We start from the raw sequence: 57671 nt of genomic DNA, 5'->3' as shown, positions 1-57671 counted from the left end.
GAATGAGCCCGAGTGAGTACAGGAATTCGATGAGAGGATAACATCACGGGCAGACAGACTCCAGGATATGGCAGGTCTTATTGTCGGAGATGGTGTATGTTTCGCTCCGCACCGACAAGCCGGGCACGGTTAACTCGTTCACCGTAATGATGAAGGCGAACAGCCGCCCTGCCCCAGTATTGAGGCTCGTGCCTGATAGGGATAGTAGAAATAATAGTGTTCGTCCAACAGCCCGCCTGTGAGCGGTGTCGGACTTTCAGTTTTCCATACGAGACCGCCCGTGTCGGCATCCCTCTCGGCTGTCAGTTTCACGTTGGAATAGACTGTTTGAGTGCCCCGCACCACGTATAGGCCGCAGGCCCCGCCTTCGGAAAACTTGGTTTGGCAGCCATTCTCCACAGTACGGGTGGTTTTGCGAACAGCCGACGTATATCCACCATCGGTAACGGAGAAAGTAAGTTGCTGCGCCTTGTCTTGGTTGCCCGGGAGCTCTTCTTGCGTACAGGCGGCAAGCGATAGGAGCACCGCCGCCGGAATCGAATGTAGAATGCTTTGCTACAGTTTCTTTCTTTAATGTGATTAAAAAGCGCACACGGCCAGAAACCTAACTTTATAAGTACTTATCATTACTTTCCAGAGTGGCATCTGGAAAGTGTATGGCATATGCATTGTTAGGGCTATAATATGCCTCCGTAGACGACCAGTAAGAGGTGGTATAAATTGGCGTCGGACCGCCGGCAGCGACGAGGGATGGGTTGACTATATAATTCCAAATTTCGGCATTCGGAAAATCTTTCATCATAATCTTATCATCAGTAAGTCGGGCTGGGGTTAGTCTGCCTGTGGGGTCAGTGTCTTTCGGTATACAGAAGACGACACCGGCGACCGTCTTGCCCGCTACGGATTGCGGCTTCGGGTCTGCGATGACCTGAGCTTTCCCATTGGGATAGCGTTTGCGCAGTCCGCCGTCCGAAGTGCTCCTGCCCGAATAGATGTAGTCCCCAGCCTTCACTTCATCGGCAGTGTAGTGTATTGTTTTGGCTACCGCCACATTCTCCTCGCCGCCATCAATCCAGGTGTTGCCCGGCACCGTCTGCACCACGTCTATTTCATTCGTTTTTCCTCCGTGACACCTTCGCCCGCCATGAGCGTGAACTCTACTTTTGCCATGCGGTGGTTGAAACGGAGGCTGACGGCTTGGTCATAACCTCCCACTACGGTGACGTATAGAAGGCCGAAGCCGGCATACCCGCCACTTTGGTCGATATCGGCATTCGGAGTCCGTGCCGTGACACATGTCTCGGTAGTGCTCTTCCGGTAAATGGTGTTTTCAGCATCCTTTGGGACAGTATTGCCCGAGGCGTCCATTACGTACCTTTGGAGGCTGAGCATGCCATCCAGCATCACTCCTATCTCCTTGCCGCCGGCACGGGGGTGCGGTTGCGCCACCTCCGCTGTCAGTCGCAATGGGTACTTGCCATCGGGTAAACGTGTAGTAGATTCTCCCGTTTCCATCTTGCCGCAAGAGACGAGTAGCCCGCCCGCGAGCATCAACATCGGCTACCAGCCGCTGATGCGCATCCATCGTCCGGAATATCCTGTTCCTTTCACATCGTTATTTTTCTTTGTTTTATGTGGTTAGAAAGCGCACACGGCACGCACATTGAGTGCGCCGTCCTTTTCGCTGAGCTGTGCGAAGGCATTGTAGAAATACACGCTAAAAGCGCCATTCTTATTACTGGGGCTCTCCGAAGAAGACCAGAAACGTTTATGGTTATTGCGCGGTGACAATGCGTCACCGCCAACGGCGGAGATGGAGACTTCGACTATATCCCTCGTCTCTGTGTTGTCCCGTGTGTACGCAATATTATCGACATCCTTATAACATAGCATGTGCAGTTCCTTTACCGACGGCAAGAACCATCCGGTGCTGTTTGCCGGGGCTGGATTATTTGCGATAAATGTTTTCAGGACCTCAGCAGGATTGACCAAGGCATCGGTTTTGCCGTTTGTCTTGCAATATCCGTTATACGCCCACAGCACTTTCGTGTTCTGGTAACCGAGTATCCTGTTTATGTTGCCGGTCGCATCGAAACCAGTGGCAATGTTTACGTACTCATCCTTATCGACAGGATTGAAATCTGTTCCTCTTTGAAAATCCGCCACCCAGTCGTTAACGTTTTGCCACGAGACGTTGCCCGGAGCATCTTTAATCGACACGGCAAGGCCATGGGTGCAATTGGGATGTTCTTTCACCATAATCTTGTCGAAATCCAGAGACGCCGGCGTGATCCGTCCTTCAGGATTGGTCTCTGCCGGTGTCCAGAAGACGATGGCCGCCACGCTTGCCTTCTGCTCCTCGGTCAGGGTAGTACCCTTAGGCAGCAGGTTGCCGTCGGCGAGCAGGTAATCTCCCCGTTGCATCGTGTAGTCCTTTACAGTTGTCACCGCGCCGTCCACCTTGTATCTCTTGTAACTGCCGGTAGAAAGGCCGGACGGGGTTATGGTGAACTCCTTGCTTCCCTCGTCATAATGTCCTTCGATAGTCGGTGCGGGAGTCGCGTGATTCACCAAGTAGCGGTATGTACCATCGTTCACGCGCAGCGGCTGGGCAATGCCAGAGAATGTAGTGGCGGGTGACACGGCGTAATCAGGAATCCTCTCGTCGGTAAACTTGTATTTAACGGTATTCGGCATCTCGATGACGGCCAATGCCATACGATGGTTCATGGTGAAAGAGAGGTGGAGGGTGTTGTCTTCCCCTGTCGTTGCGGAGCCTTCGGCAGTCATCAAGTCGGAGGCGGTATATGCCGCATGAGTACTTTGGTCGTCCTGAGGCTGCCAAGCGGAAACCAACGGGGCGAAGAATTCCGTGTCGGTCAAGGCTGAGCCTGTGGGAGTGGCAGTCTTTCCGCTCATATCCGTTTAGTAGGGATAGTAGAGGTAGTAGTGCTCATCCGACAATCCCCCCACAAGTGTCGTGTTGTCCTTGGACTTCCACACGAGGTCGCCCGTGGCGGCATCCCTCTCTGCGGTCAGTTTCACGTTGGAATAGAGGGTTTGAGTGCCGTGCGTCACGTATCGCCGTCAGGCATGTTTTTCCTGCCGCTATGAACAACGGCGGGGGTATATGGTTATCCGGATGTTGCCGATGGAAAAAATCGGCTGGAAGAAGAAATAAATTTCTCGCAACGTTTCACAACAGCTTTGACCTGATGCTTTTCAACACACGCCACACCGTCATGCCTGAGAGCTTTATTCTCTTCCTAAGCAGATAGTTGGCAATCCGTTGCGCTCCCCATCTTCTTGTCTCACGCACAGATTAAGGATAATGGTTTCAATTTCAGGTGTTATCTTCATATTGGCAAGTCTTGATGAACGTTTAGACTTATCGGACAATTCCGACTTGCCTTGTTCTTTCTCGCAATTTATCCAACGGTATAACGTGGAACGGGTAATCCCGCACCGAAGGGCAGTTTTTGTCACAGAACCCGTTTCGACGTATAGCTCAAGCCATTTTTGGCGCATCCGTATATCTTCTTTCATGCAACGAAGATACGGATTAAGATTTGCCAACGAAAAGAAAAAGTGTAGCGTATCTATTGATACTTTGCAATTAAATACTACTCCGCTTTTCAGCCATCTCCTTAATACCAGCCTGTCAATCTACACATTGTTGAGAAGCCATTCATGATTAATATGATCAAAACAACCCTTAATGTCACCTTCCAGTATCCATTGTGGTAAACAGTCTCTACTCAACCATCTATGAAGTGCGTCTATTGCATCCGCAGTACTTCTAAACTTTCTGAACCCATATGAGTTCGCATCCGCTTCACTTTCAGTTATAAGTTCTAAAGCCATAAGATATATCCTGCACGGCTCTGTCCTTCATGGTTGGTATTCCCAAAGATCTTGTCTTGCCATTTGCTTTGGCTATGTTGACCTTCCTCAGCGGGAAGGCCTTATATCCTCTCCTTTTCAATAAACATATAGCTTCTATTTTCTTGGCATCAGTGTCCCACTTCATATGGTCAACCCCTGCCGTACGTTTACCTTTATTGGAAGTTACTTTCCTTATCGCCAATGCCTTGGCTTCGTAGGAAGTGGCAAGTAGGTACCGTAAGGCCTTTACCTTGTTGTACCTCTTTTCTTTGTGGGCCTTTGCTATTCGGACCTGCAGTTTTCTCACTTTACGCTCATATTTGGAAGAATCGATATCTTTTCATGTCGTGTTTCGTACGGTTAAAGATGCACACTCGGCTTTTGCCTTGCTCATTTGCAGTTTCTTCATTTTATTAAAGTTCTACAATCGTTTCACAAAGAATTACCCTGCGGAAGTCTGCCTGATTTCGCATGGGGTGATGTTTAAACCTCTATCCTCCGCATTACACAGAATCATTCACTTTCTCCGCAATCCTTTACCCGCACCACATTCGGCTTTTCTTGCAATTGGCTTACCTGCCTGACATAGACAGGAGAAATACGGGTTTACCAAGTTCCGTACAAGTAACTGACGCCCGACTTAGAGCCCGCCCCTCCACCGCCAGTATGATGTCCGTGTAGCCTTACATTCCCAAAAGACTATCCTGACTACCCACCTTTTGGCTATAGCTTATAAATATCCGTAAGCTATTTCTTTATTACGATGGTGTAGCGATTCACATATGTTACTCATATCAGTCAGCCTAACAGCCTATACATTGGATATTTCTGTAAAGGACTGCATTGTCAAGAGGGCTTCGCACTAAACCATGACTTGGTAAAGCACGCCTCTTTAGACTACTATTGACAGAACAATAGGTTCAGGCACAGTGCTGAACAATTACTTGTACGACTTCTTGTCGCACGGAATACCTAAAGATACAAAAAGGCCAACTAATTCGCAATAATTTGGCTATGAATTAGTTGGCTAATTTTATATTATTTAATAAATACCCCTATTCAGTTCGATTAATGGAGCTGAACTATAAATTTGGACGTTTGCCTTCTTATACAAGATTGACATTCATTGTTTCCGCTATTGTTTTGTTTTCAATCAGCATTCAACTGTATCAACATGAACAGTCGTTTGAAAACTTGAAACTCATTTTCCAAAAACATAAATAATCAACAGATTATTAAAGGTAATCAGTTGGACTATACATTATCTCAGAAAATATATCTATTTGACCTTCATTATATCTTTCAACAGTCCCAACGGCTCATCTGTAGTGATAAAGTCGACTTTATCCCAAAAGTATTGCATGTCCTCTTTTTTATTAACCGTCCATACATTCACTTTTAGCCCCAAGGCATGGCAACTTTCAATCCAATCGGTATAACGGTAAAATTCAGAGAAGTGATAATCCGGTCCGGCACTACCCAATTCTTTCAGTTGTTGTGGAGATAAGTCCCCTTTCAGATAATATACAGGAGTGCTTGTGGGAGCCTGACGGATCAGTTCCTTTAATGCGTGAGACGAAAAGGTGATATATATCATCCGGGGTTCGAGTCCCATCTTCTTTATCATCGAAACGATCTCTTCAACAGCTTTTATCTCCCGTTCGGGTTTACTATGAGCTTTCAACTCCAGCACCAGCTTCAAAGATGTTTTCCGCTTAGCTGTTTCCAGAAGCTCTTTTAAGGAGGGTACGCATTCTCCATTCGCTAACCATAACCCGGTTAATTCCTTCAGAGTGGACTCTTCAACCTTATGCCCTTGAATAATCCCATCATGGCTAACCACCAAACCATTATCTTTTGTCAGCCAGACATCAAACTCCGAACCATAACATCCTATAGAATCCGCTTTCAACAAAGATGTAATGCTATTCTGTGCTGATCCTTGGGTTTTCCAGAAACCACGATGGGCAATCACCCGTGTTTGTGCCGAAGTATTGGCAATCATAAACATAATTGCCAATAAACACATTACCTTTTTCATTTTGTCCTTTCCTCTAATTGTTAGTTATATAAGAGCTGATTCTCTAGTATCCCGGATTCTGCACTAGATTGGGATTTACTTCTATCTGATCTTGTGGAATAGCAAGCCAATAGTTCTTGGGAGCGGTAAAATTACGAACGCCGGTTTCTTTCATGTCCGTAAGTTTATAAAAACTATCAGCGGTTTTTCCGGATAATGTCCAGGATTTCTGATAACGCATCATTTCAGTATGGGCAATTTTCCAACGGCGCATATCATGGAAACGTCTGCCTTCCATAGCCAATTCAATGGAGCGTTCATCATGTAATATTTCGCGCAACTTCTCTCCTGAAGGAATACCACCGGCTTTTGCCCATGAATCTGCAAAGGTAGGTAATCCGCAACGTTCACGTACTTTATTCAAATAGGACAGACTGGCAGTACTCAGTGTGCCGCTATATTCGAAATCCGCTTCTGCATAACTCAGATAGAGTTCGGCCAGACGCATATAAGGAAAGCACCAACGGTTGTAGGTTATTTGATCGGTAGTCCTATTATAGGTATCATATTTAGACACCCATTTCTGACAATAATAACCGTTGTCCGTTTGATACTCATCCTTGGCATTGCCATTATTCTGCTGCATTTCACCACGTCTGCATTTGAGCACTATTGTCTTTCCCTGCACGTCATAATTTCCACGATCAAAGCCAATAGAGGCATAAAAGCGCGGATCACGATTCCTGTGAAAACGTACCGTACTATCACCTGGTGCAATGGAATACGGATCAAGCTTCTTAGTCTCGGGGTCATCTGCCCAAGGTAGACCGTTCTTGGTATAATACCTACTCACACAATCCCACGTCGGGAATAAGGACCCTCTAAAACCTTTGGTCGAATAACTTGTAAATTCAACACGAGGAGCCATATTCTTGATACAGTAGGAAATAGTTCCCTGTTCAGCAAAGCCAAACAGGACTTCATTCCAGTTAAATCCGCTACCACTGATCCCATCACCGACAAAGGCTTCATGATAGTTTTTCTTCCCTTGCTCCAAGTCATTGGTCGAATTTCCATAAAGTTTGTAACCGTTCTCTTCGCAAAGGTCTATGGCCTCTTTGGCAGCATCCATCGCTCTCTTCCACTTTTCCCGGTCATAAGTCTGGTTAATCAGAAAAGTGCCGTCGGGGTTTTTAAAGTCGGAATAAAACTCACTATTCCCATTGACTAACGGCGAGGCGGCATAAAGCAACAGCCGAGCCTTGAAAGCCAAGGCAGCAGAAGAGGTAGCCCTGTTTCTCTTACTTGAATCCCATACGCCAGGAAGTAATCTAGCTGCTTCCGAATATTTATTGGCAATGAAATCGACACATGTATCATAAGGAGAACGGGAGGTCATCATCTCGGCCGGAGAACTTTCCATTGGTATTTCCTTGTCAATAATAACTATCGGTCCATAGTACTCCAGCATGATCTGATGATAATACCCGATCAAAAACAGCGCTTCACCTTTCCACCAGCTCAGGTTTTCGGGGGTAATGTCCGATACCCTATCCAGATTATTAAGCACATTATAGCAATTGCGGATACTTTCCCATACTGCTTTCTTCACAGCACCCTGCGGATAAGATTTTGCTGTATTGCTCCATAATGAGTAATAAGTCGTTGTTGGGGATTCTTCCCCATAAACCAGACTGCGGAAATGAAACCAGCGCGTTGTTCCTCCTTTGCTCGTTATGATTTCGTTTCCTCCGGTAAAATCAGGAAATTGTTGGGGATGGAAATAGTTAGGGATATTCGCGTAGCAAGACAGTACCATTCCTTCAGCCTGATATTGTGTTCGGTAGATATCATCCACGGTAGCAGTACCTTGCGGAACCACATCAAGAAAATCACATGATGCCATCATTAAACAGCCGATTGCCGACAGGCATAACTTTGTATATATATTTTTCATAACTTATTCTGTTCTTAATTAATAATGAAACTGAATCCCGATCTTGGCCGTGCGCTGTAGCGGATATTTCAAACCATTCCCACTTCCCATTTCAGGATCCCAGGTACTGAACGGAGAGAATGTCAGCAAATTAGTACCTGCTGCATACACACGCAGCCACGGGAAGAAGGAATAGCCCAGTTCGGCATTCTTCAGGCGCAGGAAAGCTGCGTTACGTAGGTAATAAGTGCTGGTTTGCGCATTGTTCGTGATAAATTCGGGTGATAATCGGGGATAGGCGGCACCGGCTACATTATTGCTTTCCGACCAGTGGTCATCAACGATATACTGTGCAATGTTATATCCTTTATGGCCCGCTTCGCTGAACGGATGAATATCGCTCATCATTAAACTGACTTTGGCCACTCCCTGGAAAAACAGAGACAAATCCCACTTTTTATACTTCAACGTTCCTCCAAAACCATAGATAATCTCCGGAATTTCAGGATTGCCGATAATCGTCCTGTCATAACCATTCACCACGTTATCACCATTCAGATCTTTATATTTAATATCTCCCACCGTATAATTTCCGAACGACTGTTTGGGAGATCTGTCTATTTCCTCCTGAGAAGTAAACAATCCGTCAGACACATATCCCATAATACTGTTTATCGGGTGTCCGATTCTTGAAGAATAGGGTTCTACATTCACCGGTTCGTCTATCTCCGTAATCTCATTATGTGCATAGGTCAGACTACCGTTCAGGCGGAGCACCCAATCTTTGCCAATTACTTTGCTGTATGCTACACTCATATCCACACCCTTATTCTTTACCGAGCCAATGTTGGCATAAGGCAGCATACCTGTCACTCCCATTGTTGAAGGGACGGACGAACGTTGCATAAAAATTCCACTACGGTCTTCCTTGAAATAATCAATGGTTATATCCATAGATTCAAGAAGGGTCATATCGACACCTAAATTCAGCTTTTTCGATTTCTCCCATGTAGCGTTCGCATTACCATAAATATTTACAAGCGGCCCATTCACGCGGGTACCGCTACCAGTCCACCAATCCAAATTATTATTCATACTGACTTCTGTTACATAGGGAAAGCGAGTGGCAAGCGCATCATTTCCGGTCAATCCATAAGTAGCTCGGATTTTCAGAGTGGAAACTGTTTTTTTTAACGGTTGGAAAAACTTTTCATTAGAAATAGTCCATCCTAGGGCAATCGCAGGGAAGAATCCGAAACGATGCCCGCTTCTGAAATTCTCCGAGCCATTATAACCAAAGGTAGCCTCAAGCAGGTAACGCTGACCAAAACTGTAGGTCAGACGTCCGGCCATCCCTTGCTCACGGTAAGGAAGAAGATCTTTTTCAGCTCCGCCGTCCTTCACTTTCTTGGTTTCTTTCATGTGGTAAACAAGGGTAGCTCCCACATCATGTCCACCAAACTGGCGTGAGTAGTCCAGCGCTCCCTGTAAAGACCAGACACTCTCTGTCGGATCACGCCCGGAATTGCTCTTCAGATAAGGTTCTCCCGGCTCACCGATAGTCGAAGTCTTATAAAGGTAGTTTCCCTGATCATCCATCGTATAGTCATCAGATACTTTATAGTAGAAAGGTACAATCCAATGATCCAGCCAGTTAAAACTGTAATTATAGAAAGATGCCAGTCCGGTGAGTTTTAACCCTGGTGTGACAAACTTCAAGTCCTGTTCGAGATTGAAAGCGGTCGTCATATAGACATAATTTCGTTCCGTATAACCTTCACTCAATTTGGCGTAAGGATTCGGCTCTGATTTTCCCACATCCCACGGATCATTGCTACCGTAGCGGATGTATGTATCCCCTGGTTCAGCAGGAAGTGTAGCAGGAAAACGTACGGGATTCCCATGCATGGAATAGGCGAACAAATTCCGGGTACTTGTTTTGGGGGCATGGTGGTAGAACAACTGCGTATTCATATTTAGCCCCACTTTCGTCGTAGAGGTAACACGGGCTGTCACATTACTCTGAAACAGGTATTTCTTGTTGCGCATACCCACATCAAGCTTATCTTCCTTGGGTTGCCGGATGATACCATTTTCATAGAAGATTCCAGCATTCAGGAAGTAATCCACATTTTTGCTTCCGCCCTTGATGGAGATATTCAAATTCTGATTAACGGCGAAGTCTTTGAACAACATACTGTACCAGTCATTGTTTGGGAACAGGTAGGGATTTGCATTGGCACGTGTTTTATCTATCTTATCCCGGCTATAGAAAGGCTCATACTCTTGGTTATTGGCAATAGCCTGATTATAAACGGCTTCATTATACATATCCATGTAAGTCGGGCCATCTGCCATTTTCTGCACATAGGTAGGCATGGAGAAAGTATTATCAAAGCGGATATCTACAGACATTTTCTCGGAAAGCTGTCCTTGCTTGGTAGTAACGATGATAACTCCGTTAGCCCCCCGTGAGCCGTATAGGGACGTTGCCGTAGCATCTTTCAGCACAGAAAACGACGCGATAGATTCTGGAGGAATATTGTTCATCATCGTAGCGTTGATTTCCACACCGTCAAGTATGATCAGCGGTGAGGTATTCGAACCAAAAGTTGATATACCACGTATATAGAATTTCGCCTCATCAGAGCCTGGTTCACCCTGTGTTTGTACGGCGATGATACCTGGAACGTTCCCGGCAAATGAAGTACTAAGATTACTGGATGTCATCTTCAGGTCTTCCGGCTTCACTGCCTGCACAGCTCCCACGAGGGATTCTTTCTTTTGTTTGCCAAAACCGACCACGACCACTTCATCCAGCATCATACTCCTGTCCGGAGTCAAATTAACGGAAATGAACTTCTTATCTTTTACCACTACCGTTTTCTTCTGGTACCCAACATATGAAATGGTCAATGATGCGTTCTTTGCCAACTGTATAGTGAATATACCGTCCACATCTGTTATAACCCCGTTCTGCGTTCCACTTTCCAATACGGTAGCTCCAATAACAGGCTCTCCGTTTTCGTCTCCCACATATCCTTTCATTTCTGCTTTTACTTCTTTTTGCTGGCTCTCGTCGATCTTTCTATTATCTGCCGCCGTTACAACGGAAACGGGAAATAATGTGAAGGCTAACCATAACAGGATGCAACAGCTTTCGCTGGTAAGGCATCCTTGTTTTACTTTACAGTTCATATATCAATAGATTTTTTGATTAGTAGTGTAGATTTTTCTCTGAAATACAGGGAGGTGTGTCGTAATGCACGATGTACCCTCTTTTTTATTCATTACTATACAACTCTGTTCATTTTCTTTTCTATTATTCATTGTGTGTGCAATTTATTTTATAATTATTTCTTTGACTTTATATAAATTACAGTACAAATTCTCAAACTAAGAATCGTTTATATATACGATAGGAAAACAACTCTCTCTTCCGCCCGAAGGCTGGCTGGCAAAAAAAAGTAAATACCTTGTCATACATCAAATTTAGTTGTTAATATATTTGCAAAATTACCCGGAACAACTCGGATAAAATATCAGAAAATGACCTGATATTATAAAATTTAAAGCAAAATACATATTACTAGTGCGATATGAAATCTTTAGGCAGTACTCCGAACTGTTTTTTAAAACAGCTTGAAAAATAGGAGGGGGTACTGAACCCTACCATGTAAGAGACTTCCACCACTCCATAGGTTCCTTCTTTCAGTATGGAAGCTGCCTGCTTCAAACGGAAAAGGCGGAGATATTCGTTCGGACTCATATTTAGGATTCCTTTCAATTTCCGGTAAAAGTTGGAACGTCCCATATTCATTGCATCCGCTATATCATCAATTTGCAGGTCCGTATTATCAAGATGGCGTAATACATACTCATTTAACTTGCTAATAAACATCTCATCGGCCTTTGTCTGCGCCATTGCATCTGCTTTGATAAAAGGAAATTCAATAAAGTGACGGCGTAATCTTTCCCGATTACTCAACAGATTTGCTACATTGGCACGAAGATACTCCATAGAAAACGGCTTTTCAATATACGCATCCGCCCCTTCTTCAAGTCCTTCGATTCTTGATTCCAGATTAGTTTTAGCTGTCAATAATATTACAGGAATATGACTATAGTCCAGATTTTGTTTCAGATGCTTGCATAATTCAACCCCGTCCATCAGAGGCATCATAATGTCACTTATTATCAGATCCACAGATTTCTGTTCAAGAACGTCCAACGCCTCGACCCCATTTTCCGCAATCAGTACATGATACAATGAAGACAATTGCCTGAACACAAAAGCAAGCATATCCTTATTATCTTCTACAACCAATATGGAAGCAACCTCTCTTTTATCTTTATCAGAAACTTCACGATCTTCATCATCATACCCAGGTTTCTTATGTTGTTCTTCCGAATCATCCGGAAGTGTCTGGTGTAATATTGGAATGGAAAGAATGAAACGGTTACAATCTAGCTCCCGGTCCATCACCAGCATACCTTGATGCAACTCTGCCAAGTAACGAGCCATAGCTAATCCGATGCCTGTGCCCGAGACAATATCTTTCCCGTCCCGGTATTGGACAAAGGCTTTAAAAATATTTTCACGCATTTCGATAGGGACTATATTCCCATCATTACTCATAGAGATAGTGAACACCTCATTCTTCTCATCAACAGACAAATGGAGATAAACGTATGTCCGGGCATATTTCAATGCATTAGCAAACAGATTACTGAGAATTTTGGTCAAAGCCTCTTTGTCAACAGAAGCCAACAATTCTTCCTCTGGAACTTCTACTTCAAGTTTAATTCCCCTTTGCTTTGCCAAAGTGGTGAAATACTTATAAACAGAGTGGACGATAGTACCGATATTATATTCTTTCGGATTCAATTTAAAACCTTTATTTTCCGCTTTACGGAAATCAAGTAATTGGTTTATCAGGTTCAGTAACCTCTCCACGTTCTGATCCATAATTTCCAATTCCATCCTTACATTTTCGGAGAGTTCCCTATCAGCAAGTACATTCTCCAATGGGCACTTTATCAGTGTTAAAGGAGTACGGATTTCGTGTGCCACATTTGTAAAGAAATCTATCTTAGTGGTGTAGAGTTCCTGCTCCTTTTCCTGTTCGAACTTCTCCATCTCTTTACGCTGCTTTTCAATAGTACGCTTCCTTAAATAAAAGAAGAGGGCGAAAAATGTACCGAGTATCAATAGGATATAAATCAGGTATGCCCATACGGATAAATAAAACGGGGGCAATATCCTGATCCCCAATGTGCGTACATCTGGATTCCATACACCATCACTATTCGCACCTTTCACGCGTAACATGTATGTCCCATAAGGTAAATTGGAATACGTAATAGGGCCCTTACCCGCTGTATGCCATTCGGAATCATACCCTTCCAGTCTATATAGCAGTGTATTCATGCTCGGTGACTGATAACTTATCGCAGCTATCCTGAAGGAGAACGAATTCTGATTTGACTGAAGTTCGATATGGTTTGACAAAGTGATACTTTGTTTCAATGGAGAGCCTTTTTCTCCGACTACCACCTTTTTATTAAAGAGCATAAAATCGGTAATCAAAACAGAGGGTAAAAAATCATTATCAATAAAGGAGGAGGGGGCAAAGGAGATGAAACCGTTAATACAGCCAAAATAAATCCGTCCATTCTTATCCTTATAGCTGGACTGGTAATTAAACTGGTTACTCAGCAACCCATTAGCAACTGTATACACTTTAAAACTGGAATTCTTCGGGTTAAAATGCACCAGCCCTTTATTGGTTGAAACCCAGAACAATCCCTTTTCATCTTCTTCAATCCGATAAATGACGTTGCTTGGCAGACCGATACCGTCATAACGGACAAAGGTGTTGGCGGAAGGCACAAAGCGGCAGAAGCCACCTCCTTGTGTGGTAAACCATAGCTGATTTTGACTGTCTTCAAAAATACTCAGCACCTTATTGGATGGAAGGGTGGACGAGTCTGCTTCCTCATGTACGAAATGTTCCCAACCACCTGTACGGACATTCTTTTTATAGACGCCATCGGCATAAGTTGCCAGCCATAAATTCCCCTGCTTATCCTCCTTTATATAATAAACAAACGTCCACCCAAGTTCGGGGACGCGTTTAAAACGTTCCGTATCTGGGTTGTACCGAAACAATCCTATTGTTGTTCCAAGATACAGATCGCCCGCAGTTATCCGGCAGATAGAAAAGATATCACTTGCAATATTATCATAGTGCTTTACAGCGTATGTCCTCAAATCAATACGCTTCAATCCTTTTGCAAAATTCCCAACCCACAGATAATCTCCGTCCAAATACAATCCGTGAACATTATGATAAATATCCGGATGAATGAACGGTTCGATTTTTCCAGTACTAGGATAATAATGGAAAAGCCCCTTATCTTCTGTACCTATCCAGAGTGTGCCGTCATGGGCGGCACAAAACTCCCGCACCCTTTTTCCCATTTTGTTTGATTCTTTCTGGGGATAGACTTTATCAAAGTAGGTATATTGCCGGGGGTAATAATTCACACCCCCAAAATAAGTCCCTATCCACATTCCGCCTTCACGGTCTTTGAGAATCGAATAGATGGCATTGTCAGAGATTGAATAGGGATCACCGTTGACGTTCTGCAAGTGGATGATTTTTGCCGTGTGCAGATTATAGATATAAAGTCCCGATTCGGTTCCTATCCATAATTCGTCATCTGAATAAAATGCAAGTTCCCTGATATAAATATCACCTCCCAATTCATCCTTGGAAAGAAGGGTACGGATAGTCTTATTAGTTAGGTTCACTTCTTTCAGTCCGAATACAGTTCCCACATACATGCAATTATAGGGTCCGGGGAGCAATTTATAGATGTATTCATCTCTGAAAGACACTTTTGAATCTTCTGGAAAAATCGGAGTTAAAGTTTTAAGCTTGTCTTTTGAATAATACAGATTTCCATCACGTATGTCCAACCAGCAGACATCGTCCGAATCAAAATAGAGTTGGCCGGAAGTTTTAAGGTTCAGAGTACCGGACCCGTCCGACTGATAATTAACCAACTGGCTATCCTGGGGATTGTAATAGAAGATTCCCCGCGTCTGAGTTACAACCCAGATACCTCCTTTCTGGTCCCCAGTTATCAGATTGACCGTACAGTCTATATCTATGTTTGAATTACTTATCAGAGTAAAATGCCTGACCTTTTCCATTTGTGGGCAATAGACATATAGGCCTACGTCTGTCCCAATCCATATTTGCCCAAGATTGTCTTCATACAAAGAAGTGATGAAATTATTGCCCAAGGTTCCGGATTCTTTCATGAAAGTCCGAAAAGAGATACCATCATACCGGTCAAGACCATCCTTCGTCCCAAACCACATAAATCCTTGTTTATCCTGAAGGATGGCATGGACCGTATTCTGGGATAATCCATTATTGATATCAAGTGAACGGAATGCATATTGTCCTTCATTCAGAACGGCAAGGGAATAAAGAGGCATCAAAGAAAGAAGTATTAATATAACTAAAATACGTAGTCTCTGCATTGTCTTAATTGTTAGTTTCATTAATTAACATACAACAGGATATAAGAATATCCTGAAAAGTGGATATCAGAGCTATTTCAACAGTATATTCTCAGTACGTCCCGGTGTCAGCAATTCCCAAAGGGATGCTACCGTCCAACCGGGAGCAAACATGTCATTATAATATCCTTTTCCATTCCTTCCATAATCCCAGTTGGTGTGCTGGATCACTTCCGGATAATAACCAACTTTTATCACTCCACACATATGTCCTTTATAAGGAAGTAACTGGCACATGGAAGTAGAAATGACTTCAGCAAAATCAGAGAAACGAGGTTCATTATACTCTTTGGAAAGCCAACGGAGCACATCGGCAAATTCAAAAATAAATACATCAATATGATTATTCTCCACCGAGACATTTCCCCAGCCGCGAGTTTTCAGACCGATATCACCCAACATCTGCCCGGGAGCAAACGGAACGTCCCAGACGTAATACCAGGACAAGGCAAAATAAGCCGCTTTTCGTGTCAGAGAGGCATAGTGGTTATGTTCCGTACCATTTGTTATCAATGATAAATAGTAAGTTGCCGTAGCGGTATAGAGGGAAGCTTCCTTATCCTCACAGTTTGCATCCAGCGTAGAGGAGAAATAGTCAGCCTTTGATATAAGCTCTTTTTCCAGATATTCCGCAGTACGCCGGGCAGCGGACAGATAGCGTTTGTCCTTAAAATATTTATATCCCATAACCAGAGGTAATGTAGCGGATGGAGTACTTCCTCCACTTCCGTCAACAACTGTAAAGTCATCATGGAATTTACGTGGAAAACTTCCATCTGGATTTTGCAGTTGCAAGAACATATCGAGCATTTTCTTTAAGCGTTGTTCCCAATCAGGATGGTGACGTTTATACTTCTGTTCATAATTCAGATAATGAAACATGGCATAAATTCCTTCCGACTGACGACGTATGCTATGCACTGGGCGTTCTTCTTTCACATCACTATCATTTTCCAGATTTACCCATTCACGCAAATAACCGGTTTCCGTAAAGCCATTTTCTAAGTAACTATCAAATATCTTTTTACTGCTAGCTGCAAGGTCATCACGTCCATTCTCATTGCCAAACTCCCATGCATTGAAAGCGTTTAGAAGTACGCGACCGACAAAACCTATCTCTGCTACATTCATGTTGGCACAGGCTGCCACTTTCATTTCAGGGCTGGAGTAATAGGCAAGAGCTTTGTCCCCAACAAAACTTTCCACAAAATAATTGCTCAGCACTCCTTTTATCTCTTCTGGAGAAAAAGGTATTTTCACAGGTTGGGGACGGTATGTATCATAACAATATTCCCAAGTATGGCAAATAAAATCTGAGTAGTCTGTAGCCTGCCCCTCGATAAATTCCCAGGTCAGGAGTACTGTTTCTCCTTTTTTTAGATATTGGAAAGATGTAACCTCCGGAGCCAGCGTCAACTTACGAATATAGGTTTTAGGAGCTTCTCGGTAAGGAAATCCAAAAGATAGTGTTGATGTTCCGTCATGGCTCTCAAAGCCGGTGAACCCTAGGGACGTTTTGCCCGAGAGGATGATTTCGCCTGTTTGGTGGGTAGCAAGGGCATCCCATTGAAAATCGTCCTTGCGTGCCACAGTCATATAACGTCCATCTTTCTGATTGAAGATACCGGTAAGGGGTGAGCTCAGACGATCCTCACGTACCAGCCAACTCTCTGATATATGAAATGAAGGAGCACCTTTAGGAGAACGTAAATTGCGACTATACCAGAATCCTGGTAGATAAAACATACAGTCATTATGTCGGAAGCCTGTTTTCAACTGTTGTTGATAATTAAAGTACACGTCTTCCAATGCCGTAATACTTACTACCATTACACATTTAACATTGTCACGTTCTATTCTCTCTGTAATGATTAATGGTATTTTTTCTTCAGACTCTAACAGATAGATTCCCTTATCATCAACGGCTCCTTGAAAAGCAAGGGAATAGTTTCGTGATTGATTACCGGGAACCTTCAAGGAGACTTGTGCAGATATTCTTTTATATATATCATTAACAGTCCTAGCATCAATAGTAATAGTACAGATCATCAGGCAACAAAGCATACATCTTAATTTTGTCATATAAATCAGATAATTTAGTTTATTAATATTCTTTTAATTTGCGTTCCAAAATTAGGATATTACGTATACAAAGAATGTGATTTTTTGAGCAATTATTATAAGATTTCAGTAGAATTCATAAGAAACAGCCCATTAAGTATTTATTTTTTAATCCTCTATTAAGATCCCATTACAATATACACTTATATTTTTATTGGGATATTTAATACTACAAATGTAAATGTGTCAGAATGCGGGCACAACCTCAGGTCCCTAGCCTTTGTATTGACGAGACTTCTTTAAGCTGCGGAGAATTATATACTGTTGTCACTAATCGTGCGGGACGTGGTGGCAGAGGTACACTTGTGACCATGATACGTGGCACGAAGTCTGAAGACGTCATAAAGGTGCTTGAAATGATTCATGTCTCCAAGCGCAAGACAGCCAAAGAGGTCACTTTAGATCTTTTGCCGACCATGATGCGGATCGTCTGAACGGCTTTTCCCAATGCCACTATGACAGGTTATCGGTTTCATGTACCTTAATTCCGCAATACTATTGTAAATTAAATCTTTTAAGTAGAGGTTGTGTCAAAACGCTGACACACCTCTTTTAAATGCTATTTAATGCGAAATTACAAAAATACGCATTTAGATGGAGGCAAACTGTTTGCGCCATTGGCTAGGTGACATGCCCGTTTTTTGTTTGAATATACGATAAATCCATGTGTGGGATGAGAAACCGCACTCTGTGGAAATAGCGTCAATGCTATATTCGGGGTTGGCTTTCATCATGCGAACAGCCTCATTAAAACGAATGTCGCTAAGCCAGGTTCTAAAATTGGTGTATTCTGACTGATTGAAGTATTCTGTCAGTTCGTTTTTCTTGTATCCCAACTTGGTAGCTAGCGAATAGATGTTAACTTCATAGTCCTTATAAAATCCCTCTTCACACCATTTCTTGAGGGCTAATTCTATTTCCATCTTTCTATTAGCTGTCAAGATATTTGTGCCATGAGTGTTCTTGCCGTCTTTCATGTCTTCTGCTTCCGTGACTTTTGCTTCTGCGTCATTTTCCTCAGGAATGACTTCTTTGGGTGTGATGTAATAGCCCATAGCAATGAAAGTGTGGACGAAAAAGATGACAGAGAGTAATATCAAGGGACCTATTATATATAATAAGGTATTGAAGAGGATTGCTACAGGAAGGAGTCCAGCAGCAAAGTATAGCAAAATGATGCTGGCTTGCGAATAGCGCACGTATGGAATCAAGTCGATTCCGAAATTCTCCATGAGCTTCTGCTTTCGGGCTTTTGTTTCTTTGCGAATGATAAGAATAAAATATGCCATGCTAGCCACAAAAAGACCGAGCATCACATAGAGCATATTGCCAATGTGTAAACTTTGACTTTTGAACATGCCAATGACGAAAACTATGGCGATGAGTATGTATGCCATCATACCACGTAAACAATACCGTCGCACTTTGTTGCCTGTGCTTTCTATGTTGATTATGGAGAGAGTGATGGCAAATGCCACTGGAGTATAGAACAATATGTTGAATGCTGCGCCCACATCGGCACCTTGTGCACGGAGTCCATGAATCATCTGTAAGAGGTAGTGGACGGAGAAGAATAGCATGGATGCAACGAGAATCCATCTTGATATTTCGTAGCGCCACACCTTCCATCTCACCTGCAAACTTGCCATGGCTAATTGCAATGCTAGCATGGCTGTAATGACGCAACATACAAGTTGTAATATGAATAACGATTTCATAGTATTGTTATTACCTTAATTCCGCAACACTATAAATTTTAACTTTTATAATATCCTGAACAACAAAAAGTTCTTGGACAAGCCAAGCGGCAAAGCCGAGCGGCTCAGGATTTTGTCATGTCAAAGGATTCACTTAACTTAGTGTTGCAAAAATAGTCAAACAAAACCTCATCAAGCATGGTAAAAGTACAAATAAAATCCGAGAAACTCACATCTTTTGGTGGTATATTTCCAATTATGGAGAAATTCGACAGGATGTTGTCTTGTACAATAGACTCTACTTTAGGTTTGCGTAGCAAAGTGTATGGCTATCAATATAGCGAGATAATACGTTCTCTGATGTGCGTATATTTCTGTGGAGGGTCATGTGTCGAAGACGTGACCTCACACCTTATGGAAGCACTTTGCTTGCATCCACCCCTCCGTACATGCAGCGCAGACACAATACTTAGGGCCATTCGTGAATTGACCACACCGAATCTGACCTACAGGTCTGATTCGGGCAAAAGCTACGACTTCAACGTGGCTTCCGACCTTAACAATCTGCTTGTCAATGCATTGCTGGCAACTGGACAGTTGCTGCCAGACAATGAATATGACTTTGATTTTGACCACCAGTTCATTGAGACGGAGAAATTTGACGCAAAAATAACCTACAAGAAGTTTACCGGTTACAGTCCAGGAATAGCAACGGTCAGCGATGTCATCGTCGGGATAGAGAACCGCGACGGCAATACCAATGTCCGTTTCCATCAGGAAGACACTCTAAAACGTATTTTTGAGCGTTTGGAGAATGCCAGAATACATATAAACCGTGCGAGGATGGATTGTGGCTCATGCTCTGAGGCTATGGTGGAAATGGTGGAGAAGCACAGTCGGCATTTTTATATCCGCGCAAACAGGTGTGTATCGTTGTATGACGATATCTTTGCCTTGCGCGGATGGAAGACCGAATACATAAACGGTCACGAGTTTGAGATATGCTCCATCATTGCAGAGAAATGGGTCGGCAAAGCGTACCGCCTTGTCATACAGCGGCAAAGAAGCATCAACAAGGAACTCGACCTGTAGGAAGGGGAATATACATACAGATGCATACTGACAAATGACTATACTTCGACAGACCGTGACATCGTGGAGTATTACAACAAGCGTGGCGGTGCTGAGCGTGTATTGGACGACATGAACAACGGCTTTGGCTGGAAACGGCTGCCAAAATCGTTCATGGCGGAAAACACGGTGTTCCTGCTTCTGACCGCTTTAATACGAAACTTTTACAGACACCTCATATCTGACGCAAACATGAAGAGCTTTGGACTTAAACGCACAAGCAGAATCAAAACTTTTGTATTCAAGTATGTTTCTGTCCCTGCAAAATGGATTAAGACTGCAAGACAGCACATACTGAACATATACACAAGCAATGATGCATACATGATGGCCTTCAAATTTGATTTTGGGTAGCCTCAAATCTTCGTGGCCTTTTGCGTATTGCCTCAAGTCGCATCATGGGGTAAGGGGATTTTGTCTCTTGCGACTGCACCATTAGGGTTCTTTACGAAAACGAGTCGTTTTAGAGAGGTATCTGCAACCCCAGATATCAAAAATATTACAGGTTGCGGATTTTAGGATGTACAAAAGCTCTTTTATGAGGCAATTGATGAACTCAGGATTACTTATCGCTGAAGGGCACGGGATTTGGAGAGCGGAGAGCGATGAAATTCAGTGGCGCAGAGAGTAAAATAATAAAAAAGTTGGATTTTTATTGACGCGAATCAATTCTTTTAGTATTTTTGCCTTGTCTTTTACCAAAAAAGATTAATAACAGTAAGCGTTAGGCATTATCCATGTTCAGGAAATCCCCAATTTCAAGACAACAATTGGATAATACATCAGGTGTCCCTATGCACTATTATATCTTGTTAGCATATATAGGCGTGAGGCTTTGTGTATTATATGTTGTTGAGTATGGGGATACTTCTGAACGGTAATACCAAAGTTCCCACGCTTAACTTTATATAAACACAACTTCAGGGAACAGAGTTGTCATATAATCGCATTATGAAAGCAATTTGTTTCAAAACCGGACAGGTCCTGCCTTCCGTTTTCATTCCTCTGTCTGTTACTGTCTTTAGTGGAATTCTCTGCCTTTTTGTTTCCATTCCTGCCCCTTTTCGGGACTTGCGGCTATTATTACACAAATTACATGCCAAACAGTTTCTCTGAATCCATTTATGGCATTCAATAATCCCCCTGGACATACAGAAGAGGAACTTTGGCAACAAATACTCTCCCTGTCAAGGGAATTGCAGGAATGCAGGGCCTGCCTGCACTATCATAATACGCTGGATTACATATACGACAAGATCAACATGATAGAGAAAGAACTGGATATCTTGTTGAGAATGTTGTAGGGATCTTGTGACAAAAAGGCATGATAATTATACATTTTTATGACTATTTGTCTCGCAAGCATTAAAATTCATTTTACAACTCCATAAGAGTCCGATTTACAGATGCTATCACATAAATTCATGATTATTGCAGGATATGAATTACGATTTATTTTGTCTAATTTCAAATATCAGAACAGCCATGGATAAACGAATTGAATATGCGATGAACACATTGATCAATACAGAAATCTGGTCAACTAACCTGTACCTGTCATTGCAGGTCTATTTTGAGGGGCAGCAACTTCCGATATTGGCCTCATGGCTAAGTGCACAGGCACAGGACAATATGGGCAAGGTCTATCAGATGATGAACCGCATCTATCATGAAGGAGGTGCTGTAACCATCCATGAAATCAGGCGCGACATCCGGCAATGGCCGACACCGCTGGCTGCCTTGAACACCCTGCTTGAACATGAACAATATATATCCCGTCAGATATCCGAACTTCACGTACTATGCCAGAATACGGATTCATCCATCCATTCTTTCATCAAGGGGCTGTACACAAAACGGATATATGTAAGTACGGCGTTTATGGAATTGTTGCGTATCCTGGCCATGGAATATGAACGCAGGCTGCCCTGCTTCATATGATGTGTCAAATCGTGTAACCTGACCGGAGTTTATTGTTCACAGAGAAAATAATGGTCTAAAAATAAAACAAGTATCATCCTATGGATATATTCGCATACTCAATGTTGTGTTTCACTTCGTTGTTCACATTGATGGACCCCCTCGGAGTGATGCCGGTTTTCCTGCAGATGACCGAGGGCATGAGTGCCGGAGAACGCCGGAGCATCGCCTTAAAATCCTGCGCCCTCACGTTCGTCATACTGGTACTTTTCACCTTGTGCGGCAGGTTCCTGTTCCATTTTTTCGGGATCTCGACCAATGGTTTCCGGATTGCGGGAGGTATCATCATCTTTAAAATCGGATATGACATGCTGCAGGCACACTTCACCCATGTGAAACTGAACGAGAACGAGAAAAAAGAATATTCCAGGAACATCACCGTCACGCCTCTTGCCGTTCCGATGCTGTGCGGTCCGGGTGTAATTTCAAGCGGCATAACACTGATGGAAGATGCCCCTGAGCATATTTTCAAAATTGCACTGGTTTGCGTGATCGCCCTAGTCTGTCTCCTCTCTTTCATTATCCTTTGCGTGTCAACGCGGCTTTTGAAAATTCTTGGAGAAACCGGAAATAATGTGATGATGAGACTGATGGGGCTTATTCTGATGGTCATCGCCGTGGAATGTTTCATAAACGGGATGCAACCTGTCCTGACAGATATTTTGAGACAAGCACACGCTTGCCCCTGAATATGAAAAATAAAAAATAGTACCAACATTAAAAATTAGATTCATTATGACCGAGAATTTACAAAAGGCCCTGAACGGGCAGATTACTGCGGAATTATGGTCCGCCAACCTGTATCTTTCAATGTCCTTCTATCTGGAAAAGGAAGGTTTTTCCGGCATGGCCCGCTGGATGCGCAAGCAATCGGCGGAAGAGACAGGACACGCATGTGCCATCGCCGAATATATGGCCAAACGTGAGGCGGAGGCAAAAGTGGACAAGGTCGATGTGGTTCCACAGGGTTGGGGCAGTCCCACCGAAGTCTTTGAACATGCCTTGGAACACGAGAGACATGTTTCCAGATTGATTGACGAACTGGTACATCTGGCTTCCGAGGAGAAAGACAATGCCACCCGTGATTTTCTTTGGGGATTTGTCAGGGAGCAGGTGGAGGAAGAGGCGAATTTCCTGAACATCGTAAACCTGATGAAGAAAGCCGGAGAGAGCGGCATCCTTTTCATGGATGCAAAACTGGGGGAACGCCAGTCCTGATTTGGAATAAAAAAACGACTGACATGAGCACGATTATTGATTTGTTGGGAACGCAGGCAGGATACTACCTGGACCATGTATGCAAGACAATAGACAAGAAACTCATCCATATCCCCGAGCCGAATATGATAGACAAGGCATGGGTGGATTCCGACAGGAATATACGCACCTTGGAGAGCCTGCAAGCCCTGTACGGGCACGGGCGTCTGGCCAATACCGGGTATGTCTCCATCCTGCCGGTGGATCAGGGGATAGAACATTCTGCCGGAGCATCCTTTGCACCCAATCCTCTTTACTTCGATCCCGGGAACATTGTGAAACTCGCTATCGAGGGAGGATGCAACGCCGTGGCATCCACATTCGGAGTTCTGGGAGCTGTGGCACGTAAGTACGCCCATAAGATTCCTTTCATCGTGAAGTTGAACCATAACGAGCTGCTGACTTATCCGAACAGTTATGACCAGGTCATGTTCGGTACAGTGAAGGAGGCATGGAACATGGGTGCCGTTGCCGTGGGGGCAACTATCTATTTCGGTTCGGAACAAAGCCGCCGCCAGATTGTGGAGGTCTCACAGGCGTTTGAATATGCCCATGAGTTGGGGATGGCCACGGTATTGTGGTGTTATCTGAGAAACAGCAGTTTTAAGAAAGACGGGATTGACTATCATGCGGCAGCAGATCTGACAGGGCAGGCCAACCATATCGGGGTCACCATCAAGGCTGATATCGTGAAGCAGAAGCTGCCGTCCAACAATGGAGGTTTTAAAGCCATCGGATTCGGTAAGACCGACGGGCGTATGTATACGGAACTGGTCTCCGACCATCCGATAGACCTCTGCCGCTACCAGGTGGCCAACGGGTATATGGGAAGGGTTGGCCTGATCAATTCGGGGGGCGAGTCCCATGGGACATCTGACCTGCATGATGCCGTCGTAACCGCAGTGGTGAACAAACGTGCCGGAGGTATGGGACTTATCTGTGGGAGAAAAGCCTTCCAGAAGACGATGAAAGACGGGGTCTCGCTTCTGAACACCATTCAGGATGTCTATCTGGATCCTTCGATAACCGTTGCATAAAAACTATATGGCATGAAAAGGATCGTATTGTTGAGACATGGCGAGAGCCTATGGAACAAGGAAAACCGCTTTACCGGTTGGACCGATGTAGACCTGAGTGATAAGGGGATCGCAGAAGCCTGTAAAGCCGGTGATATGCTGAAAGAAGCGGGATTCTCTTTTGAGGCGGCTTACACATCCTATCTGAAACGGGCTGTGAAAACGTTGAATTGTGTTCTGGACCGTCTCAATGAAGACTGGATCCCGGTGGAGAAAAGCTGGAGGTTGAACGAGAAACACTACGGCATACTTCAGGGACTTAACAAAAGGGAGACAGCAGACAAATATGGCGAGGAACAAGTCCATATCTGGCGGAGAAGTTACGGCGTGTCGCCCGAGCCGGTGAAGGAAGACGATCCCCGCTATCCGGGGAACGACACCCGTTACGCCGGTGTTCCCGAAATGGAACTGCCACGGACTGAATCCCTGAAGGATGCCGTCATGCGTGTCATGCCCTATTGGGAATGTGTCATCCTACCCACATTGATGCATAGGGACAACCTGCTTGTCGTTGCCCATGGAAACAGTCTGCGCGGGATAGTCAAGCATCTCAAGAATATTTCCGATACGGACATATCCCTCTTGAACCTGCCCACGGCAGTACCTTATGTATTCGAATTTGATGAACGGCCGGTGCTTGTCAGGGACTATTTCCTCGGAGACCAGGAGGAGATACGGAGACGGACGGAGGCTGTAGCCGAACAAGGTATGATCAGACGATAAGAGTCAGTCAATCAGACTGATTTGTATTGTCTTTTTGAATATTTTATTTATTAACAATTTAAAAAAGGAGGTAAAAATGGTACCTGTAAAAACAAATTCAAACTGGTTGCCGAGTATTTTTAACGATTTCTTCGAGAATGAGTGGCTGGCAAAAACGGGAGTTACGGCTCCTGCCATCAATGTCATTGAGAATGACAAGGACTACAAGGTTGAAATGGCGGCTCCCGGAATGACGAAGGATGATTTCAAGGTGAATGTTGACGAAAACAACAACCTGACAATCTGCATGGAAAAGAAAGAAGAGAAGAAGGAGGAGAAGAAAGACAAGAAGTATCTCCGCCGCGAATTCTCTTATTCCAAGTTCCAGCAGACCATCCTGCTACCTGAAAACGTGGAGAAGGATAAGATTTCCGCAAAAGTCGAACACGGGATCCTGTCCATTGAAATCCCGAAAGTGAAGGAGGAAGAAAAACAAAAAACTTCCAAGGCTATCGAGGTTAAATAATTCCATATCTGGAATGGTGTAAGGCCGGACAGGCTTTTCCTGTCCGGAGAGCCGTCCGGCCTTTAACAGGCACTTCCGGAACAGGGAACCGGCACAACCGATGAAGGAATTCAATTTTGAAAAAGAGCTGCTTAGCGTACAGGACGAACTGTTCCGTTTCGCGTACAAACTGACAGCGGACAGGGAGAAGGCGGAAGATCTGCTGCAGGATACCCTGCTCAAGGCAATGCTTCACAAAGAAAGTTACAACAAGAACACAAATTTCAAAGGGTGGCTGTTTATCATCATGCGTAACACGTTTATCAACGGTTACCGGGCGGAGGTCGGTCATACCCGTCTGTACATATCCTCCGATCCTGCATATTATTCGCGGATCATGGACGAGTCCCGTACAGAGGAGGTGGACAGGAACTATGACCTGGAAAAGATACGTAATGCCATCAAAAGTATACCGGAGTCGCATTTCATACCTTTTGAGATGTACCTGTCAGGGTTCAAATACCGTGAGATAGCGGAAAGAACCGGTGTGAGTTTGGGAACCATAAAGAGCCGTATTTTTCACTGCCGGAAAAAACTGAAAGCTATATTGGCAGAATGAAACAAAACAAGAACTGAGATAGATGAAAAAAGATGAATATATAGGAATCCTTACTTCCGGAGGGGACGCTTCCGGAATGAATGCGGCAATCCGTGCCGTGACCCGTACCGCCATTTTCAACGGCTTCAAAGTCAAAGGAATTTACAGAGGGTACGAAGGCCTGATAGCGGGCGAGTCCAGGGAACTTACGACCGAGGATGTGAGCAGCATCATCCAGCGTGGGGGAACCATCCTGAAAACGGCACGTTCCGAAGCGTTCACCACCCCGGAAGGACGCAGAGAGGCATACGATACCATGAGGAAAGAAAAAATCGGGGCGCTGGTAGTCATCGGGGGCGACGGCTCACTGACTGGAGCCCGCATATTTGCCGAGGAATACCCTGTCACGTGCATAGGACTGCCCGGTACCATCGACAATGACCTGTACGGTACCGATTTTACAATCGGATATGATACGGCCCTGAACACCATTGTGGAGTGTGTGGACAAAATCCGGGATACAGCCACCTCGCACGACCGAATTTTCTTTGTCGAGGTGATGGGACGCGACGCCGGTTTCCTCGCCCAGAACAGCGCAATAGCCTCGGGAGCCGAGGCCGCCATTATTCCGGAAGACCGGACGGATGCGGATCAGCTGGAGACTTTTATCGGACGCGGATTCCGGAAGACCAAGAACAGCAGCATCGTCATCGTGACGGAAAGCCCGGGCAATAAGAATGGCGGAGCCATGCACTATGCCGACCGGGTAAAAAGGGAATACCCCGGATATGATGTCAGGGTCTCTATCCTGGGACATCTACAACGGGGAGGAGCGCCAAGTGCCAACGACCGCATATTGGCCAGCCGGCTGGGTGAGGCCGCCATACAGGCCCTGATGGAGGACCAGCACAATATCATGGTAGGCATACATAACAATGAGATTGTCTATGTTCCTTTTGACCAGGCTATCAAGAACGACAAGCCCATTGACAAAAACCTGATCCGTGTCCTTAACGAGTTGTCCATATAAAATGTTACTCCTATGTCGGAAGTTGCCCCTTTAATATCAGACCTTGCCACTATCTTGATTATAGCCGGTATCATAACCGTCATTTTCAAATGGCTGGGACAGCCGGTCATAGTGGGATATATTGTGGCCGGTATTATGGCAGGTCCTTCCATTTCCCTATTCCCGACTGTTTCCGACCAGGCCAATATCAAGATATGGGCGGATATCGGTGTTATTTTCCTCCTGTTCGCCATAGGACTGGATTTCTCGTTCAGAAAGCTGATAAGTGTGGGAGCCTCGGCCATATTCTCCACTGTTATCATCGTCTGCGGCATGATGTTCCTGGGATATACGGCAGGCAATGCGATGGGCTTCTCACACACGAGCTGTATCTTTCTGGGCGGAATGCTGTCCATGTCCTCCACCGCCATCGTATTCAAAGCATTCAGTGACATGGGGCTTCTCGATCAGAAATTTACCGGTATTGTCCTGGGGATACTAATCATTGAGGACGTGGTGGCGGTAATCATGATGGTGGTCCTCTCCACATTGGCTGTAGGCAAGCATTTTGAAGGCTTCGAAATGCTGGAGAGCATATTGAAACTTGCGGCCTTTCTTATTTTCTGGTCAGCATTGGGAATCTATCTGATTCCTACCCTTCTGAAAAGATTGAACCGCTTTATTAGCAATGAAATACTGTTGACAACCTCCCTGGGACTATGCCTGGGAATGGTGATGATAGCGACAAAGGCGGGATTCTCCGCCGCGCTGGGTGCGTTCGTCATGGGATCCCTGCTGGCAGAAACAGATAAAGCGGAAGAAATCGCACATATCGTGCAACCGGTAAAGGACCTGTTCGCCTCCGTTTTCTTCGTATCAGTGGGAATGATGATCGACCCTGCCATGATATGGGAATATGCCGTTCCTGTTTTTATCCTGACGGCACTGGTCCTATGCGGGCAGGTCCTGTTCGGGAGTTTCGGCGTGTTGCTTTCCGGACAACCGCTAAAGATTGCGATACAAGCCGGCTTTTCCCTGGCACAAGTGGGTGAGTTTGCGTTCATCATCGCTTCGTTAGGAATCAGTCTGAATGTAATGGACAAATACCTTTATCCGGTCATAGTGGCAGTATCGGTCATCACCACTTTCCTTACTCCTTATATGATAAGACTGTCGGATCCCGTCTACTGTTTTGCAGACAGGCACTTGCCACAATTCCTGAAAGATTACCTGACGCATTATTCTTCTGGAACAATGACCACAAGACATCAAGGCTCCTGGCACAAGCTCATCAGGTCCATGTTGGTATCCGTCACCCTTTATCTGGTGGTATGCCTGTTTTTCATAGCGCTGTTCTTCTCCTATGCGTATCCTCTGGTAATGGGACGTATTCCGGGGATGAAAGGAAGCCTGCTGAGCTTCGTTCTTGTCCTCCTTATCATATCCCCGTTTTTGTGCGCCATCATCATGAAGAAAAACAATTCCGTCGAATTCCGCAAACTTTGGGCGGACAACAGGTTCAACAGGGGGCTGCTGGTATCAATGATAGTGATCAAGGTGTTGATCTGTATCATTATCGTAATGGGTATCATCATCCGTCTTTTCAATGTCGCTTTGGGGTCAGGACTGATATTATCTTTCCTGATCATTGTCGTTATCTATTTTTCCAAGCGGATACGGAAACGATCGCTAAGTATGGAAAAACAGTTCCTCGAGAATTTCCAGGGTACAGCCGGGACATTTCCACAGGAAGAACCGGAAACAGGAGAAACCTCCACAGAAAAAAATCATGAACTATCAAATAAGTAAAATGTTATGGAATATTCAAGTTATCATGTAAACGTCCCACAATGGAGGGAGATTACAGTCGGTTCACACCTTCCGGCAGAATTGCGGAGATTTGCGGAGATGGCACATAATCTTTGGTGGACCTGGAACGAGGATGCGAAGAGTTTATATAGTGGTTTGAACCCGGAACTATGGGAAGAGGCGGAACAGAATCCGGTACTGTTTCTGGAACGGATGGATTATGAAGAGCTGGAGGCACTGACACATGACGGAAACTTCATGCGTAAGATGGAAAACGTATATTCCACTTTTAAGGCGTATCTTGATGTGGAGCCGGACCACAGCCGTCCGTCAGTTGCCTATTTCAGCATGGAATATGGTCTGGACAGGGTTCTTAAAATCTATTCCGGCGGTCTGGGCATATTGGCAGGTGACTATCTGAAGGAAGCTTCGGACAGTAACGTAGACCTCTGCGCTGTAGGGCTTTTATATCGTTATGGCTATTTTGACCAGGCTCTGGCGATGGACGGGCAGCAACAGGTTCATTATGACCCACAGAATTTCGGGCAGCTTCCGATAGAGAAAGTGATGCAGCCTGACGGGCGACAACTGGTAATCCATGTTCCCTATGCCGACAGTTTCACGGTCCATGCCAATGTATGGAAGGCCAATGTGGGACGTGTTTCCCTCTACCTGCTGGATACGGACAATGAACTGAACAGCGAGTTCGACCGTCCGATTACCCATCACCTGTATGGCGGTGACTGGGAAAACCGGCTCAAGCAGGAAATACTGCTCGGCATCGGAGGAATGATGACATTAAAAGTATTGGGCATCGAGAAAGATGTATATCACTGCAACGAGGGGCATGCCGCACTGATCAATATCCAGCGGTTATGCGACTATATATCCGAAGGCCTGGACTTCGGACAAGCCATGGAACTGGTTAGGGCTTCCTCGCTTTACACTGTGCATACACCTGTGCCTGCCGGCCATGACTATTTCGATGAGGGGCTTTTCAATAAATATATGAAAGGATATCCTGATAAGCTGGGCATTACGTGGGACGAGTTGATGAACCTCGGACGGCAAACTCCGGGCAACAAGGGAGAACGTTTCTGCATGTCGGTATTCGCCTGCAAAACCAGCCAGGCGGTAAACGGTGTCAGCAAGCTGCACAAGTCCGTTTCACAGCAGATGTTCGCGCCTCTCTGGAAAGGCTATTTCCCGGAAGAGAACCATGTGGGCTATGTGACGAATGGCGTACACTTTCCCACTTGGTGTACGGCGGAGTGGAAAAAGCTGTTTAAGGACAATTTCGATGAGAATTTCATGAACGACCAGTCCAATCAGGAAATATGGAAAGGCGTTTATAATATACCCGATGAAGAGATATGGAACATGCGGAAAAGGTTGAAAACCAAACTGATATCCTACATCAAGTGGAAATGCGGCCGGGACTGGCTCAAAAGCCAGGTTGACCCGGCATTGGGTGTCTCCATTTTCGAGAAGTTTAATCCGAATGCTCTTCTTGTCGGCTTCGGAAGGCGCTTTGCAACTTACAAAAGAGCTCATCTTTTGTTTACCGATTTGGATCGTCTGGCGCGGATTGTGAACAATCAGGAACATCCCATACAGTTTGTCTTTGCAGGAAAAGCCCATCCAAACGACACTGCCGGGCAAGGGCTCATCAAGCAGATTGTGGAGATATCCCGCCGTCCTGAATTCTTGGGTAAAATCATCTTCCTTGAGAATTATGACATGGACCTGGCACGGCATCTTATTTCTGGGGTTGACATCTGGATGAATACTCCCACCCGTCTTGCGGAGGCTTCCGGAACTTCCGGTGAGAAGGCTCTGATGAACGGCGTACTCAACTTCTCCGTGCTGGACGGTTGGTGGTACGAAGGCTACCGCAAGGAGGCGGGATGGGCCATCACCGACAAGGCCACCTATCAGGATGAACAGTACCAGAACCAACTGGATGCGGAAACAATTTATTTCCTGCTGGAACATAATATCCTGCCGTTATATTATGAACGGAAAGAAAAAGACTATCCGGAAACCTGGGTCAAGTACATCAAGAACTCGGTTGCGCAAATAGCTCCCCGCTTCACGATGAAAAGACAGCTGGATGACTACTATGACGGATTTTACAACAAGTTGTCGGAACACTTTCATGTTTTGGCGGCGGACAATTATGCAAAGGCGAAAACGCTTGCCGGCTGGAAGGCAGCTGTCGACAGCAGATGGAATGCCGTGGAAATCGTTTCCGTGAATGCGGGAAAAGGATTGGACGCCACGGTGGAGGCTGGTAAGGAATACGAGATGACGGTCGTCATTGACGAGAAAGGGCTGGACAACGCGATCGGATTGGAATCGGTCATTATACGGCATGAGGAGAATGAGGATCGCATCCATGAGGTCATTCCTTTTTCTTTGACATCCAAAGACGGAAACCTATACACTTTCAAGGCAATAACCAGAATGTTCAGCGCTGGAAGCTTCAAACAGGCATTCAGAATGTATCCCAACCATCCCCTGTTACCTCACCGGCAAGATTTTTGTTATGTACGATGGTTCTGAACGGACATGAATAAGCAAGAGTTACTGACAAATGGACGGTGTAAGAAGAAGGCGGACCGAGAAACCGTCTGGCCGGTTGTCATCATGAACTTCACCGGTGTGTATGCCCATGAGGTATTTGCACGGAACAATCAGTTCATTTGGCTAGACTGCCGTCACCTTTCTGGAACGAGAGGTTACTGTGACAAGGAGGGGATACGAAAATTGAAGCGGGTGATTGCCGGTTATCCAGCGGAAGGTATCCATTTCATTGATTCGGGCAATTATCATTACCTGACCAAATTATGGACAGACAAACTTCGAGTTCCGTTCTCTCTGATTGTATTCGACCATCACCCCGACATGCAGCCTCCCTTGTTCAAGGGCATGCTTTCTTGTGGGAGCTGGGTAAAAGACATGTTAGACTGGAATATGCTTTGCAAGAAAGTGGTGATAGTCGGTGCATCGGACAAACTGATACGCACCGTACCGGAAGAATACGGACAACGAGTCAGTTTTTATAGCGAAGCGACGTTAGCTCACGAGAAGGGCTGGCACAATTTCTCCTCTGCGTATATTGAAGGACCGGTTTACTTGTCCATAGACAAGGATGTCCTGAACCCGGCATCCGCAGTAACAGACTGGGATCAAGGGTCTTTCAGCCTGCAGGAACTGGAGGAATTACTGGCAATTGTCCTTCGAAAGGAACGTGTAGTCGGCATTGATATCTGCGGGGAATGCTCCGCAACGCTTACTTTGTTTGAGGAGAGGCGGGAAGCCACCGTGGACAGCCGGGCGAACAAGGAGCTGCTCAAACTCATACAGTCATTCTCCTGTTTTTTATAAAGCTGTTGGATATTGTTAATTATATTATCACATAAACCATATTTTATTATTATGATGAAAACAATTGTTCGTAAAATCGGTCTGGTTGCACACGATGCAATGAAAAAGGACATGATAGAATGGGTTCTTTGGAACTCGGAACGTCTGATAGGGCATAAGTTCTATTGTACGGGAACCACCGGTACACTCATTAAAAAAGCGCTCGAAGAGAAACATCCTGAAACAGAATGGGATATCACGATTCTGAAATCCGGTCCTTTAGGTGGTGACCAGCAAATGGGCTCACGTATTGTGGAAGGAGAGATTGATTATTTGTTCTTTTTCACGGATCCGATGACATTGCAGCCACATGACACGGATGTAAAGGCACTGACCCGGCTGGCGGGAGTTGAAAATATAGTTTTCTGTTGTAACCGTTCGACAGCGGACCATATTATTTCCAGTCCTTTGTTTCTTGACCCGACCTACAAACGGATTCATCCAGACTATACCAATTATACACAACGCTTTGAAAACAAAGAAATTGTATCGGAAGCAGTAGAACGGGTGAAGAAACGGATGAGCCGAAATGAAAACAATATGATCGAATGAGAATGTAATGTCCAATAAAGGGGATGTGATATGTTTCAGTCATAAAAAGCAGGTTCCTATCCTTTCTGTGAGTATAAAAAAAGATTAAAAGATCAACTGTGTGATAGCAAACTTGCGAGGTATCCTCAAATGGTTTGAAACAGTAATAAACTTTTATCATAAGTTTCTATTATTCCCTTTTATATGAGCGAACACGCCTTTTTGTAGGATTCCAATATAAGAATGAAGACTTCCATGTGGTTGAAACTTAAAATCCTTTTAGGATATGTCATACTGCTTCTCCTGCTCGTCCTGACCATTCATATCTTCCGCAAGGAACAGACGAGGCGGAACAGCCTGCGACAGGATGAGCATGAACTGGCCTGTATCCGGCATCTGGCCGGAGAAACATACGCGGGCTTGCTGGGACTGGCCACTTACGGTGAAACAGCCAGCGTCTGGGATGAAAGCGACCTTGGACTCTACCACACAAAAAAAGACAGTGTCTGTAACATGTTGCAGACACTGAAAAGGTATGTGAAGTCTCCCGAACAACAGTCGCGCATAGATTCGTTATGCCTGCTGCTGGAAAGAAAGGAACTGTTGTTAGACACGGTCATGGACACGTTCGGGCGTCTGCGCAAGACCGGCGAGATCGTGAACAGCAAGATTCCGGCAATCGTGTCCCATATCCAGCAGGCGGATGTCCTTCCTGCCGAGAAAAAGAAGGAGGAGGAAACTCCGAAGAAGGGTTTCTGGTCATTCATCAGGCCCGGGAGGAAAAAATCGGCCTATCTGCAGCAGAAGGAACAGCTGGAACGCCAGCGACAGTCCATTGGTAAACATCAGGGTACCACATCTGTCACGAGCATGCTGCACTCCCTTGACAGGGAGGTGACCGACATGCAGAAAGCCGAACGGGAAAGGCTGCTGGAACAGATGGACCTCCTGTACAGTAACAACACGGACCTGAACCACAGGCTACACCGGATTGTCAGGGACTTTGAGGCGGATGCTGGAATACGGCTTGATGAGCGTTACAGGCAATTCATTTCCACACGCGACCGCTCGTTCCATACGGTCTCTCTGCTGGCTGTCCTCATCTCGTTGCTGACCGTCCTCCTGTATCTTATCATCCACCGGGATCTGAACAGGATAAACCAGTATCAGCGTCAGCTGGAAGCCTCCAATCGTGAGAACACGGAGCTCCTACAATCCAGAAAACGCATGATGCTCACCATCGCTCATGACCTTCGTGCGCCACTGGCTACTATCAAAGGATGCGCCGAACTGCTCCCCGGGGAAGAAAAGAAGAGCCGCAAGGACGAGTATGCGGAAAATATACTCCATTCTTCCGATTACATGATCGGGCTGGTCAATACGCTGATCGGATTCTACCTGCTGGATACCGGCAGGAACAAACCCATCCTTTCGATTTTCCGGCTGGAGACCCTTTTCAGCGAAACAGCCCGGAACTACGGTTCGCTGGCCAAAAAGAAAAAGCTGCGGCTGACAACCGCCTTTTCCGGTCTGGATGTGGTAGTAAGCGGTGACCGTTCCCAGCTCCAGCAAATCCTGAACAATCTGCTTTCCAACGCCATTAAATTCACCCGGCAAGGTGAAATCCGCCTGCAAGCGGAATACCGGAATAAAGAATTGCATTTCTCGGTACAGGACACCGGTACCGGGATGACGGAGGAAGAAACAACCCGGATATTCACAGCTTTTGAACGGTTGGACAATGCCCGTAATGTTCCCGGTTTCGGATTGGGGCTGGCCATTGCAAGCAGGCTGGTCTCCGGGATGCAGGGAAGCCTTACCGTAAAAAGCAAACCGGGTGAAGGCAGCACGTTTACCGCATTCCTGCCACTCCTTGAGGCGGATGAATCCACCCAGATGGATGAGACACGCATCGCTACTGATTATCATCTGGATGGAATCAACGTACTGGTCATTGATGACGACCGGATGCAACTGAACATTACCAAAGAGATGTTTAACCGTAACGGAGTGCGGTGCGACTGCTGCCAGACCAGCCGTGAACTGGTTACCCGGCTACGGTCACAAAGATATGACCTGCTGCTGACGGATATACAGATGCCTGAAACGGACGGCTACGGAATACTTGAACTGCTCCGGGCATCCAATATGGAGAACGCAAAGACAATCCCCGTCATAGCGGTAACGGCACGGGTGGATGATGACAACGAGTATCTGTCGGGCGGCTTTTCGGGCTGCATCCATAAACCATTCTCTATGGAAGAACTGATAAATACAGTGGCACAAGTGATAGGAGAAAAAGACAGAAAGGAGTATGCTCCCGATTTCTCACTCATCCTTTCAGGAGAGGACAACAGGGAGGAAATGCTCGCCCTGTTTATCGAAGAGAGCCGGAAAGACCTTGCCGCATTAACCGCTGCCTTAGACCGACAAGACAAGGAGGCCGCCGCCTCCATCCTGCATAAGAACCTGCCCCTATGGGAAACCGTCCGTCTGGATTTCCCCTTGTCTCATTTACGGGAACTGGTGACAGAACCTGCGACAGAGTGGACCAATAGACAATCCATGGAAATGCGGGACATCATCCGGGCAGTGGAAAAACTGATAGTATACGCTGAAAAATACGGGAGGAAAGCCTATGAAAACAATCCTGATTATTGAAGATGATATTGTGTTCAGCCGTAGCATCAGCAACTGGCTGGTGAAAAAAGGGATGAAAACCGAATGCGTGGCAACCCTTGCGAATGCCCGTAAAGCCATCGGGCAAAAGGAGTTCGACCTAATACTGGCAGACCTGCGCCTGCCGGACGGAAATAGCACCTCGCTCCTGAAATGGATGAATGAGAAGTACTACTCTATCCCTTTTCTGATCATGACCAACTACGGACAGGTGGAGAATGCGGTGACAACCATGCAACTGGGAGCCATCAACTACCTGTGTAAGCCTGTGCAGCCAGACAATCTCTTGGCTCTGATAACGGAGATACTGGATAAAAACGATAACGAACAGGAGTTCTACCGAGGTGAAAGCCCCAAAGCCCATGAGATGTACCGTCTGATAGAGATGATTGCCTGTGCCGACATCTCCGTTCTGCTCCGTGGGGCTTCCGGCACCGGGAAGGAGCACATTGCAGCCGAGATACATGCCCGGAGCCATCGGAAGAACAAGCCGTATCTGGCTATCGACTGCGGGGCCATTTCCGATGAGCTTGCCGCCTCCGAGTTTTTCGGTCATCAGAAGGGAGCCTTTACCGGTGCGGAAAGCGACAAGGTCGGATTGTTCCGTGCCGTTAACGGAGGGACATTGTTTCTGGACGAGATAGGCAACCTTTCCTATAAGACACAGATGCTCCTGCTCAGGGCCTTGCAAGAGAAACGCTGCAAGCCGGTAGGTTCCACGAAAGAATACTCTTTTGATATCCGGCTGGTTGCCGCCACCAATGAGAATCTGGAAAAAGCCATCGGAGAAGGACGCTTCCGGGAAGACCTGTTCCACCGGCTCAATGAGTTCACTCTGCGGATTCCTACACTGGCAGAATGCCGGGAAGACATCCTTCCTCTGGCTTATTTTTTCTTGAAACTCACTTGCGCCAAGGCCCATAAATCGTTTCGTGGCTTTGACCGGCTGGCAGAGGCGGCACTGCTGGAATATCCCTGGCCGGGGAATATCCGTGAACTGAAGAATGTAATAGGTCGAGCCGTACTCATCTGCCAAGAGCAATGGATTTCCGTTTCAGACCTGAACCTTGAAATCTCCCTTCCTAAAGAAGAAGAAACGCAGTGGACGGAAGAAGAAAAAGAAAAGGCGTTGCTTCTCCAGACCCTTGAAAAGACGGGTGACAACCGTTCCAAGGCGGCCCGGTTGCTCAATGTCAGCCGGACTACCCTGTATGAGAAACTAAGGAAATACCATATCATCGACTGACCGGAGGATAACCCGAAGCAAATGAGGTTTACAAAAGTGTAAGCCGTCCTAACATTCTTGTCAAGGACGGCTTACACTTTTTATTTACACCCGTTTCTATATGAAATTTGTTTATTGTTGATTGTCAGTATTTTAAAAAGGTATAGAGCTTTAAACGATAGCAGAGGCATTTCATTTGGCTTACTCCGGTATAAACAAATCAAATGTATGCCGTATGAAACCATTTACAGAATGCCGTATATTCAATTATTTATCTCTGGCTTCAAGCCCAAAACAGACAGTTTCCGATGAAGAATTCTCTTCCTCCTATACCGAATATGAACAATACCTTTACGACCTCGCCATCGAATCGGTTTCCGTATCGGAAAGGCTGCGCCATCTGCTTCACAGCAAGGTAGAACTGATTTCCCTAAAGAAGTTATTCACCCGAACAGGACATTTCCACACGGCAGTAGCCGAATTCTATCTGGACAAATGCCTCCTGCTGGTGGAGGCGGAAATAGAGCTGGTCAATTTTGGTGTACAGTACCCCGGAACCATCACGACACCTTCCTCGTTTCTTTCATCGCTCCATTGGAAAGGTTCGCTGGTCAACCTGATGGAACTGATCTCCTCGCTGGATTACAGCGGGCTGATTACGGACGAAAGCGGCAAACGCCTCTCTTTCGCCGGTATCGTTTCCGCTTTTGAGAAACTCTTCAATGTTGCCATTCCCAAACCATATGACCTGCGTGCCGACCTTGCCCGGCGCAAAAAGAACTATTCCGTCCTGCTGCCCAAACTAAAGGAAACCTTTGAAAAGAACATCGCGGCTTGCGGAAACGGGAAGTGAACAGGGGTATTTTTACCCCCTGTCACAAATAGTCATCTCTTGTCATTTGTAGTCACTTTCCGATTTTAGGTTCGTATCAAAATTATCACTTATTTTGCTGCCGGATAAATAAAACCTGAAAAGATATGGCTAAAATCAATAGTACACGCAAACCCGGACGGGCTGACACTTCGAGCAAATGAAGAGGCGGACGGAATCCCAAAGAGGAATCAGAACTTCATTCTTATTATTACGGATTCCGTCTGGACGAACTCCAGAACATCGAGTTTGAGAGGCTCTTTGAGAATTCGGGAGCTAATAATAAATCCCAGTTCATCCTTGCCGCCCTTTTCGACAAACCGATGAAAGTCGTGAAAATAGATAAGGCGGCAACGGACTACTACATCAAGCTGACCAACCTGCAGAGCGAATACCGCCGGATCGGAGTAAACTATAACCAGGCAGTCAAAGCTCTGCATACCGGACTATCCGAAAAGAAGGCTCTTGCCATGCTCTATAAATTGGAGCAACTGACTATTGAACTAATATCTCTCAACCGGGAGATTATCCGTCTCACCCAAGAATTTGAACAATGGTTGCAAAAATAACATCAGGAGCCTCCGTTTACGGGGCATTATACTACAATCAAGAAAAAGTGGACAAGCAGCAGGCACGGCCACTGGCATGAAACCGGATCATGGAACCGGCAGACGGCCATCCGACCATCCAGCACTGCATCCGTTCCTTCGAACCGTATCTGGCGGCTAACCGCCGGACTGAGAAGCCCGTTATCCACATTTCATTAAATCCACACCCGGACGATGTGCTGACCGATGAACAGTTGACCGCTATCGGCCAGGAATACATGGAAAAAATGGGATATGGCAACCAACCCTATATCATCTACCGGCATGAGGATATCGGCAGGCCCCACATCCATATCGTCTCCCTGCGTATTGACGAGCAGGGAAAGAAAATTAAAGATTACAAAGAATGGCAACGCTCGACCGCTGTTTGCCGGGAGCTGGAGAGGAAATACCATCTGTTACCCGCCGAGAAGATGGAGCGACGGGAATCCCTGCCGCTGACTGCCGTCGATTACCGGAAGGGGGATATCAAGCATCAGATAGCCAATGTGGTCAAGCCCGTCATGCAGGGATACAAGTTCCAATCCGTCAAGGAGTTTAAAGCCCTGCTTGGCCTTTTCCATGTAACGGTGGAAGAGGCCCACAAGACGATAAAGGGAAAGACCTATCATGGACTGGTCTATGCGGCTACCGATGAAAAAGGAGAACGGACCGGCGTAGCCATCAAATCCAGCAAGATCGGTAAAAGCGTAGGCTACGAGGCACTCCAAAAGAAATTTGTGAAAAGCAAACAATGAATTGCCCGACATCCCGTACCCGTACAGACGAAGGAAGCTATCGCTACCGCCCTGCAAGGACAGCCCACCCGTCAGGGATTCCTGCAGGAACTTTCTGGAAAAGGCATTGCCGCCATACTCTGGCAGAACGATTCCGGTGTGATCTATGGCGTGACCTACATCGACCATAACTCAAAGACCGTATTCAAGGGCTCGCTTCTGGGCAAAGAATATTCGGCATCGGTTATAAACCGGAAGTACGGCACGATCCCACCGGAAAAGACTGAAGAAGCCCCTGTTATCCATCCGTCCGAACCGGAAATGAAAGAGACGGAGCTGGTGGAAGGACTGCTTGATATATTCTCTTTGGAATCCTATCCGTATCCGGCAGACGACCTGACGCAAAGCCCTTACGGGAAAAAGAAAAAGAGAAAACGCAGAGGTCCGCATCTGGGCTAATAAAATGTATCACCATTAATTATCATACCGCTTATGTCACAAGACGAAACCAGAGGGCTCAATAAGAACCTTGACTTCATGAGGGCCATCAGCATCCTATTTTTAGTGATGAATGTCTATTATTTCTGCTATCCCTATTTTCTTTCCATGAACCTGAACATCGGTGTCGTGGACAAGATACTGCTCAATTTCCAGCGGGATACCGGGCTGTTTTCCCATTCGCTGGTGAGCAAGTCCTTCAGTCTGCTCTTCCTTTTCTTCTCCTGCATGGGAGCGAAAGGACGGAAGGACGTGGAGATGTCATGAAGGAGTATCGGCTGTTACCTTATAGCCGGGATGCTGCTCTTTTTTGGTAGCGAGCTCTTACTGACGGCACGCTTCCCCGTCGCGCTTCTAACCTTATTATATGTAGCTACCGTAGCTGCCGGATATATCAGCCTGCTTACCGCCGGAACCTGGATCAGCCGCCTGTTGAAGAACCAACTCATGGATGACGTCTTTAACGACGAGAACGAGAGCTTCATGCAGGAGCGCAGGTTGATTGCCAATGAATACTCGGTAAACCTGCCCACCCGTTTCCGTTACCAACGAAAGACCTATTCAGGCTGGATAAACGTGATTAATCCCTTCCGCGCCTCATTGATATTAGGCACGCCGGGATCAGGAAAGAGTTATGCCATCATCAATAACTATATCCGCCAGCAGATAGAGAAAGGATTCGCCGCCTATATCTATGATTTTAAGTATCCGGATTTAAGCATAATTGCTTATAACCAGCTGCTTAAAAACAAGGATAAGTATGCCAAGCCGGTCGGATTTTATGTGATTAATTTCGATGATCCCAGATACAGCCACCGGTGCAATCCCCTCAATCCTTCGTTTCTATCCGATATCGCGGATGCATACGAATCAGCGTATGTAATCATGTTAAATTTGAACAAGAGTTGGATTCAAAAGCAGGGAGATTTCTTTGTAGAAAGCCCGATTGTGCTATTTGCGGCGGTGATCTGGTATCTTAAAATCTATGAAAACGGGAAATTCTGCACCTTCCCACATGCCATAGAGCTATTGAATAAACCGTATTCCGACCTGTTCACCATACTGACCTCTTACCGGGAGCTGGAGAATTACCTGTCACCTTTTATGGATGCATGGAAAGGTGGTGCGATGGAGCAGCTCCAAGGGCAGATAGCTTCCGCCAAAATTCCGCTATCAAGGCTGATCTCACCTGCCTTATATTGGATTATGACCGGAGATGACTTCACGCTGGATATCAATAATCCGGAGGAACCCAAAGTTTTGTGCGTCGGCAATAACCCTGACAGACAGAATATTTACTCATGTGCGTTAGGATTGTATAATGCCCGTATCGTTAAAATGGTCAACCGAAAAGGCAGGCTCAAATGCTCTATTCTAGTGGATGAGGTTCCCACACTTTACTTTAAAGGACTTGACACCCTGATCGCTACCGCCCGTAGCAACAAAGTGGCAGTATGTCTGGGAGCACAGGATTTCAGCCAGTTAATACGTGACTACGGTGATAAGGAGGCGCGGGTGATCCAGAACACAATTGGAAATATCTTTTCCGGGCAAGTGGTCGGAGAAACAGCGAAAAACCTTTCTGAAAGGTTTGGGAAAGTGCTCCAACAGCGCAAATCCATTAATATGACCCGTGAAGACACCTCAACCAATATCAGTACCCAGCTCGACTCGCTGATACCTGCCTCCAAAATCTCCAACCTCTCGCAAGGAGAGTTTGTCGGCAGTGTCTGCGACAACTTCGGGGAGAAGATAGAACAGAAGATATTCCATTGCGAGATCGTGGTGGACAATGAACGGGTAGCCGCCGAAACAAAAGCCTACAAGCCTATCCCCGTCATAACCGACTTTACCGGTGCGGATGGTAAGGACCACATGCAAGAGGAAATCGAAAGGAACTACTATCAAATCAAGGAAGACGTGACGCAAATCATCGAAAAAGAGCTGCTTCGCATCCAAAATGATCCCAACTTGAAACACCTGCTGGAAACGGCAGACGATGAATAATCCCTATTTAATTTATTAATCATTTAAATGTTGTAAACATGGAAAAAAAGAAAAGTTCTCCGGCCAACCTGCCGGGAAAACCCTGCTTCCCCTGGGTGGGAGGTAAAAGAAGACTGCTTCCCGTACTTATCGAATCCCTTCCGAAAGACTTCGGACAGATGGATACCTATGTAGAACCGTTTGTCGGTGGCGGCGCCCTCTTCTTCTGAATAAGACAAGCCTATCCGGAAATCCGTTGCGTCATCAACGACTCCAACGAGGCTCTGATCAATGTCTACCGCGTCATCAAGGAATCCCCGGAGCAGCTTATTAAAGTGCTTGCCCGGATACAGGACGAATACATCGCGCTGGAGGAACATACCCGAAGAAGGGTCTACTTCATGGAGAAACGTACCTACTACAATGAAGGAAACCCGAATAACATCACCCGTGCCGCCCTGTTTATCTTCTTCATGCGTACCTGTTATAACGGCATCTACTCCGTGAAACCATAGCGGAAAGCTGTCCGTCACTTTTGGTGCCGGGGGACGGGTAAAACTGTTGGAAGAGGAACTGATCCGCTTTAACCACAAGCTGCTGCAAGATGTTGTGATTCTGGACGGTGACTACCGGCAGACCGCAGAATACACCGGAGCCAACTCCCTATTTTATTTTGACCCGCCTTATAAGCCGGTCAATGAGGGTAACTCCTGCACCTCCTACATGCCACAGGACTTCGGAGATGAAGAGCAGATCAACCTGGCAAATTTCTGCAAGGGAATAGGTGAAACCGGTGCCAAATGAATGCTTTCCACTCCGATCCCCGGCAAAAGAACCCTGAGAACACCTTCTTCGACGACCTCTATGCCGGTTTCCATATCCAGCGAATCAGCATCTTCCGTTCCATCTGTTCCATAGCCGAGAAAAGAGAAGCGGTCAATGAATTGCTGATCAGAAATTATTAAGAATAAATATCCGGTGGTAGCCGGGTAGCAATAAAAAGAGAGCCAAATTCCCTCCAGCAGGGATTTGACTCTCTTTTTTATTGCCTGCCTTTCATGCATCAGACAAGGACCAGTATTTTATAATTTTCAACCGGACTGTTTCTTTGCAGGCTTTTCAATCAGCTTCGGGGCTGTTTCGTGCTGATGATCCGTCTTGTTCTCCTGCGCCATCTTCCTGCCCAACAGGTAATCGTTCAAATCGTTATACTCCCGGTAGCAGTCGGACTTGTCCCTGACCGGGCATCCGGCTTGCGCCATCTGCTGAAAAGCCTGCCTTCCGGCGGAATCGTTATCCAGTAGGCAGAGGGCACTCTTATACTCTTTCAAGACAGGGATAGCCTTGCCTACATTGCTGACCGAATTTAAAACGATATAGTCCGGACCGTTTCCTTTAGGCTGTCCGTTACCGGGATGCGTAGCCTTGAGCGTGAGGTATGAGAGATAATCCATAAAGCCTTCAACCACTATGCAACGGTCGCTGCCATTTTTGATATGGGTAATCTCTTTGGGCGATATGCTGCCTTTTAGGTATTTGTTACGGATCTCGTACCCGCCGCTCCGGTTGGCAAAGCCTACGGCAAAATACCATTTTCCCTTGTTCTGAAAATGCACTTCCTTGCATGCTTCCCTTGCGATTTCAGGCAAGATGCCTCTTTCTTTGAGATATCCCAGCAAGACCGGGTTCGTCAGCGGATCAATGCGTACCTGCCGGTAGCCGGTAGCCTGCGGTTCCGCCTGCCGGGGAGAGGCTGCTACCGGACGGAAAGCAGCCGGAAAATGTCCCTCTATCGTTTTAAGCGCATAAGAGATATCCTTCGTCTTTTGAAGCTCCATCGCCAGGGTGATGATGTCCCCTCCCTGTCCGATGCCGAAATCGTATCATAGGTTGCGGGATGCGCTCACCTTGAAAGAAGGTGTCTTCTCCTCACGGAAAGGGGAACAATACCAGATACTGTCCCCTTGTTGTTTTACCGGGTTGAACCCCATACGCCGGAGATAATCCTCCAACTGAATGCTCTTGGCTTCTTCAATGTTCATTGTGTAACGGATTAAATTAATGACTCTTTTTAGAACGGGAATCCTTTAGTATCACCCACTGCAACGGATTCTGCGGCTTCCCGTTTTTTCTCAGTTCAAAATGCAGATGGTTGCCGGTCGCTATGCCGGTATGACCGACATTGCCGATATGCCGACCTATGCGTACATCGCTCCCTTTCCTCACATGCAATTTGCTCAAGTGTGCATACAACGTGGAAAAGCCGCCCGCGTGCCGGATTTCGATGTACCAGCCGTAACTGCTGCTATACCTGGCTTCAACGACTTTCCCGCTTCCTGAAGCATAGACCGGCGTGCCATAGGGTGCGGCAAGATCCACTCCGGCATGGAGTATCCTTTTCTTTTTCACCGGATGCATCCTTATACCGAAACCGGAAGAAACGGCATACCTCCTCCGACTTTCATTCAATGGATACAGAATAGGATAATCGGCCAGTACGGTAACCGGCAACCGGCTGTCTCATATGAAAGACTTTCACTGCCGGGCAGAGTGGATACGGTAGATGACAGCACTGAGTCCGGCTTTATATCCCTTTGACGGGGACTGTGCAAAAGCCGGACATGACAATAAGTGACAGAACATGACAATTAATGACAACTTCCTCATAATCAAACTATTTAATGACAAAGATAGTAATTTTACCCTCGTAAATGATTCATTAATCTTTAAAATTAACGTATATGAACGATGTGAATTTAGCTCCTGAAAACAAGGAAGCAACCCCGGAACACGGGTATTTGATGGCGTATGACAAGAAAGAGCAGAAAGCCAAAGGTGTAAAAGGAATCGCAGCGAACGGAGAGCTGGAAACGCTCGAAGCTAACGAGGCGAACAGGGACCAGTTTATCAAAGTGGACCAACGTGGAAACTTCTTCACCAACTTCGGGAAGAATTTTCTCTACCAGTACAATAATCCCGGTCGTTACTCCCTCTACAACATGCCGAAGGAAACGCTCGTAGAGCAGGCCAAAGAAAAGATCGAAGCGGCGCAGGAACCACAGAACGAAGCAGTCAGAAGGGAACTGGCTTCGACCAGGGTGTATAATAACCATCGCTTCAACGAGCGGGAAGTGAATTGGGAACAGGCCGCCAAATACGGCATTACCCCGGACGGACTGAAGAACGCAAAGGACAGCCTCGAAAGAATGTTGCAGGGAAAGACTTCCGCTATCGCTTTCCGTGTGGCAAAAAATTCCGAGCTGGGGCGTGAAAACGGGGATGCCAAACTCTCCCTGTTCCGCGACGAGAACGGAGCTGTCAAGTTCGACATCCACTACATCCGTCAGGCTCCCAAGATCGGGGAAGACTACAGGGGACATGTCCTGACGGAAGAAGACCTCAAGGCCCTGAACCAGACCGGCAATCTCGGCAAGGCGGTGGATGTAGTCATTGACTACCGTACCAAAGAAACCAAATCCTGCTACCTTTCCAAAGACCCGGTGACCAATGAATTGTTCCATATGCCCGTAGAGCAGGCACGCATTCCGCGTAAGGTGAAAGATTATACGCTTTCTCCGAAAGAATACGATGCTGCCGTGCGCGGTGAGGAAGTACCGATCCGTTTCAAGTCTGATAATGGAAAATTTTATGCCACCTCCATCCAGATGAGTGCCGCCGAGCGAGGGGTGGAATTCCTCTGGGAAAGAAGCACCAAGAAGTTGGAAGAGGCACAGAAACAAGGTCAGGAACAAGACGGAAGCCAGCAGCAGCCCCATGCACCGGTACAAGTAGCCGGAAAACCCCGGAAAAAAGAGGAAGCCTCACAGCAAGCGGAAAAGAAACCGCGTACCCGTAAACCGTCCATCACACCTAAAATGTAAGAAAAATGGCAACCTATATTTCTGATGATCCCAAACTATTGGACGAGCTTTTCAGGAAAGACGGTGAAGGCCAGCTCCTTGTCGGTTATGAAACCGGCAAGGAGAAACCCCATGCAGAATCCTCCTATATGCTTTATCCTGCCAATCCCGACAGGCAAGACCCTGTCTATACGTTTATGGCCTTGTTCAGCCAACAATCGATAAAAGCCAAATACTCCGCCTTCGTACCGAATACCCGTCTGGAAATCTATTCATTCCCGAAGATGACGGATGTACCGGCTATCTCCGGAGATATTTCCAAAAAGGAATATATCAATCAGGTATTACTACCCTATATCCGGGAAAAGGGACTGGCTCCTCTAATAAGTACCAATCTGAGAAATGTCCTGTTTGCGCAGTCACGCAGCGATATCCTCATGATATCGGGAGAACTTCCGAAACTGACCACACAGCAGTTGGACGAGCTGGTCCATTTTCATCAGAAGCAGGATGAGCTGGCTGCCAGGTATGATTATAATCCGGTTTACAAATTACCGCTGCATGCTGTGGAAACGTCCAAAGGAATCTTGTTTTTCAGTGATACCAAAATGGGACGGGAGGGATTGAAGAGCTTTTACCAACAGTTATCCGGCAATTATTTCTGGGTTCATGGCGAACCCGGTCCTGTCAGGCAATACAACGTCAACTGCCTGTCCGACGATATCTGTCCTTTGGTGGATGCCTGCTACCGGAAGAATCCCCAAAGCGGAAAAGGGGAATATGATTTTGATAATGCTGTATTCTCAAAAGAGGCTTTCCGTGACAGGAAACAGTGGAAACTGGCGTTTGAAACGGACATGGAGCCGAGCGCTTCTGAATTTCTCCGCCTGAATGAATTTGCCGGATGTCCTGCGAGCCGTAACAATGCGGATATCAGCAAACTGTTGTATCTGATGGAGAACGGATTCAAGCGGGATATAATAAATGATCCCGATTTCGGATACCGGAATGTCTTTCAGGAGTATGTCACCCGGATAGACGACTGTATCAACGGACAGTCCTCGGGGCCAGATTTGTCAGATGTGCTGGATGACATGCGTTGGAAAGCGAAGAATATCCTTCTGACGGATTTCGATGTCCGTGGACACCGTACATTGGAAAGGACACTGAATGACAGGAGCGTCCCGTTTCTCATCAATGGAACCGATGCCGGCGAAGCCATGAGGCAAGCCTTGCTGGAAGGAAAGTGGATCTACTGTCCCCAAATATCCAAGTCAATGCCAGATTTACATTTCCTCCATGCCGAAAAGACATGCAACCGGGTAATGGCATATACCAAATCTCCCGTAAACAAGACCGTGTATCAGGAGAAAAACGGCAAAATCATTCCATATGTACCGGCTTTGAAAAAGGTATCGAAAACGAAAAGGAACAATTCCCTCAAAATGTAATGATATGAAGCAACCTGAACAATCCTATACAGCCATAGAGACAGCCCATGGCTTTGTGTTCTTTACTGATACGACGGAAGGACAGAAAAACAGGCAGGACTTTCTGCAATTTATGGCAGACCATTACTTCGATCCCCATTTCAATCTTGGTCCGGTAAATGTTTACCGGGCAGAAGGAGTCCTAAAGGATGGATCCTATGTCAATCCGGGTGAAGGCCTGTACCCGGAATATGCTTACCTGCAGATGGATAAGACACCGGAAATGGAGCTGGTCTACCGGAATGAGATGAAGCCGACCTGGGAGGATTTCGGTAGTTTCTGCCACAATATGCATTGTACCAGCAGCCATCGCAACCGTAATATCGCTGATATTTTGGAGGAAATAGAAAGCAAGGACCGTAAATTACTGGAGCTTTCCAAACAAGGTACAGCATCGGATAGTAAGTATTCGATAAACTCCCTCGTATATTGGGTAACGTATGTTCATAATGTCGTTTATTCATTTTATCGTTCTATGATTTATTGTTACATCAATTCAACCCAAAGATGTGCGGGTTCTATAGTAATTGATATTATCCCTACTAATGGAGCGGATAAAAGGAAGTTTTTCCCCTTTGCCCCTTATTTTCCTGTGACAAATGTGATAAAGCGATATTTTTATCCCTACTTTCCCGCCATAATTGGTATAAAAGGGTATTCTTTCCCTTATTTTCCCTATTTATCGGGGATAATGAAGATAAAAACGGCACTTTATTCCCTATTTTCCCGTCTTGATTGGCATAAAACGGTAGTTTTCCCGTGTTTAGGCGAGATTTACGAAGGTATCAGGAGTCTTTCTTGGGAGATTCCGGTGACGTAACGGATAATATCTTGCCCTTGGATAACAGATTGTCAGGTAACAATTCGGCCAGATCCATCGAGTAGTCATCGTCATAATCATGTATATGTTCAAGGAAGTAGATCAGCCACGTGCGGAAGTCAGCCCCGGCAGCCTTGCAGCAGCCGAAGAACGAGTAGAGCACCGCCGCATCTTCAGCGGCATCATTATTGCCACAGAACAGGTAATTACGTCTGCCGCACGCGACAGGCCGCACTTTATTTTCTATCTCGTTATTATCCGGTCTGTAACGACCGTCCAAATGGTACCTGGAGAGTTTGTCGAACCTTCCGTATGTATATTTTATGGCTTTTCCGATCGGACTGTCTTTCATTACTTTGGGATATTCATTGACCAGCCATTTCTCGAAGCGCACAAGTATGGGATATGCAAGACGTGCCCTAAGTTCAGCCCTCTGTTCGTAAGTCAGGCGTTCATCGTCAGCCTTACGCTCCACGTCATAAAGCAACTGTATCTGTGCGAGCGCATAGTCGGCACGCTGCATGTCATTCTTTCTTGCCTCCCAAAAATGTCTGCGTGCATGGGCCCAACAGCCAAGAAGGATAATACCTTTCTTGGCGTCCAGCATCTCGTACCTTTCGTATCCGTCCGTCTGTATGGCTCCCCGGAACTTGCCGAAGAGTTTCAGCACCACCTTTCCACTTCGGGAACCCTTGTCATAGTAAAAGAACTGACGTCCGGTCATGACACTGCGCACAAGCCAGATATAACCTTTGACCGTCTTGTGTCTCTCGTCATTCATCACGGGGATTGTCGTTTCATCCGACTGTATGTAGTCAGTCTGCATCACCAGCTCCCATAATCGGAAGTAAAGGGGCCTTAGCAAATCCGCCACATCCTTGAACCAGTCGTTGACCGTTGACGCGGGGAGATGTACCCCCACACGTTTGAACTGTTCCAGTTGCCTGTGGAACGGTATGTGATCCACATATTTCCCTATCATCATGTCTGCCAGCAATGAGGCAGAGGCATAGCTCTTTGCTATTGGCATGACGGGAAGCGGGCCGGTCTTGAACTCGTTTGTACCCTTCCGTTTGGCTGTATGGCGCACTATCCTGCGGATATAGAACTTCTCGGGCTCGTGCATAAGGATCTCGGTCACTTCCTCTCCGGGAAGGAGCGTCCACTCTTCCGGATTATACCCTTCGGGATATATATGGACCACCTCACGCTCAAGATTCTCCGGAAGGGATTTTCTCGCAGGATGCTGCTTCCCCGCTTTTTTACGGGCGATGATCGCTTCTCTGGTAGCCTTCAACTCCTTTTCTGCTTCTTCTGCGGCTTCAGCCTCCTGGGGAAGCATGTCAAAGCCTTCAAAATCCAGCCAGCGGTCCTGGGCGTCAGGCTTTATGAACTTTTCCGCCTTCTTACCGTACAACTGCCGTTCAAGATAGGATACACGTTGCTCCAGACTGTTGATTTTTGCTTCCTTTTGGGCGATTATGGCATCCTTGTCAGACAATAAAGCCTCATACACCTCTTTGTCCGCAGCTTTAAGGGGCTGCGTGGACACCATCTCCTTCAACCGGCTGTTTTCTCTATACAGACAGTCGCATTTGTGCATGAGATCCTTTATCAGTAATTCCTTATCGGTTGGCATAATCGTTTAAATATGATGCTAAGATACTAAAAAACAGCCGGAATACGGCATTGTATATGTTATAATTTGTTACAACTACAACCCATGGAAACCACTCCTTTTATAACGCCTGACCTTGCTGCCGTCCATTCCTTGAACCATCATCACAAGGTCATTCCAGAAGGTTTCAATCGCTTTAATCCGACCTTCCTCCGTATTTATGACCGGCAGATGGAAGTGCCCATGTTCCAGCCTCATATGGTATATCACCAGACCACCATATTCCATATGGAGGATTTTCATACAGGTACAATTCGCATTGATAAAAATGAAAGCGTCACCGTCCCGTACATTCTTTCCCATCTGGTTGGTCACGATGCCGCTAAGCGTATAAAAACTCTTACGCATGTCTGTCGGATACGGGTAAAGATAATATCTGTTGGATTCATTCAAAGAAAACATAGGCTAACGGTTTGAATTCAAAAATATCAGGGTTTGCAATACCTCCGGTGACAAAGGGCTGTTCAAGCGGACTGTGACGCCATTGGGATAGGAGATCTCACATAGCGGCTGGGGAATTGGCGACGGGCTGACCGGAGGGGCAGACAGCAGGGATTTCTCCTTATGGGGAAGACTGACCTGGCCCTTACTGTTTACCTTTACCGGGATAAAGCCGCCTTTGCGCAACAGCTTGGAACGCCACTCGTAGAAACGTTTGGGACGAATACATTCATTCGAACAAAAATCCATAACTGACAGTCCGCTCGACTTGAAACGGGAATAAATAGATTCAAAATCTTCCATGGTCCATTGATGTGACATAACAATTGAGCTTTTTTACTTTGATTACAAAAGTAATATCACATTTTTAGAATGAAAGGGGGAGTTTATCGAATGCTTACATCGGATATCCGGCAGCAGATAGAAGAAACCGGCCAGGATAAAGCCTTGCTGGACAAACTCCTCAAGCAGTATTACGATGTGCGTGGACACCGGACTGTTGGGAACATCCTCCGCGACCCGATGGAATGTGTCACCGTAGACGGTGTCCGGCTCTTTACCCCTCACCGGCAAGTATTGGCGGCAGGGCACGGACTCTTCCTGCCGGGAGAGGCAAAAAGCAACCCGTCCCATGCCTATGCATGGATAAACGGGGATTTCACCCGGATCGTATTTTCTAAGGATCCTCCTGCGAACAAACAGGTGTTCAAAGTGAAAACAGTCATCGAAAAGGCTTTGAATAAAAAGCAGGACGTGAAAAAGAAAAGAAATACCCACCCTAAATTGTAGAAATATGGACAAGAGAAACCAAATGGAAAATCCTTTTTTCGATCCCGACAAGCCGGGAAGTATTTTTGTCGGTATGGACCGTTACCATCAGTACTCTCCCCACCAGCCCCGAAATGCCCTCACATTCATTCAGAAAGGAGATGCGGACAGCCTGTTCCGCAAATTCCTGATTGACAATATCAAGGAAGCGGAGTGCTGCCCCTATATTCCGGATACGGAACTGCTCCGGTTTGACCTGGCGAACATGAGGCAGGTTCCACCGGTAGATACCCATACCCCTTTCGAGGAATATATCAGCAAGGAACTGCTGCCGTATTTTCAAGAACACTGCATTCCCCCTGCCAAACGCATTTCCCTGCGTGATGCGGTCTATACCTATAAATACAAGAATGAACCGGACGGCGGCATATTGAAGAAGTATCTCATGCAGGAACCCGCATACTTGGAGTTTCGATTACAGCAACAGGAAAAAAGGACATTGTACCGGTGCCAGCCGCGGTACACATTCCCCTTAAAAGTGGTGGAGAATGACTTCGGATACCTTATCTTTTCCGGTAACGAGATCGGCAGGAACGGATTCAGGGAGTGCATCCGGTACATCACGGACCATTACTTCGACCCGCACTACGATACCGGCCATCTGGCCGTCTACGACAGTACGTTCATGGACAAGAACCTGGTTCCTCTCATAGATGCCGCTTACAAGCCGTGCAAACCGATGGAACTGGATTATTCCTTCGATTTTTATCCGGCATCCTATATCGGTCTTGACGAACTGCCCAAAGAATTCATCGACAGTTTAAAACCGGTATGCTACCATTCGATGGAAGCGACAGCCGGGGATTTTATAAAATTCGCCACCGACTGGCATTTCAATAAGGATACGCAGGTTTCCATCAGCCGGGAGAACCATGACATTTACCGGCTGCTGACCGTCATGCGTAACGGTTATATGAATATTCATGAACAACCGTTTACCTATTTCAATGAACTGCTGCCGTATGCCAAGGAATTTGAAAAAGTCACGCAGGTTAAATCTGCCGGCGAATTCGATACGGGAAAGTTCAAGCGGTTGTCTACGGAAATCCGGAAGGCTGCCGATGGAATTTTGAAAAGGGATTTCGATGTGAGAGGGCACCGTTCCCTTGAGAATATGTTGAATGACTCCACCGTTACCTTCACCGTCGGAAGCCGAAAACTGAATGAAGTTCAAAAGACGGCACTGGCTTCGGGATACGCACTGTATCTCCCGGAAAACAACAAGGAGGCGACAAGGCATCTCCTTTTTTGCAAGGCCGACTTTGAGCAGGGCAGAATTGAGGGTTCCTCCAAGCCCTTCGGCGTCAGGACATACGTGATAAAGGACGGACTGCTCTGTCCGCTGCCGGAAGAGAAGAATACCGTTAAAAAGACTGAGAATAAGAACAGACATAACAATAACCGTTTAAAATAAAGCGATATGATACCTAAAAGTCAGATGTACCTCGGAGCGCGGATTGTAGAGAACGATCCGGAAGAGGAAACTCCCGTTGTTCCCTATAAAGGAACAGTAACAGCCATTGAAGAAACCGGAAAAGGGGAACTGGATTACTTTGTCTATATCCGGCTGGATGATGAGTCCATGAAACAAAAAAGAATCTCCCTTTGCTGCCCGGACAAGATCATGACCTGTTTTCCATGGACTATAGACCTGGAAGAAAAACAGAAAATGGAGCAGAAAATGAAGAATAAAAAAGTTCCCGACCCGTCGAAACGGCATAGACTATCTTAATCAACCATTCATCTAAACCATAAAATAAACCCATAGCGAAAAAGTAAATTTGGGCAAAGCGTAGCGAATTAGCTGATAGAGCGTTCGTTACGCTTTGTTTTTCTATGGGGCAGAGCCAACGAAATACCACCTCGAAGCCAAACGGTGCAGAAGTTCAGTTACCACCTCGTTACTCCCGTAACGGGTGCAGATTTCTTGCTAAAAGGTTCTGTTTCTGTGTTTTGCGTAGATTTACATAGCTGTCGGTAACTCACTAATAACTAATTTTGTAACCAAAAAAGGAGTGAGTTATGCGTAGTACATTCAAGGTATTATTTTACGTAAAGAAAGGCAGCGAGAAGCCGAACGGCAACCTGCCTCTGATGTGCCGTATCACGGTGGACGGCGAGATTAAACAGTTCAGTTGCAAGATGGACGTTCCCCCACGGCTGTGGGACGTGAAGAACAACCGTGCTTCGGGCAAGAGCGTCGAAGCACAGAGAATCAACCTTGCGGTAGATAAAATCCGAGTGGAGGTAAACCGCCGTTATCAAGAACTGATGCAGACGGACGGTTATGTTACCGCCTCCAAACTAAAAGATGCCTATCTCGGTATCGGCATCAAGCAGGAAACCTTGCTGAAGCTGTTCGAGCAGCACAACGCCGAGTTTGAGAAGAAAGTCGGGCACAGCAGGGCACAGGGTACGTTCACCCGTTATCGGACAGTCTGCAACCATATTCGGGAGTTTTTGCCCCATACCTACAAACGTGAGGATATTCCGTTAAAGGAACTCAACCTCACGTTCATCAACGATTTCGAGTATTTTTTGCGCACGGAGAAAAAATGCCGCACCAATACCGTGTGGGGCTACATGATTGTGTTGAAACACATCGTTTCCATTGCGAGGAACGACGGGCGTTTGCCGTTCAATCCCTTTGCCGGATATATCAACTCTCCCGAAAACGTGGACAGGGGCTATCTCACCCAAACGGAGATACAGACGCTCATGGACGCACCCATGAAGAACGCCACCCATGAACTTGTACGGGACTTGTTTGTCTTTTCGGTGTTCACGGGTTTGGCGTATTCGGACGTGAAGAACCTCACCGCCGACCACCTGCAAACATTCTTCGACGGCAATCTGTGGATAATCACCCGAAGAAAGAAAACCAACACCGAATCGAACATCCGTCTTTTGGACGTTCCCAAACGTATCATAGAGAAATACAAGGGGCTGGCAAGGGGCGGTCATGTTTTCCCCATTCCGAGCAATGGCAGTTGCAACAAGATACTCAAAGAGATAGGCAGACAGTGCGGTTTCAAGGTGCGCTTGACCTATCACGTTGCACGTCACACGAACGCCACGACCGTACTTTTGTCGCACGGCGTACCCATTGAAACCGTCAGCAGGCTTCTCGGTCACACTAACATAAAGACCACCCAGATTTACGCCAAAATCACCGCCCAAAAGATAAGTCAGGACATGGAAGACTTGTCGCACAAGTTGGAGGATATGGAGAAAAGTATTTGCCGAGCCATTTAGTCACCTTAAAACAGCATACCGATGAAAGGAGAAAGGAACATTATCACGATGGACGGGCAGGGCAATATCTCCCTGCCGAGCGATATAGGCGCAACCGCCATGACCGAGTGGGAAATCTGCGAACTGTTCGGGGTTATTGCCCCGACGGTTCGGGCTGGGATAAAGGCTCTCTGCAAAAGCGGAGTTTTGAGCGTATATGACATAAGGCGCATTATCCGCATATCGGACAGATACAGCGCGGAGGTTTACAATCTCGAAACGATAGCCGCCCTCGCTTTCCGTATCGAATCATTCGGGGCGGCGAAAGTCCGCAAAGTGTTGCTGGAAAGGATTATACACGGGCGAAAAGAGAACAGCATGATTTTTCTTTCGCTGAATGTCGGCAGTCAAGCAGTCATATCGTCATGAAGTCATGTCGTACTGTCGTATTGGAATCATTGAATCTGTAAGTCAGTCAATCCATTAATAACCGACTATGTGCAGATACGCAGATTCGATTTTCCGAACACAGCAAAGCGGAGCAATCATTCCCGTTTACAAAGGCAAAGCAAGCACGGGGCTTTATGTCGGCTAAAAGGTCGGGCGGCTGCGCCGTTTCCCGATAAATCTTCCTCTCGCTTTGCTGCGAGCGTATTTATCGGGAAAACCTTGTATCCGACCGCCCCGTGCAAAAGAGCCTTTGAAAACGGAAACGACCGCCCCGCCACCCACCGACCGAAAGGGAAAAAATAAGGTGGGGGTATATGGGTAAGCAGACGGCAGGGACAGCCACCGCCGAAAGGCAGACGGACAGACGGACGGCACGCCGCAGGGTATTTACGGAGAAAATACCGTAGCTTATTAGGGAATTTTCCGAGCCGCAATACTACGTATCGCTGAAAATTCCCCAATAAGGCAAGGGGCAAGCCCCTCTGCACACCCCGTTGAGGACGGCATTTCGCCGCCCTCAAAGATAGTCAAGTTTATTGTTTCACAAGCCAAAAAAGAAAGGAAGAATATATGGGTTTCGTAGTTTTACACATGGAAAAGGCGCACGGCAGCGACAGCGGAACAACCGCACATATCGAGCGTTTCATCATACCGAAGAACGCCGACCCCACACGCACCCATCTGAACCGCAGGCTCATCGAATACCCCGACGGGGTGAAAGACCGTTCGGCGGCTATACAGCAGAGATTAGAAGAAGTGGGGCTGACACGCAAAATCGGAAGCAACCAAGTACGGGCAATCCGCATCAACGTGTCGGGAACGCACGAGGACATGAAGCGAATAGAGGAAGAGGGACGTTTGGACGAGTGGTGCGCCGACAATCTGAAATACTTTGCCGACACGTTCGGAAAGGAGAACATCGTGGCGGCGCACCTGCATAGGGACGAGGAAACGCCGCACATACACGTTACACTCGTCCCCATCGTCAAGGGAGAGCGCAAGCGCAGGAAAAGGGAGGAACAGACAAAGAAGCGATACCGCAAGAAGCCTACCGACACCGTGAGGCTGTGCGCAGACGATATTATGACACGGCTGAAATTGAAGTCCTACCAAGATACCTATGCCGAAGCGATGGCGAAATACGGGCTGCAAAGGGGCATAGACGGCTCGAAGGCTCGCCACAAGTCCACGCAGCAGTATTATCGGGATATACAGAAACTCGCCGATAATCTGAAAGCGGAGGTGGTGGATTTGCAGCAGCAAAAAGAAACGGCGCAGGAGGAACTAAGACGGGCGAAAAAAGAAATACAGACCGAGAAGCTGAAAGGGGCGGCAACCACCGCAGCCGCCAACATCGCCGAGAGTGTCGGTTCTCTTTTCGGCAGCAACAAGGTCAAGACGCTGGAGAGGGAGAACACCGCCCTGCATCGGGAGGTAGCCACGCACGGGGAAGCCATCGAAGCCCTGCAAACCCGAATACAGACCATGCAGGCAGACCACAGCCGACAAATGGCGGAGATACAGCAGAAACACCGCAGGGAGATAGCGGACAAGGAAGCGAAGCACAAGGAGGAAATATCGTTTCTGAAAACGGTAATCGCAAGGGCGGCGGCATGGTTTCCCTATTTCCGTGAAATGCTCCGTATCGAAAACCTCTGCCGCCTTATCGGGTTCAGTGATGGACAGACGGCAACGCTTGTCAAGGGAAAGCCGTTGGAATACGCAGGGGAACTCTACTCGGAGGAACACAAGCGGAAATTTAAGACCGAAAAGGCTGGGGTTCAAGTGATAAAAGACCCCACGGACGGGACGAAATTAGTTCTTGTCATCGACCGAAAGCCCATTGCCGAGTGGTTCAAGGAGCAGTTCGACAAGCTAAGGCAGAGCATACACCGCCCCATGCAGCCGCAAAGGAAAGGAAGAGGAATGAAGTTATAACCGTTTATATTCACCGAAAACAACAAAAATACTGTTTGTTTAAAAATTGTAAGCAGTATTTTTGTTGTATTTCATCTATGATTTTATCATTTTGTCCTTACTTTTTAAGTTCCAAAATGTATATTTGTTTCTCTGAATTGTCATCAAATTCTCCCTCTGTAAAATCCCCGAATTTGTGGATAATATTAAATCCAATTTGTTTGAGATATGAATCTAACTCTTGGGGAAAGAACAATCTCATGTCCATATTTTGGACTGAATGAAATTTATTGTCAATAAAATATTGCCACTTTATACGATTAATTTGAGATGCGTTTTCATAGTGCATGCTTTGTTTTATCAATACTCTTCTTTTATCTTTGGTTGTATATTCGGCAATGACATGTTGCTCCCGCTCGTTTTCAACAATATATTGGATATTAGGATTGAAGCAGTCCAATAAAAACAAACCTTTTTCTTTCAAGTGATTTCTTACGACTTTCAACGCATCAAATAAATCCTCATTTTTATACAAATGATGGATTGAATTAAACGGAATAAAAATAAGATCGAATTTTTCTCCCAAGTTTAATTCTCTAATATCCGCTTCAATGAAATCTATTTTTAATCCAGCTTGAAATGCTTTCTCCTTTGCCCGTTCAAGCATAGATAAAGTATAATCAACTCCCTTAATATTATACCCATCCTTTGCTATTGGAATCGTAAGTCTACCCGTACCACAGCAGAGTTCAAGTATTTTGGCATCTTTATTTTGAGGTAGCCATTTTTTGTAAAACTCCAAATCGGACAGGGAATTATTCAACCCATCATAAATATCTGCATTATAAATAAAATCACCAACTTTATAATCTGTATTCATATTCTTTATTGATTGCTGACACATCACAATGCTTATTTGTAAAGAGATTTTTCAATATTGTTTTTTGTTCGTTGTAAGAGTGTCTTGCAAATTAAATTGTGAAACGGTTTGATTGTGGCAAAATAACATTTTCCTAAGCTATTATGGAATCTGACTTTTGTGCTGACAGATATGCGTTGGCTATCACGCTCCATGCTTTCGGTTATA

The 57671-nt window shown here is 46.1% G+C and carries 52 protein-coding genes and 5 pseudogenes (2 of these 57 cut by a window edge); 35 read left to right on the top strand and 22 right to left on the bottom strand.

Annotation, left to right across the window (positions count from 1 at the left end; translation table 11 throughout):
• The coding region annotated (locus EJF25_RS18875) for a hybrid sensor histidine kinase/response regulator transcription factor (protein ID WP_148098101.1) crosses the window boundary (this coding region is incomplete at its 5' end): on the top strand, positions 1-41 show 41 of its 3582 nt. Its footprint begins 3541 nt before the window's first position.
• 97 nt (positions 42-138) lie between these two features.
• On the opposite strand, the gene EJF25_RS25860 is transcribed toward EJF25_RS18875, so the two are convergent.
• The 13 genes and pseudogenes from EJF25_RS25860 to EJF25_RS18800 form a co-directional block, all read right to left on the bottom strand.
• Positions 139-342, bottom strand: coding sequence for a hypothetical protein (locus EJF25_RS25860; protein WP_157998589.1), 204 nt, complete (start codon positions 340-342; stop codon positions 139-141).
• A gap of 268 nt (positions 343-610) precedes the next feature.
• Complete coding sequence (locus tag EJF25_RS18865) at positions 611-1102, bottom strand: Lcl C-terminal domain-containing protein (RefSeq protein WP_004318655.1); 492 nt, start codon at positions 1100-1102, stop codon at positions 611-613.
• 2 nt (positions 1103-1104) lie between these two features.
• Positions 1105-1515 (bottom strand): fimbrillin family protein, encoded by a 411-nt coding sequence (locus EJF25_RS18860; RefSeq protein WP_225720212.1) that lies wholly within the window; start codon positions 1513-1515, stop codon positions 1105-1107.
• A gap of 123 nt (positions 1516-1638) precedes the next feature.
• Positions 1639-2919, bottom strand: a complete 1281-nt coding sequence (locus EJF25_RS18855) for a fimbrillin family protein (RefSeq protein WP_004308132.1) — start codon at positions 2917-2919, stop codon at positions 1639-1641.
• 263 nt (positions 2920-3182) lie between these two features.
• Positions 3183-3546: pseudogene (locus EJF25_RS18850) on the bottom strand (helix-turn-helix domain-containing protein); the annotation flags it as partial.
• A 120-nt stretch (positions 3547-3666) separates the two neighbouring features.
• On the bottom strand, positions 3667-3864 hold the full coding sequence (locus EJF25_RS18845) for a reverse transcriptase domain-containing protein (protein ID WP_008775183.1): 198 nt from the start codon (positions 3862-3864) through the stop codon (positions 3667-3669).
• The gene (locus tag EJF25_RS18840; protein WP_004308130.1) at positions 3842-4192 is read right to left on the bottom strand and encodes a reverse transcriptase N-terminal domain-containing protein; all 351 of its coding nucleotides are present in this window, start codon (positions 4190-4192) and stop codon (positions 3842-3844) included. Before EJF25_RS18840 ends, EJF25_RS18845 begins: the two co-directional genes overlap by 23 nt.
• A 972-nt stretch (positions 4193-5164) precedes the next feature.
• On the bottom strand, positions 5165-5926 hold the full coding sequence (locus tag EJF25_RS18830; protein ID WP_004308129.1) for a glycerophosphodiester phosphodiesterase family protein: 762 nt from the start codon (positions 5924-5926) through the stop codon (positions 5165-5167).
• Between the two features lie 43 nt (positions 5927-5969).
• Positions 5970-7862 carry a RagB/SusD family nutrient uptake outer membrane protein gene (locus EJF25_RS18825; protein WP_004318653.1) on the bottom strand — a complete coding sequence of 631 codons (1893 nt, stop codon included), beginning with the start codon at positions 7860-7862 and terminating at the stop codon, positions 5970-5972.
• 18 nt (positions 7863-7880) lie between these two features.
• Positions 7881-11039 (bottom strand): SusC/RagA family TonB-linked outer membrane protein, encoded by a 3159-nt coding sequence (locus EJF25_RS18820; protein WP_004318652.1) that lies wholly within the window; start codon positions 11037-11039, stop codon positions 7881-7883.
• A gap of 391 nt (positions 11040-11430) precedes the next feature.
• Positions 11431-15399, bottom strand: a complete 3969-nt coding sequence (locus tag EJF25_RS18815; RefSeq protein WP_004318650.1) for a two-component regulator propeller domain-containing protein — start codon at positions 15397-15399, stop codon at positions 11431-11433.
• Positions 15400-15471: 72 nt separating this feature from the next.
• Complete coding sequence (locus tag EJF25_RS18810) at positions 15472-17520, bottom strand: hypothetical protein (protein WP_004318649.1); 2049 nt, start codon at positions 17518-17520, stop codon at positions 15472-15474.
• Positions 17521-18149: 629 nt separating this feature from the next.
• A complete protein-coding gene (locus tag EJF25_RS18800; protein WP_229128097.1) occupies positions 18150-19106 on the bottom strand; it encodes an AraC family transcriptional regulator in 957 nt (318 codons plus the stop codon).
• A gap of 348 nt (positions 19107-19454) precedes the next feature.
• Here EJF25_RS18800 and EJF25_RS18795 point away from each other — a divergent pair.
• The 25 genes and pseudogenes from EJF25_RS18795 to EJF25_RS25135 all read left to right on the top strand — a co-directional run bounded on the left by EJF25_RS18795 (position 19455) and on the right by EJF25_RS25135 (position 42831).
• Positions 19455-20741 (top strand): annotated as a pseudogene (locus EJF25_RS18795) (IS1380-like element ISBfi1 family transposase).
• Between the two features lie 770 nt (positions 20742-21511).
• Positions 21512-21691, top strand: a complete 180-nt coding sequence (locus EJF25_RS18785) for a hypothetical protein (protein WP_008771119.1) — start codon at positions 21512-21514, stop codon at positions 21689-21691.
• 181 nt (positions 21692-21872) lie between these two features.
• Complete coding sequence (locus tag EJF25_RS18780; protein WP_005680129.1) at positions 21873-22328, top strand: ferritin-like domain-containing protein; 456 nt, start codon at positions 21873-21875, stop codon at positions 22326-22328.
• A gap of 80 nt (positions 22329-22408) precedes the next feature.
• Positions 22409-23056: a MarC family protein gene (locus EJF25_RS18775; RefSeq protein ID WP_004308119.1), complete on the top strand. Its 648-nt coding sequence runs from the start codon at positions 22409-22411 to the stop codon at positions 23054-23056.
• Between the two features lie 46 nt (positions 23057-23102).
• Entirely contained in the window at positions 23103-23585 is a 483-nt protein-coding gene (locus tag EJF25_RS18770) for a ferritin (protein WP_004308118.1), read from the top strand.
• A gap of 23 nt (positions 23586-23608) precedes the next feature.
• Complete coding sequence (locus tag EJF25_RS18765) at positions 23609-24661, top strand: class I fructose-bisphosphate aldolase (RefSeq protein ID WP_004308117.1); 1053 nt, start codon at positions 23609-23611, stop codon at positions 24659-24661.
• A gap of 12 nt (positions 24662-24673) precedes the next feature.
• Entirely contained in the window at positions 24674-25423 is a 750-nt protein-coding gene (gpmA, locus tag EJF25_RS18760) for a 2,3-diphosphoglycerate-dependent phosphoglycerate mutase (protein ID WP_004308116.1), read from the top strand.
• A 76-nt stretch (positions 25424-25499) separates the two neighbouring features.
• A complete protein-coding gene (locus EJF25_RS18755; protein WP_004308115.1) occupies positions 25500-25928 on the top strand; it encodes an Hsp20/alpha crystallin family protein in 429 nt (142 codons plus the stop codon).
• 100 nt (positions 25929-26028) lie between these two features.
• The gene (locus EJF25_RS18750; RefSeq protein WP_004308114.1) at positions 26029-26526 is read left to right on the top strand and encodes an RNA polymerase sigma factor; all 498 of its coding nucleotides are present in this window, start codon (positions 26029-26031) and stop codon (positions 26524-26526) included.
• Positions 26527-26548: 22 nt separating this feature from the next.
• Positions 26549-27535 carry a 6-phosphofructokinase gene (gene pfkA, locus EJF25_RS18745; RefSeq protein WP_004308113.1) on the top strand — a complete coding sequence of 329 codons (987 nt, stop codon included), beginning with the start codon at positions 26549-26551 and terminating at the stop codon, positions 27533-27535.
• Positions 27536-27547: 12 nt separating this feature from the next.
• The gene (locus EJF25_RS18740; protein WP_004308112.1) at positions 27548-29323 is read left to right on the top strand and encodes a cation:proton antiporter; all 1776 of its coding nucleotides are present in this window, start codon (positions 27548-27550) and stop codon (positions 29321-29323) included.
• 6 nt (positions 29324-29329) lie between these two features.
• Positions 29330-31888, top strand: coding sequence for an alpha-glucan family phosphorylase (glgP, locus tag EJF25_RS18735; RefSeq protein WP_004313433.1), 2559 nt, complete (start codon positions 29330-29332; stop codon positions 31886-31888).
• 6 nt (positions 31889-31894) lie between these two features.
• Positions 31895-32713 carry an arginase family protein gene (locus tag EJF25_RS18730; RefSeq protein ID WP_008643581.1) on the top strand — a complete coding sequence of 273 codons (819 nt, stop codon included), beginning with the start codon at positions 31895-31897 and terminating at the stop codon, positions 32711-32713.
• Between the two features lie 54 nt (positions 32714-32767).
• On the top strand, positions 32768-33304 hold the full coding sequence (locus EJF25_RS18725; protein WP_008775197.1) for a methylglyoxal synthase: 537 nt from the start codon (positions 32768-32770) through the stop codon (positions 33302-33304).
• A 234-nt stretch (positions 33305-33538) separates the two neighbouring features.
• Positions 33539-35944, top strand: coding sequence for an ATP-binding response regulator (locus tag EJF25_RS18720; RefSeq protein ID WP_004312905.1), 2406 nt, complete (start codon positions 33539-33541; stop codon positions 35942-35944).
• A complete protein-coding gene (locus EJF25_RS18715) occupies positions 35922-37208 on the top strand; it encodes a sigma-54-dependent transcriptional regulator (protein WP_004308106.1) in 1287 nt (428 codons plus the stop codon). Before EJF25_RS18720 ends, EJF25_RS18715 begins: the two co-directional genes overlap by 23 nt.
• A gap of 214 nt (positions 37209-37422) precedes the next feature.
• Positions 37423-38040 carry an RteC domain-containing protein gene (locus EJF25_RS18710; RefSeq protein WP_004308105.1) on the top strand — a complete coding sequence of 206 codons (618 nt, stop codon included), beginning with the start codon at positions 37423-37425 and terminating at the stop codon, positions 38038-38040.
• A gap of 188 nt (positions 38041-38228) precedes the next feature.
• Positions 38229-38627 (top strand): annotated as a pseudogene (mobA, locus tag EJF25_RS18705) (conjugal transfer protein MobA); the annotation flags it as partial.
• Between the two features lie 89 nt (positions 38628-38716).
• Positions 38717-39403: a relaxase/mobilization nuclease domain-containing protein gene (locus EJF25_RS25150; protein ID WP_004308102.1), complete on the top strand. Its 687-nt coding sequence runs from the start codon at positions 38717-38719 to the stop codon at positions 39401-39403.
• On the top strand, positions 39400-39573 hold the full coding sequence (locus EJF25_RS25145; protein ID WP_162864683.1) for a hypothetical protein: 174 nt from the start codon (positions 39400-39402) through the stop codon (positions 39571-39573). The genes EJF25_RS25150 and EJF25_RS25145 overlap by 4 nt, the downstream gene beginning before the upstream one ends.
• The gene (locus tag EJF25_RS25140) at positions 39542-39841 is read left to right on the top strand and encodes a hypothetical protein (RefSeq protein ID WP_004308101.1); all 300 of its coding nucleotides are present in this window, start codon (positions 39542-39544) and stop codon (positions 39839-39841) included. Before EJF25_RS25145 ends, EJF25_RS25140 begins: the two co-directional genes overlap by 32 nt.
• Before the next feature lie 33 nt (positions 39842-39874).
• Positions 39875-41887, top strand: a pseudogene (gene mobC / locus EJF25_RS18690) (conjugal transfer protein MobC).
• A gap of 38 nt (positions 41888-41925) precedes the next feature.
• Positions 41926-42381, top strand: a pseudogene (locus EJF25_RS26370) (DNA adenine methylase).
• Between the two features lie 46 nt (positions 42382-42427).
• Positions 42428-42670 (top strand): DNA adenine methylase, encoded by a 243-nt coding sequence (locus EJF25_RS26365; RefSeq protein WP_306308337.1) that lies wholly within the window; start codon positions 42428-42430, stop codon positions 42668-42670.
• Positions 42667-42831 (top strand): hypothetical protein, encoded by a 165-nt coding sequence (locus EJF25_RS25135; protein WP_200832943.1) that lies wholly within the window; start codon positions 42667-42669, stop codon positions 42829-42831. The genes EJF25_RS26365 and EJF25_RS25135 overlap by 4 nt, the downstream gene beginning before the upstream one ends.
• Positions 42832-42957: 126 nt before the next feature.
• Here EJF25_RS25135 and EJF25_RS18670 read toward each other — a convergent pair whose 3' ends face one another.
• From EJF25_RS18670 to EJF25_RS26220, 4 genes are all read right to left on the bottom strand, one after another.
• Complete coding sequence (locus EJF25_RS18670; protein WP_004318633.1) at positions 42958-43704, bottom strand: DUF8464 domain-containing protein; 747 nt, start codon at positions 43702-43704, stop codon at positions 42958-42960.
• A gap of 45 nt (positions 43705-43749) precedes the next feature.
• Positions 43750-43908: a hypothetical protein gene (locus EJF25_RS25130; RefSeq protein ID WP_004311895.1), complete on the bottom strand. Its 159-nt coding sequence runs from the start codon at positions 43906-43908 to the stop codon at positions 43750-43752.
• 16 nt (positions 43909-43924) lie between these two features.
• A complete protein-coding gene (locus EJF25_RS18665) occupies positions 43925-44284 on the bottom strand; it encodes a M23 family metallopeptidase (RefSeq protein ID WP_007750791.1) in 360 nt (119 codons plus the stop codon).
• Positions 44285-44401: 117 nt separating this feature from the next.
• Complete coding sequence (locus EJF25_RS26220; RefSeq protein ID WP_004311894.1) at positions 44402-44533, bottom strand: hypothetical protein; 132 nt, start codon at positions 44531-44533, stop codon at positions 44402-44404.
• A gap of 74 nt (positions 44534-44607) precedes the next feature.
• Between EJF25_RS26220 and EJF25_RS18655 the strand changes: the two genes are divergently transcribed.
• The 3 genes from EJF25_RS18655 to EJF25_RS25850 are packed head-to-tail and all read left to right on the top strand — an operon-like array spanning position 44608 to position 48036.
• Positions 44608-45747 carry a DUF4099 domain-containing protein gene (locus EJF25_RS18655; protein ID WP_004318630.1) on the top strand — a complete coding sequence of 380 codons (1140 nt, stop codon included), beginning with the start codon at positions 44608-44610 and terminating at the stop codon, positions 45745-45747.
• A 5-nt stretch (positions 45748-45752) separates the two neighbouring features.
• Positions 45753-47177, top strand: coding sequence for a DUF6047 family protein (locus EJF25_RS18650; RefSeq protein WP_004311892.1), 1425 nt, complete (start codon positions 45753-45755; stop codon positions 47175-47177).
• Positions 47178-47181: 4 nt separating this feature from the next.
• On the top strand, positions 47182-48036 hold the full coding sequence (locus EJF25_RS25850) for a DUF6047 family protein (protein ID WP_235016865.1): 855 nt from the start codon (positions 47182-47184) through the stop codon (positions 48034-48036).
• Here the strand turns inward: EJF25_RS25850 and EJF25_RS18635 are convergent.
• From EJF25_RS18635 to tnpA, 3 genes are all read right to left on the bottom strand, one after another.
• The gene (locus tag EJF25_RS18635) at positions 48002-49675 is read right to left on the bottom strand and encodes an IS66-like element ISBf10 family transposase (RefSeq protein WP_004312011.1); all 1674 of its coding nucleotides are present in this window, start codon (positions 49673-49675) and stop codon (positions 48002-48004) included. The genes EJF25_RS25850 and EJF25_RS18635 overlap by 35 nt on opposite strands.
• A 75-nt stretch (positions 49676-49750) precedes the next feature.
• Complete coding sequence (tnpB, locus tag EJF25_RS18630; RefSeq protein WP_004312010.1) at positions 49751-50116, bottom strand: IS66 family insertion sequence element accessory protein TnpB; 366 nt, start codon at positions 50114-50116, stop codon at positions 49751-49753.
• 3 nt (positions 50117-50119) lie between these two features.
• Entirely contained in the window at positions 50120-50458 is a 339-nt protein-coding gene (gene tnpA / locus EJF25_RS18625) for an IS66 family insertion sequence element accessory protein TnpA (protein WP_004312009.1), read from the bottom strand.
• A gap of 144 nt (positions 50459-50602) precedes the next feature.
• Here tnpA and EJF25_RS18620 point away from each other — a divergent pair, with 144 nt between their 5' ends.
• The 6 genes from EJF25_RS18620 (at position 50603) to mobV (ending at position 56605) form a co-directional block, all read left to right on the top strand.
• Positions 50603-50944, top strand: coding sequence for a hypothetical protein (locus EJF25_RS18620; protein WP_235016864.1), 342 nt, complete (start codon positions 50603-50605; stop codon positions 50942-50944).
• Positions 50945-50948: 4 nt separating this feature from the next.
• Positions 50949-52397, top strand: a complete 1449-nt coding sequence (locus EJF25_RS18615) for a DUF6047 family protein (RefSeq protein ID WP_004318628.1) — start codon at positions 50949-50951, stop codon at positions 52395-52397.
• Between the two features lie 6 nt (positions 52398-52403).
• Positions 52404-52715, top strand: coding sequence for a hypothetical protein (locus EJF25_RS18610; RefSeq protein WP_004311889.1), 312 nt, complete (start codon positions 52404-52406; stop codon positions 52713-52715).
• 290 nt (positions 52716-53005) lie between these two features.
• Positions 53006-54238: a site-specific integrase gene (locus tag EJF25_RS18605; protein WP_125042320.1), complete on the top strand. Its 1233-nt coding sequence runs from the start codon at positions 53006-53008 to the stop codon at positions 54236-54238.
• 21 nt (positions 54239-54259) lie between these two features.
• Positions 54260-54646 carry a hypothetical protein gene (locus EJF25_RS18600; RefSeq protein WP_057258948.1) on the top strand — a complete coding sequence of 129 codons (387 nt, stop codon included), beginning with the start codon at positions 54260-54262 and terminating at the stop codon, positions 54644-54646.
• 591 nt (positions 54647-55237) lie between these two features.
• The gene (gene mobV, locus EJF25_RS18590) at positions 55238-56605 is read left to right on the top strand and encodes a MobV family relaxase (RefSeq protein WP_125042319.1); all 1368 of its coding nucleotides are present in this window, start codon (positions 55238-55240) and stop codon (positions 56603-56605) included.
• A 97-nt stretch (positions 56606-56702) separates the two neighbouring features.
• Here the strand turns inward: mobV and EJF25_RS18585 are convergent, their stop codons facing one another.
• Together EJF25_RS18585 and EJF25_RS18580 are read right to left on the bottom strand one after the other, a co-directional pair.
• The gene (locus tag EJF25_RS18585; RefSeq protein WP_117943558.1) at positions 56703-57464 is read right to left on the bottom strand and encodes a class I SAM-dependent methyltransferase; all 762 of its coding nucleotides are present in this window, start codon (positions 57462-57464) and stop codon (positions 56703-56705) included.
• A gap of 32 nt (positions 57465-57496) precedes the next feature.
• Positions 57497-57671, bottom strand: the 3' portion of a protein-coding gene (locus EJF25_RS18580; RefSeq protein WP_117943556.1) for a DUF2867 domain-containing protein. Its footprint extends 263 nt past the window's final position; 175 of the gene's 438 nt are visible here — the last part of the coding sequence; the start codon falls outside the window, past its right edge — the gene reads right to left on this strand; its stop codon occupies positions 57497-57499.

Origin of the sequence: Bacteroides faecalis, from assembly GCF_003865075.1 — a bacterium.
In the GTDB taxonomy this organism is placed as follows: Bacteria; Bacteroidota; Bacteroidia; order Bacteroidales; family Bacteroidaceae; genus Bacteroides; species Bacteroides faecalis.
This window is presented reverse-complemented; position numbering and strand designations above follow the sequence as displayed.

Coding starts and splice junctions, on each gene's coding strand:
- EJF25_RS18860 (WP_225720212.1), bottom strand. CDS start 1,515: ATGGAAACGGGAGAATCTACTACACGTTTACCCGATGGCAAGTACCCA.
- EJF25_RS18855 (WP_004308132.1), bottom strand. CDS start 2,919: ATGAGCGGAAAGACTGCCACTCCCACAGGCTCAGCCTTGACCGACACG.
- EJF25_RS18845 (WP_008775183.1), bottom strand. CDS start 3,864: ATGGCTTTAGAACTTATAACTGAAAGTGAAGCGGATGCGAACTCATAT.
- EJF25_RS18830 (WP_004308129.1), bottom strand. CDS start 5,926: ATGAAAAAGGTAATGTGTTTATTGGCAATTATGTTTATGATTGCCAAT.
- EJF25_RS18825 (WP_004318653.1), bottom strand. CDS start 7,862: ATGAAAAATATATATACAAAGTTATGCCTGTCGGCAATCGGCTGTTTA.
- EJF25_RS18820 (WP_004318652.1), bottom strand. CDS start 11,039: ATGAACTGTAAAGTAAAACAAGGATGCCTTACCAGCGAAAGCTGTTGC.
- EJF25_RS18815 (WP_004318650.1), bottom strand. CDS start 15,399: ATGCAGAGACTACGTATTTTAGTTATATTAATACTTCTTTCTTTGATG.
- EJF25_RS18810 (WP_004318649.1), bottom strand. CDS start 17,520: ATGACAAAATTAAGATGTATGCTTTGTTGCCTGATGATCTGTACTATT.
- EJF25_RS18800 (WP_229128097.1), bottom strand. CDS start 19,106: ATGATTCATGGACTCCGTGCACAAGGTGCCGATGTGGGCGCAGCATTC.
- EJF25_RS18785 (WP_008771119.1), top strand. CDS start 21,512: ATGGCATTCAATAATCCCCCTGGACATACAGAAGAGGAACTTTGGCAA.
- EJF25_RS18780 (WP_005680129.1), top strand. CDS start 21,873: ATGGATAAACGAATTGAATATGCGATGAACACATTGATCAATACAGAA.
- EJF25_RS18775 (WP_004308119.1), top strand. CDS start 22,409: ATGGATATATTCGCATACTCAATGTTGTGTTTCACTTCGTTGTTCACA.
- EJF25_RS18770 (WP_004308118.1), top strand. CDS start 23,103: ATGACCGAGAATTTACAAAAGGCCCTGAACGGGCAGATTACTGCGGAA.
- EJF25_RS18765 (WP_004308117.1), top strand. CDS start 23,609: ATGAGCACGATTATTGATTTGTTGGGAACGCAGGCAGGATACTACCTG.
- gpmA (WP_004308116.1), top strand. CDS start 24,674: ATGAAAAGGATCGTATTGTTGAGACATGGCGAGAGCCTATGGAACAAG.
- EJF25_RS18755 (WP_004308115.1), top strand. CDS start 25,500: ATGGTACCTGTAAAAACAAATTCAAACTGGTTGCCGAGTATTTTTAAC.
- EJF25_RS18750 (WP_004308114.1), top strand. CDS start 26,029: ATGAAGGAATTCAATTTTGAAAAAGAGCTGCTTAGCGTACAGGACGAA.
- pfkA (WP_004308113.1), top strand. CDS start 26,549: ATGAAAAAAGATGAATATATAGGAATCCTTACTTCCGGAGGGGACGCT.
- EJF25_RS18740 (WP_004308112.1), top strand. CDS start 27,548: ATGTCGGAAGTTGCCCCTTTAATATCAGACCTTGCCACTATCTTGATT.
- glgP (WP_004313433.1), top strand. CDS start 29,330: ATGGAATATTCAAGTTATCATGTAAACGTCCCACAATGGAGGGAGATT.
- EJF25_RS18730 (WP_008643581.1), top strand. CDS start 31,895: ATGAATAAGCAAGAGTTACTGACAAATGGACGGTGTAAGAAGAAGGCG.
- EJF25_RS18725 (WP_008775197.1), top strand. CDS start 32,768: ATGAAAACAATTGTTCGTAAAATCGGTCTGGTTGCACACGATGCAATG.
- EJF25_RS18720 (WP_004312905.1), top strand. CDS start 33,539: ATGTGGTTGAAACTTAAAATCCTTTTAGGATATGTCATACTGCTTCTC.
- EJF25_RS18715 (WP_004308106.1), top strand. CDS start 35,922: ATGAAAACAATCCTGATTATTGAAGATGATATTGTGTTCAGCCGTAGC.
- EJF25_RS18710 (WP_004308105.1), top strand. CDS start 37,423: ATGAAACCATTTACAGAATGCCGTATATTCAATTATTTATCTCTGGCT.
- EJF25_RS25150 (WP_004308102.1), top strand. CDS start 38,717: ATGGAACCGGCAGACGGCCATCCGACCATCCAGCACTGCATCCGTTCC.
- EJF25_RS25145 (WP_162864683.1), top strand. CDS start 39,400: ATGAATTGCCCGACATCCCGTACCCGTACAGACGAAGGAAGCTATCGC.
- EJF25_RS25135 (WP_200832943.1), top strand. CDS start 42,667: ATGAATGCTTTCCACTCCGATCCCCGGCAAAAGAACCCTGAGAACACC.
- EJF25_RS18670 (WP_004318633.1), bottom strand. CDS start 43,704: ATGGAGCTTCAAAAGACGAAGGATATCTCTTATGCGCTTAAAACGATA.
- EJF25_RS25130 (WP_004311895.1), bottom strand. CDS start 43,908: ATGAACATTGAAGAAGCCAAGAGCATTCAGTTGGAGGATTATCTCCGG.
- EJF25_RS18665 (WP_007750791.1), bottom strand. CDS start 44,284: ATGCATCCGGTGAAAAAGAAAAGGATACTCCATGCCGGAGTGGATCTT.
- EJF25_RS26220 (WP_004311894.1), bottom strand. CDS start 44,533: ATGAGGAAGTTGTCATTAATTGTCATGTTCTGTCACTTATTGTCATGT.
- EJF25_RS18655 (WP_004318630.1), top strand. CDS start 44,608: ATGAACGATGTGAATTTAGCTCCTGAAAACAAGGAAGCAACCCCGGAA.
- EJF25_RS18650 (WP_004311892.1), top strand. CDS start 45,753: ATGGCAACCTATATTTCTGATGATCCCAAACTATTGGACGAGCTTTTC.
- EJF25_RS25850 (WP_235016865.1), top strand. CDS start 47,182: ATGAAGCAACCTGAACAATCCTATACAGCCATAGAGACAGCCCATGGC.
- EJF25_RS18635 (WP_004312011.1), bottom strand. CDS start 49,675: ATGCCAACCGATAAGGAATTACTGATAAAGGATCTCATGCACAAATGC.
- tnpB (WP_004312010.1), bottom strand. CDS start 50,116: ATGTTTTCTTTGAATGAATCCAACAGATATTATCTTTACCCGTATCCG.
- tnpA (WP_004312009.1), bottom strand. CDS start 50,458: ATGGAAGATTTTGAATCTATTTATTCCCGTTTCAAGTCGAGCGGACTG.
- EJF25_RS18615 (WP_004318628.1), top strand. CDS start 50,949: ATGGACAAGAGAAACCAAATGGAAAATCCTTTTTTCGATCCCGACAAG.
- EJF25_RS18610 (WP_004311889.1), top strand. CDS start 52,404: ATGATACCTAAAAGTCAGATGTACCTCGGAGCGCGGATTGTAGAGAAC.
- EJF25_RS18605 (WP_125042320.1), top strand. CDS start 53,006: ATGCGTAGTACATTCAAGGTATTATTTTACGTAAAGAAAGGCAGCGAG.
- EJF25_RS18600 (WP_057258948.1), top strand. CDS start 54,260: ATGAAAGGAGAAAGGAACATTATCACGATGGACGGGCAGGGCAATATC.
- mobV (WP_125042319.1), top strand. CDS start 55,238: ATGGGTTTCGTAGTTTTACACATGGAAAAGGCGCACGGCAGCGACAGC.
- EJF25_RS18585 (WP_117943558.1), bottom strand. CDS start 57,464: ATGAATACAGATTATAAAGTTGGTGATTTTATTTATAATGCAGATATT.